This is a genomic window from Pasteurella atlantica (genome assembly GCF_963693435.1).
GTDB lineage: Bacteria > Pseudomonadota > Gammaproteobacteria > Enterobacterales > Pasteurellaceae > Phocoenobacter > Phocoenobacter atlanticus.
The window spans coordinates 1,671,566-1,729,236 of the sequence record NZ_OY856306.1 but is presented as its reverse complement, the minus strand read 5'-3'; the positions used below and the strand labels follow the sequence as shown (position 1 = coordinate 1,729,236).

Below are 57,671 nucleotides of genomic sequence, written 5' to 3'. Positions count from 1 at the left end.
ATAGAATATTTTTACAATTTTTACTTCCAGTCTTTTTCTTCTAAAAAACTAGGCATACTTTGGGTTTTTATACTTCTGAATTTGAGGTGAATGAAGTTATAAATAGTTATTTTTACAAAAAAAGCAAGAAAAGAAATATTGTAAACATGAAAAAACAGGAATCCGTAAAAGAGCAGATCAAAATGGAAAAATTGAGTTCTTGGGTTGGAGATGTGGAGGATATGGTAAAAATCTAAATTATTAGCTGAGTTATTTGTGCTTTATATCTGATCTTAAATATTTGGAAAATTAAAGATTAAGCAACGGGCGGATATACGTAAACTATGTTTACTAATCCGCACCCTACAGCCCGATATTATAATTTGTTGATTTTCAATAAAATTTGCAAATTTTGATCAATATCTTACCGCTTAATTGTGGTTGAATAACTAGTTTTGAATCGGATTTACCTTTGCTTTTTGTACTTTTGCATACGCTTCAAGTAATTTTTGATGAGAGGTTAAACCTGTTAAATTTTCATCAGAGGCTGTCCATTGGTAGAATGGATTTCCCCCAGCAACAGCATTCCAAACAAATTCCACCGTCTCTTTTCCATACATTTTTTCAAAGACAGTTTGATATTGTTTAGGATCTCGCTCTTCATCTAAGAAGAGTTCAATAGATTGAATTAAACAACGATAGTAATTGTTTCTTTCTGGAGTGAATACTGTTGCGTTCATATCTATTGTCCAGTTTGCCCAGTCTAAGGCTTCTTCTAAGTTGCCAATGGCGAGGTTGAGCATTGATTTTAGTTCACCAATACGTAGGGTTTGTAGTGCTGAACCTTTATTTGCGGCTATGCCTAAAAACTCTCTTACACGGGTGAAATCATCAATACCTTGTTCGTCAAGTTGCTCTAGTAATTCTTGATAAGTGGCTTTGTTATGATGGAAATTGGGTAAATCCAATAAAATTTCACGCCACTGCATTCCCATATTATTATTGGCATAAATTAAATCATCAGCAGGGTAAATATTAGACATACTCGGGGCTAAAATTCGGCACGCATAAACTCCTAAATGCTCATAGTCCATAATATAAACAGGTTGTTCAAGGTGGTTGAATATTGCCATTAGGTTATCAAACTCTTGTTGGGTTGAGCCTGAAAAATCCCAATGATGGAAATCAAGATCAGGATCTTTTTTGAATAAATCCCACGAAATCAGACCGCTTGAATCGATAAAATGCGTTTCAATATTGCTATGTTCTGCCACATCATCATTATCAAAAGAGGGCGGAGTGAAAACATCTAAATCTTTTAAACTTCTGCCTTGCAATAATTCGGTTACCGTACGTTCAAAAGCGACTTCAAAATTAGGATGTCCACCAAACGAGGCGAAGCAAGTACCATTGTGTGGATTTAATAAAATCACACAAATGACAGGGAATTGCCCACCTAATGAAGCATCAAAACAAAGGATTGGAAATCCCTCGTCTTCCAATTTTGAGATTGATGCCTTGATATTAGGATAGCTATCTATAATAGTTTGAGGAATTTCTGGCAAGCTGATGGCTTCGGTAATAATTTTATGTTTAACATAGCGTTCAAAAACTTCTGAAAGCCCTTGTACACGAGCCTCAAATTTCGTATTACCTGCAGACATTCCATTAGATACAAATAAGTTGCCAACAATACTTTGTGGAATATAAATGGTTTTATTATCACTAAGACGAATATAAGGCAGTGCGACAATACCACGCTTTTCATTACCAGATTGTAGATCAATTAATAGATCGGGTGTGAGTTCATTATCAGGATCAAAATAATTGCATAAATAAGGATCTAACAGACCGCTTGGTAGTTGCTGTTCATTTTCAATTGCAAACCATTTTTCATTGGGATAATGCACAAAATCGCTGTTTGCAAGTTGCTGACCTAAATAAAAATCCGCCCAAAAATAGTTAGTTGAAAGACGTTCAAAAAATTCCCCTAGTGCAGAGGCTAATGCCGCTTTTTTAGTTGCCCCTTTGCCATTGGTAAAACATTGTGGGCAATGTTTATCACGAATATGCACCGACCACACATTAGGTACGGGATTGAGCCAAGAGACTTCTTCGATATCAAAGCCAAGTTGAGTTAATTTATGTTGAAAAGTATTAATACTGTCTTCTAACGCTTTGTCTTTACCTAAAATAAAGGTTTGAATTGTCATTGATTGTTGTCCTATTAGTAGAAGTTGGGTATTACATCTACAATATATTAAAATTATGTGAAACGGATCGCAGATTAGCAAATTTATTGTGAGATACAAAGTAAATTTTACTCTCTATAATGATATTTAGTGTTAAAATTAGAAGATTAGTTTTTTAAATAAGAATAGAACAATGAATGGTGCAGAATTATTAGTCAATGTAACACCAAGTGAAACTCGTGTAACATTAGTTGAAAATGGTGTTTTAAAAGAAGTTCATATTGAACGAGAGTCAAAGCGGGGAATTGTTGGGAATATTTATAAGGGTAAAATTACCCGAGTATTACCTGGTATGCAGTCTGCTTTTGTGGATATTGGATTAGAAAAAGCCGCCTTTTTACACGCTTCTGATATTGTTTCTCACACTGAATGTATTGATGAAAGTGAAAAGAAACAATTTATTGTTAAAGATATCAGTGAATTAGTACGAGAAGGGCAGAGTATTATCGTACAAGTGGTTAAAGATCCTATTGGTACAAAAGGAGCGAGATTAACTACTGATATTACCTTACCCTCTCGTTATTTGGTTTTTATGCCAGAAAATAGCCACGTGGGTGTTTCACAACGTATTGAAAGTGAATCAGAAAAAGAGCGTTTGAAAGCACTGGTTGAGCCTTACTGTGATGAACTGGGTGGCTTTATTGTTCGTACGGCAGCCGAAGATGTGTCAGAAGAGAGTTTGCAACAAGATGCCATTTTTTTAAAACGTCTGTGGCGTAAAGTAATGGAACGCAAATTAAAATATAAAGTAAAATCAATGATTTATGGTGAAGTTGCATTAGCTCAACGGGTACTAAGAGATTTTGTAGGAACAGAAATTAGTGCGGTGATTATTGATTCTAAAACGACTTATGAACAAGTAAAAGAATTTTTAAATGAATTTATGCCTGAGTTGGCTCAGAATGTACAACTTTATAGTGGTACTCAAACATTGTTTGATGCTTATGGTGTTGAAGAAGCTATTCAAAAAGGATTAGAAAAACGTGTTGATTTAAAATCAGGTGGTTATTTAATTATTGATCAAACAGAAGCAATGACGACTATTGATATTAATACAGGGGCTTTTGTTGGACATAGAAATCTCGAACAAACCGTATTTAATACCAATATTGAAGCAACTAAAGCGATCGCTCGTCAGTTACAGTTGCGTAATCTTGGTGGAATTATTATTATTGATTTTATTGATATGCAAGATGAAGATCATAGAGAACGAGTTTTACAATCTTTGGAAGATGCGTTGAGTAAAGATAGAGTAAAAACAAATGTGAATGGTTTTACTCAGCTTGGTTTAGTTGAAATGACCCGCAAACGCACCCGAGAAAGTTTAGAGCATATTTTGTGTGAAGATTGCCCTTCTTGTAAAGGAAAAGGAGTACAGAAAACGGTTGAAACGGTATGTTATGAAATTCAGCGAGAAATTGTACGAGTGCATCATCTTTTCTCAGCTGAGCGTTTTGTGGTTTATGCTTCAAAAAATGTGGTGGATTATTTAATTAATGAAGAAAGCCACGCATTATTGGCAGAATTAGAAGTTTTTATTGATAAAAAAGTAGATATTAGAATTGAACCATTTTATAGCCAAGAACAATTTGATGTGGTTGTGATGTAAAGCATATAAGTACTAGCGTAATTTTATACTACAGTGGGATTATTAGTATGATCCCACGATTTATTTTTATTAAAGGATCAAATTTTGAGTATTGTGGAAAAATTTTATTGGTTATACGGAAGTTTGGCGGTTGTTATTTTGATTGCAATATGGCTTTTTTTCAGTCGTCATCATATACAACAGCAATTAACAACATTATCACAGAAATATGAAGAGAGTATTGAAGATAAAACACAGGTTGAACAATGGGCAATTCAGCAAAATGCAAAATTAGAATCGGCGATAGAACGCTTGAAAGAGCGAGATGCTATGATTAAAGAGTTACAGCAAGATAACCAATCCTTGTCTGCTCAGTTTCATCAAAAGCAGTTAGAATTTACTCAACTACGAACTACGTTATATGAAAAACAGGCAAATTTTGAAGAGCAGCAACGTAATTTTGTGGAAGTAAAACAGCAGTTAAATACGGAGTTTCAACATCTTGCTCAAAAGATTTTAGATGAAAAAACAAAATCCTTTAGTGAAAATAATCAATCTTCAATGAATTTGTTGTTAAAACCGTTTAAAGAGCAGATCGACCAGTTTCAGAAACGTGTTAATGAAGTGCATAGTGAGTCTGTAAAAGGGAATGCGAATTTAGAATCTGAAATTAAACGAATATTGGATATTGGTCTTTCAATGTCACAAGAAGCACAGAATTTAACAACTGCATTAAAAGGTAATAATAAAGTAGTGGGAAATTGGGGTGAAATTCAGCTTGAAAGTGCATTACAGTCTGCGGGATTATTAAAAGATCATCATTATCTTGAACAAGAGAGTTATCGTAATGATGAAGGAAAACGTTTTGCACCAGATTTTGTGGTTAAATTACCAGACAATAAACACCTTGTTTTAGATAGCAAAGTATCCTTGGTGGCTTATGATCAAGCGGTACGATCAGATGAACATTTTGCAATTACTCAAGCCTTAAATGAACATTGTAAGTCGTTACGTTCTCATATTGATGGACTTTCTAAGAAAAATTACAGTCAGTTATTGGGTATCACCAGCCCTGATTTTGTGTTGATGTTTGTTCCCATTGAACCTGCTTATATTGAAGCAATGAAGCACGATCCTCAATTGTTTAATTATGGTTATGAACGCAATGTTATTTTAGTTTCTCATACGACATTAATGCCCATTTTGCGTACTGTGGCAAATTTATGGCGAATTGAACGAGGCAATACAGAAGCTCGTGAAATCAGTGAAAAAGCAGGGGATATTTATAATCAAGTCTGTGTAATTGCGGAACGTTTAAACAGCTTAGGAAAAACATTAACCACAGTGAATAAACACTATAATGATACAGTGACATCTGTTGTTGGACAGCGTGGATTAGTGGGGAAAGTTGAACGTTTTCAAAGTCTCTCTGCAAAAGCAATTCAAAATAAACCACCACAAATAGAGCCATTGACCAATGATTTTGATACTACTCGTTTAGAATTATTGGTTGAGGAGAAAGAAAAAAATTCGATTTAGTTGATTGTCAGGGTTAAATTATACTTAAATTAGAGAAAGGTAATGCTTAAAATATAATAAAATAAATGAGTTATGTTGTTGTCTTTGTGTATATCCGCCCGTTGCTCGATATAAAAGTTCTCATAAAATATTGTTAGGTATAGCGGGTAGATCAAATCTAAAATTTACAAATTTAATATTTTAGATTTGTAGACGAAAGGATATTTGTATGTTACAATACTAATCAATACTAATCAATACTAATCAATACTAATCAATACTAATCAATACTAATCAATACTAATCAATACTAATCAATACTAATCAATACTAATCAATACTAATCAATACTAATCAACTTTTCACATAGGATAAATTAAGGAGAAAAATGTGTTAAATAAATTACAACAAAATATGCCTCAACGTAATTTAAAACTTGAGAATGCAGGTGATGGTGGCTTACTAAATTCGATTATTATCGGACTAGTCGGCGTTCTTGTGGGTGGTTTCATTGTGTATATGCTTTTTTTTATGACTCAAGGAATATTGAAAGACCGTGAATTAATCGATAATTCTGTCCCTGTCACGATGGCAAATGTGAGTGGTGAATGTAGTTCTAGAAGATTTCTTACTAGCTGTGATGTAAAGATTGCCCATCAAGGACAAATTGTTGAGAGAGATTTTACTTTTGTTGATTTCAGCAGTGATGATTACCGCGTTGAGATAATTGTACAAAAAGATGATCCAAGTAATATGAATGTTGACTTGGCAATTAATAAAATGACTAACCGAATAATGACAGCGATTGGATTGGCTATCATTGGGATACTTGCGTTTTTAGGTGGAATTATTACATTCCTAGGGCTTCCTAAGAAGCAACGTCTAAAAAACATTATGAATGAACCTGCTAATCAGCCGTGGCAATTTGTTTCAATTCCAGCACAAATTGATGGAGATTTAATTACTTATACAACTGATATCGATGGTAATGCTACTGAAATGGAAATTGATTTTGAAGGTCGTAAACCTATTATTTTAAGCGTAGATGATGACAATACCTATCTGTTAGGTATTCAAGCAAAAACACAAAAAACCAGTGTACTATTGTGTCAGAAATTAAAAAGTATCAATTTCTCGAAAGATGAGAAAAGAACATTAATTGATATTATTAACGCTTCATAATATTTGTAGCAAAAAATAAGAATCAAATAAATTAACCCAAATATTGTATGTTTGGGTTAATTTGTTTTTATCTTTTATCTTTTATCTTTTATCGTTAAAATCTTTATTAAATGTTTAAGGAAAAAGAAATTTCAAATGGAAAAAAATAATGATTTAATAGTACTGATTATAGATAATCACGACTCTTTTACCTTTAATTTAGTGGATTTATTCCGCAAAATTAAGGTGCAAGTAGAGGTGATTTCTGTAGAAAACTTAGAATTAGATAAAATTGAAAAATATAGTCATATTTTAATTTCTCCAGGACCTGATGTACCGAGTGCCTACCCAATATTATTTGAAATGTTACAGCGTTATTCACAAACAAAATCTATTTTAGGTGTTTGCTTAGGACATCAAGTATTGTGTGAGTTTTTTGGTGGACAACTATATAATTTAAATAGAGTAAGACACGGTCAGAAAAGCCAATTAAGTTATATCAATAAAAGCCCTATTTTTAAAAATCTTCCAGCAACATTTAATGTAGGTTTATACCATTCGTGGGCAATTTTGCAAAATTCGTTAAACAAGTCACCGCTTGAGGTGACAGCTATTTGTGATGAAAATATTGTAATGGCAGTACAACATCAACGTTTACCGATTTATGGGGTACAGTTTCACCCTGAATCTTTTATGACTGAATTTGGAAGGGAAATATTACAGAATTGGCTGGATGTTTAGGGTAATTGTAAATTTTGAACTGGATATCACCGCTATATTTTATTAATTCATCATATAACCCATTGATGTATAGATATATTTTAGAGACAGGGCATACCCTGTTTGTCCTTGCATCAGGAATTAAATTTGTAAATTTTTGATTTGATTTACCCGCTATTTATATTGAACCATTAGATTGTGAAGAAATAGGTATTAAAGAAAATTAAATAAAAGATTGAGTAATACCAGTATAAATTTCATTTTTGTCTCAAAAAATTTGTAAATTTTTATAAAGATGTGACCGCTTATGATTTTATTCTAAACTTGATTCAGGTAGAATGATAAGGTATTTTAAAAATAACAAATTTATAACTTATTAACTTAACGTAGAAACTTAGAAACTATGGCGAAAGCAAAGAAAAAATCAGCAGATAATACGATTGCTCAAAATAAGCGAGCGAGACACGAATATTTTATTGATGATGAAGTAGAAGCAGGGTTAGAATTACAAGGCTGGGAAGTAAAATCATTACGAGCAGGTAAAGCGAATATCGGCGATAGCTATGTGATTTTTAAAGACGGTGAGGCATTTTTATTTGGGGCGAATTTTACGCCATTAAGTGTTGCATCAAGCCACGTGGTATGCGATCCAACTCGTACTCGCAAGTTATTATTAAGTCGTCGTCAATTAGATTCACTTTTTGGTAAATTAAACCGTGAAGGCTATACTATTGTTGCAACGGCACTTTATTGGAAAGGGGCGTGGGCAAAAGTGAAAATCGGCTTAGCGAAGGGTAAAAAACTCCACGATAAACGAGCGGATATCAAAGATCGTGAATGGCAAGTTGCGAAAAGTCGTATTATGAAAAATGCGGCACGATAATCTTCAAATTAAATTTAAAATTAAATAAAAAGGAAGGAAATTAATATGATCGACCAAAATTTATTGCGTAATCAATTAGATGAAGTGGCACAAGCCCTTAAAACAAAACGTAATTTTGATTTAGATGTGGGACTTGTCGCAAGTTTAGAAGAACAACGTAAAGCGTTACAAATTAAAACAGAAACATTACAAGCTGAACGTAATGCACGCTCGAAAAATATTGGTATGGCAAAAGCAAAAGGCGAAGATATTACTGCATTGTTGGCAGAAGTAGATTCAATGGGATCAGAATTAGACAATGCAAAAGCAGAATTAGAAAAAGTTCAAGCACAGATCAATGACATTTTATTAAGCGTACCAAATTTACCTGCCGAAGAAGTGCCATTAGGTAAAGATGAAAATGATAATTTAGAAATTTCTCGTTGGGGAGAGCCACGTGCATTTGATTTTGAAGTGAAAGATCACGTTACCTTAGGCGAAGATTTATTTGGTTTAGATTTCTCAGCTGGGGCAAAATTAACAGGTAGTCGTTTTGTGGTAATGAAAGGACAAATCGCTAAATTACACCGTGCAATCACACAATTTATGTTAGATTTACATACAGAACAACACGGTTATTTAGAAACTTATGTACCTTATTTAGTGAACCACGACACCCTTTATGGAACAGGACAATTACCAAAATTCGGCGAAGATTTATTCCATACTCGTCCACTTGAAGGACAAGATCCAAATGAAGTACAAAAATCTTATGCGTTAATTCCAACGGCGGAAGTGCCAGTAACTAACTTAGTGCGTGGCGAGATCGTAGAAGGCGAAACCTTACCTCTTCGAATGACAGCTCATACACCTTGTTTTAGAGCAGAAGCAGGTTCTTATGGACGTGATACACGTGGTTTAATTCGTATGCATCAATTTGATAAAGTGGAATTAGTACAAATTATTGAGCCTGAAAAATCAATGGATGCATTAGAGGAATTAACCGGACACGCAGAAAAAGTATTACAACTTTTAGGCTTACCTTACCGTAAAGTGTTACTTTGCACAGGCGATATGGGCTTTGGTTCTGCGAAAACCTATGATTTAGAAGTTTGGCTACCGGCTCAAAATACTTATCGTGAAATTTCATCTTGTTCAAATATGTGGGATTTCCAAGCGCGTCGTATGCAGGCTCGTTTCCGTATGAAAGGTGATAAAAAACCACGTTTAGTGCATACTTTAAATGGTTCAGGCTTAGCGGTAGGTCGTACCTTAGTTGCAATCTTAGAAAACTACCAAAACCAAGATGGTTCAATCACTGTTCCAGAAGTGTTGCGACCATATATGGGTGGTGTGGAAGTTATCGGTTAATTGTTGTGATTGAGCATTGTACTATAACGCTTTTCCCAAGATTATATCTTAGTGTTTTATACATAATAGACAAATGAGTTGGTTTTTATTATTTTATTAATAATTATCAACTCTTTTTTTATTTTTATGAAAATGAACTTTTAGTAGATGTGCAAAATATATTTTTGTATGGTTATTTATAGGGGTGTTTTTTTGTATATTAAATCAACTATTTTTTACTATGAAGTAAGAAAAAACCCGAAGTGCCGTGACTAGAGTAAGTCCTTGAACCATTCGGTTCAAGGGAGTCTGTATGACTGTTTTTAGGCTTCTCGAATAAACGAGCCTGCACACCAACAGTAAAAACGTGACTCAAAGAGTTTTAGATATCGGCTCAGGGACATTACTAGTTCACGCACACCTCAGGCAAGGGAATATTACTGGAATTTGCATTATTTTTCTAGTCTTTATTTGAGGAAATCATTCATTTTTAGTTTTTTGTTGAATATTAAAAGAAGATTCCGTTGGAATTTTTAATTTTTCTAATGATAAATCCAACTTTTTAAGACAAGATACTAAGGTATTTTGAGTTTCTCTATTTTTATTTTTTTCTTGTGTTAATTCAAATTGCAAATTTAATGCAATAATAATTAACACTTTTTCAAGTTGAATAATTTTTGATTGATCTTTTAATTTTGCTACACGTCCTTCTAATAACAGAGCAGATTCAAGCAATTCCTCTTGTTGTTCATCTGGACAATAGAGTTTGATTAATTGCCCCAATATCTGAATTTCAATATTATTATTTTGCATAAAACCTCACGTAATTCAAAAATTTTTGGTATTATGCCACCCTTTGGGAGAATAAAAAAGACTATGACGACAATACAAGTAGATAGAATTAAAAAATTACTCGGTGAATTACAAGTTGACTATACTGTAGCTGAATTACATGGTTTTTTAGGAGGATTGATTGCTGGAGGGGTTAAAGATGATTCTTGGAAAGTTTTTTTTCAGCAATTTATTAATGATGGTAATGATTTATCACCAAATACATCAACAAAATTAACAACTCTTTATACACAATTAATAATAGCTTTTAAGAAAGAAGACGTTTTATTTTCTTTGTGGTTACCACAAGATAAAAAAGAAATTTCAATTCTCGTTGATGGCATTGCGGAATGGACCAGCAATTTTATGTTAGGTCTTGGATTGGCGCAACCTTATATTCAAAAAGACGTGAAAGAAATAAATGAAGTACTTAATGATCTTAGTGAAATATCAAAATTAAGTTACTGTAAAGAGGATGATCCAATAGAGTTAGTAGAGGCAGCAGAAGAGATATTAGATTATCTGCACGGTGTAACACTATTTTTGTATAATCACTTTACTTCATTACAGAACAAAAATATACATTGATTTTTCTTCATACTGCAGGGCAACCGCAAATTTCTACCTAATGATTAATTATAAATGAATAATAAAATTTAAACATAGCGGTTATATTAATGGTTAAATTTGCAAATTAAATATCTAATGTGGAGACGTAGTATGCTACGTCTCTATGCCAAATAAAAGTGAAAATTCTAGATTATAATCCGTATGATTTATTTTATTGCTATCAATTTATAAAAATCAATAGGTAGAAATTTATGGTTATTCTGTATATCAAATACAATTTTTTCCTTTCTTATTTTTTAAAAAATCAGTAAAATGAACAAACGTTCATTATGTTCAACTTTTATTTTAACTTAATTTTGACTAAGGATTTTTCTTTCTATGCTTGATTTATCAATTTCCTATTCTGATATGGCACAGCGTATCTTAATTGCAACAAATACGTTAATTGCAAAGGAGAGTGTGCAACATATTTCAATGCATAAAGTGGCAAGGCAGGCAGGTATTTCTGTAGGAACAATTTATTTGCATTTCAAAGATAAAGACGATTTATTAAACCAAATGCTCTGTTTTTTATTTCAGAAATATCATCAATATATTTCGCAAAATTTTAATATTAAGTTACCGCTTTATGAACAATATTGTCAGTTTTGGAAAAATCAATGGGCATTTTTACAGCAACATCCTAATGCGGTGATTAATATGCATCAATATGAAGCCTTGCCTCAATTCCATACACTTTGTCGTTATTGTTCTGAAGCCGAAGATTTGCCTTATAATTTGTTTATAGCGGAAGGAAAAAAACAAAATATTATTGCAGATTTACCTATTGAGGTTATTTATAGTTTAAGTTTGGAAATTGCAACAAAATTAGCTTATTCACAAATTGTGGAAAACAAACATTATGATCCACAAATATTAGAGGATGTAATCAATCGTACTTGGAAAGCGATTATACTCAGATAATCCACAAATTTTTGATAATTGATTTTAAATTAATTTTAAATTAATTGTCTCTCCCTAATAAATTCCTCCCTCCGCTTGCGGGGGGAGGCTAGGAGGGGGGGGACGCATATTTTCTATGGAGTATTTATGAAAATAAAACAAAAAAAGAAAGCTCGAGGTAAAAAGTTTTTACTGATTTTAGTCTTGATAGTCACTTTAATTATTTTTGGTGGTGTTGTTGGAATGCAACAATTTATCAAAATGAAAAAAGCAGAATTTGCTCAAAATATGCCTGAGACAGTAAATTTAGTAACAGCAATGAAACTTGAACCGCAACAATGGATACCAACGATCAAAACAACAGGTAAAATTCGCCCAAATCAAGGGGCAATGTTGAGTGCTCAAATGTCTGGCACGGTAAAAGATGTGTTGGTTAAATCTGGTCAGCAAGTTAAAAAAGGGCAATTACTGGTTGAAATTGATAGTACAGTAGAAAAAGCAAATTTACGCGCGGCAGAAACCCAATTGCCACAGGCAAAGAAAAATTATCAGCGTTATCAAACCTTGATTAAATCAGGTAGTGCGTCTAAAGCAGAGTATGACAATATTCAAGCGACTTATAATCAGTTAGTGGCGAATATTGAGGCATTGAAAGCGAGCATCAAGCGTCGTCAAATTTATGCGCCTTTTGATGGTATTGCTGGAATTGTGAAAGTCAATCAAGGGCAATATATTTCAATGGGGACACCAATTGTGCGTGTTGAAGATCGCAGTGCGATGAAAGTCCAATTTACTTTGCCACAAACAGAACTACAAAAAATAAAATTAAAACAAGATGTTGTGGTAACCACAGATGTATTAGCTGATCACTCTTTTCCAGCTCAAATTACTGCAATCGATCCAGCAGTCAATACAGCAACAGGGTTGGTTGAACTAGAGGCAACCATTACAGCAGGACAACAGAAATTACTTTCTGGAATGTTTGTAAACTTAAATATTCAATTACCAAGTGAGAAAGAGCAAATAGTTGTGCCTCAAATTGCGGTGACTTATACAATGTATGGTGAAACGGTTTATGTATTGCAACCCTTATCTGATAAAGATAAAGAAATGGTAGAAAGAATGAAAGAGCGTAACCCAACATTAGATGCAAATAAAATGTATCGAGCGAAGCAAATTGATGTAAAAACTCTCGATCGGAACGGTAATTTTGCACAGTTAGACAGTCATAAAGGAGTAAAAATAGGCGATCGAATTGTAACAGGTGGTTTTCAGCGTTTAAGTAATAATGCGTTGGTAACAGTTGCAGATCAACAAGGTGTAGGTGAAACGGCACCTGATACTATTAGTAATTTATAATTTGGAGCAAAAATGAAATTTACTGATATTTTTATTAAACGACCTGTTTTAGCCATTTGTATTAGCTTATTAATTACTATTTTAGGGTTGCAGTCCATTCAAAAATTACAGGTACGAGAGTATCCTGAAATGACGAATACTATTGTTAATGTACAAGTGGTTTATGCAGGTGCTGATGCAAGTTTAATGCAGGCATTTGTTACTTCAAAATTGGAAGAAGCGGTAGCTCAAGCTGATAATATTGATTATATTACTTCAAGTAGTACACCTAATGTGGCAACCATTACTGCCAAAATGAAGTTAAATACCGATCCAAATGTTGCTCTTTCTGATATTTCTTCAAAAGTGAATGCCATTCGCTCAGAATTACCAAGTGGTATTGACGACCCTGCTATTAGTGTGTCTGCGGGTAATAGTTCTTTGATGTATATTCGTTTTAAATCAAAAGAATTAAATGCAACCCAAGTAACAGATTATCTTCAACGAGTAGTTAAACCCCAATTTTTTACTGTAAATGGCGTGTCAAAAGTCACTATTTTTGGTGCCACTCCTTTTGGTTTACGTATTTGGTTAGATCCTAAAAAATTAGCGGCTCATAATCTTTCTAGTGCAACAGTAATGAGAGCATTAAGTGCTAATAATGTACAAACCGCTGCTGGAGCGATTAATGGCTATTACACCGTTTATAATAATAAAGTGGAATCCACTACCCCAACGGTAGAAGAATTAAGCCATCTAACCGTAGTAACAACCCCTACTGGAAATCAAATTAAATTAGAGGATTTAGCAAAAATTGAATTGGATAAATCGTCAGACAGAGCGAGAGCAACGGTTGATGGTGCTGAAGCTGTTGTTATTGCCGTTGAAGCAGCGGCAACTGCCAACTCATTAACAGTGGCCAAAAATATTTATCCAATGTTTGAAAGAGTAAAACAAAACTTGCCAGATTCAATACAGGCAAATATTCTTTATGATGGCACTATTGCCATTAATCATTCTATTGATGAAGTAATTAAAACCATTGGTGAAGCAGTAGTCATAGTATTAATTGTGATTGTTTTATTCTTAGGTTCATTACGAGCAATGATCGTACCTATTATCACTATTCCAATTTCCTTAATCGGTGTGTTATTTGTTTTACAAATAATGGGCTTTTCAATTAATCTTCTCACCTTGTTGGCATTGATTTTAGCCATTGGATTGGTGGTAGATGATGCCATCGTGGTATTAGAAAATGTCGAACGCCATATTAAAGAAGGTAAAACGCCTTTTGATGCAGCGATTATTGGTACACGTGAAATTGCCGTGCCTGTTATTGCAATGACGATTACATTAGGAGCCGTATATTCACCAATGGCATTGATGGATGGGGTAACTGGAGCGTTATTTAAAGAATTTGCGTTAACCCTTGCTGGTGCAGTATTTATTTCAGGAATTGCAGCATTAACGCTTTCTCCAATGATGTCTGCGAATATTTTACAACAAAAAGCCCAACCTAACCGTTTTGAATTATTAATTGAAAAATCTTTAGAAAAAATGACCGCTTGTTATGTGGGTTTACTCAGCTTAGTAATGTCAATGCGTGGCTTTGTGGTCTTTTTTGCTGTTTTAATTTTTACAAGCTTACCTTTTTTATTTAGCTCACTTCCAACAGAGGTTGCACCTACTGAAGATAGAGGGTTTGTGGTGGCAATTTCTTCTGGTCCTTCAAATACCAATTTAGATTATACTCAACAAGCACTTAGACCTTTTGAAACTAAGGTAAAAGCCATTCCTGAAATTGATTCAATGATGAGTATTGCAGGTTTTTCAGGAGCAGGAAATAGTTCATTAGCAATTATAATGTTAAAAGATTGGGCAGAACGTTCTCGTTCAATGTTTGAGGTCAAAAATGATATTGCAAAACTAGGAAAAGTGGTACCAGAAATGAATGTGAATGCAATTACTTTCCCTGAAATTTCAACAGGGGAAAGTGGGCTACCTTTTTCTTTAGTGATCACTTCTGCAGAGAGTTATCAAAAATTAGCTCAAGTAGCATTAAAAGTATTAGAAAAAGCACAGGCTTCAGGGCAATTCTTTTTTGCAATGTTAGATTTGAAATTTGATACAGCAACAATGAAGATGACTTTTGATCGTGAAAAAATGGGGACTTATGGGATTACAATGTCACAAGTGAGTACAACTTTAGGAAGCTTCTTATCAGGAGCAACTATTACTCGTGTTGATATTGATTCACGTGCGTACCCAATTATCTCACAAGTGCCAAGAGCAGATCGTCTTAACCCACAAGATCTGATGAATTACTATGTTACGGCAAGTAATGGTGAAGCGGTGCCGTTAGGTTCATTTATTAAAATGGAATTAACCACAGCACCAGCCTCATTAAACAAAATGAACCAACTTAATTCAGCGACCATTGGCGGAGTCGTATCAGGTTCTATTGGGGATGCGGTAAACTGGGCAAAAGCAGAATTAGATCAAACGTTGCCTCAAGGTTATCAATATGATTTCCTTTCTGAATCACGTCAATATGTTCAAGAAGGCAATGCAATGTTAATGACTTTTGGTTTAGCCATTGTGATTATTTTTATTGTACTTGCTATTCAATTTGAATCTTGGCGAGATCCAATGGTGATAATGGTTTCTGTACCATTAGCTATTAGTGGGGCGTTATTAGTGATGAATATTTTAGGTATGGCAAAAATACAAGGAGCAACATTAAATATTTATTCACAAGTTGGCTTAGTTACCTTAGTTGGTTTAATCACTAAACACGGTATTTTAATGTGTGAAGTGGCGAAAGAACAACAACTTCATCATAATAAATCTCGCTTTAATGCGATTATTTATGCGGCTACCATTCGTTTACGTCCTATTCTGATGACCACAGCAGCAATGATTGCTGGTTTAATTCCACTACTTTTTGCTTCAGGTGCAGGAGCAAATGCACGTTTTAGTATTGGCGTTGTGATTATCGCAGGATTAGGTGTGGGAACATTGTTTACCCTATTCATTCTACCTGTAATTTATAGCTTCATTGCCAGTGAGCATAAGCCACTTCCTGAGTTTGATGAACAGAAGTATGAATCATAAGTTATTGTTTTAGTTAAAAAACAGCACAGCCCCAAAAGTTAAACATAATTTTTGGGGTTTTATTATGAAAAAATGAATAACGTCTTTTTATAAAATTACGCCTTAATACAAACATAAAATCTTATATTACATTAACAAATTTAATCTTAAATACGTTATACTTCTCCTTATTTTTCATATTCTAAATTGACCAATGAACTTAATTCAAATTGCATTACCTGTGCCATTAAATCGTTATTTTGATTACCTTTTGCCCTCCGAAATGAAAGTGGTGCAAGGGGCGAGGGTTGTTGTGCCTTTTGGAAATCAAAAAAAAATAGGGATTGTGGTCGGTTTTCCTGAAACCACAGATATTCCAAAAGATAAACTTAAACCCATCTTATCTGTGTTAGATGAACAATCTTTGTTTGATGATGAAATTTTGCAATTATTAAAATGGTCAGCAGATTATTATCATAGTCCTTTAGGTGAAGTGTTGCAAAGTGCATTGCCAGTTAAATTACGACAAGGAGAAAGCTGTGAACGAGCGGTATTAGAACAATTTTCTGTCACAGAAATTGGTCATAAAGCACTGCTAAATGGCACCTTAAACCGTGCCAAAAAGCAACAGCAACTTTTAACTGAATTAACCCAATTTGCAAATTTCTTTGAGAAACCGACCGCTTGTAGTTCGACTGTTTGGAAAGCCTTGTTGGAAAAAGGCTTTGTTAAGAAAGAAAAACTCTCTTTTGAAAGTAAAACGTGGTTGGAAAAATTAGGTGATAATGAGCAATGTAATAGCAGTAATAAATTAAGGTTGAATAAGCAGCAAGCTCTAATAGTAGGACGTTTACAGTATCAAAAAGGTTTTGGGGCTTTTTTATTAAATGGCGTCACAGGTTCAGGAAAAACCGAAGTCTATTTACAAGTTATTGAAACAGTATTAGAAAAAGGAAAACAAGTTTTAGTTTTAGTCCCTGAAATTGGTTTAACCCCTCAAACAATTGCTCGATTTAAAGCTCGTTTCAATGTAGAAATTGATACCGTGCATTCTAATTTGAATGATACTGAACGCTTAAATGTGTGGCTCAGAGCGAAAAATGGTGAAAATGCAATTGTGATTGGCACTCGTTCAGCACTCTTTAGCCAATTTAAAAATTTGGGTTTAATTATTATTGATGAAGAACACGATAGTTCATTTAAGCAGCAAGATGGTTGGCGTTATAATGCACGAGATTTAGCAGTGCTACGTGCAAAAAATAATGATATTCCGATTATTTTAGGTTCAGCCACACCAAGTTTAGAAAGTGTGCAAAATGTACAAAATGGTAAATTTACTGAGTTAGTATTAAAAAATCGAGCAGGTGATGCTCAACTGGCTCAACAGTGTGTGATTGATTTGAAAACACAACAAATTTACTCAGGGCTTTCACAACAATTATTATCAATGATGAAAACTCATTTAGAGCAGGGCAATCAAGTGATGTTGTTTTTAAACCGTCGAGGGTTTGCACCTGTATTACTTTGCCACGAATGTGGTTGGATTTGTGAATGTCGTTCTTGTGAAAAGCCTTATACTTACCATCAGAAACAGAGTGTATTGCGTTGTCATCATTGTGCTTCTCAAAAAATTATTCCTAAACAATGTGGATATTGTGGTTCAACGCATTTAGTGACAACGGGTATTGGAACAGAACAGTTAGAAAAAGAATTAACCCAAAGATTTGAACATTATAATATTACAAGAATAGATCGTGATAGCACAACACGAAAAGGTTCATTAGATAAGCATTTATCAGATATTCAGCAGGGCAAAAGCCAAATTTTAATCGGCACACAAATGTTAGCTAAAGGACACCATTTTCCGAATGTAACCTTAGTTGCGATTGTCAATGTGGATAGTGCATTATTTTCCACGGATTTTAGAGCCGAGGAACGTTTAGCACAGCTTTATATTCAAGTGGCAGGCAGAGCAGGACGAGCTGAAAAGAAAGGTACTGTGGTGTTACAAACTCATTACCCTGAACACCCATTACTAAAGTCACTGCTTATAAAAGGTTATGACGAATTTACGAAAACAGCGTTAGAAATGCGACAATTAATGAGTTTACCGCCATTTTCAGCTCAAGTATTATTTAAAGCAACAGGGCGAAATAATGAAAAAATTGCAAATTTTTTAACTGATCTTACCGCTTATTTTCAGCAACAAATTGCTGCGCATCAATGGCAAGGCTTTCAACTCCTTCCTCCAATGGCAGCGCCTATGGCAAAAAAAGCAGGGCAGTACCGTTGGCAATTGCTAATTCAACATCATTCAAAAGCAATGTTACAACAGCTACTTAATCAGTTTGATTTAGATAAAAATCAGCTTGAAATTCCGTCTAATATTCGATTGGTTTTAGATGTTGATCCTATTGATTTTAGTTAAGTGATAAAAGGAATAATTTATATCAAAAATAAAAAACTAACCTAGCTTACTGTTAGCATTCACTTTTTCAATTCGTTATAATTCGACAAATTTTTTATAAAGGATACTAAATAAAAATGACACAATTACAAACCCCTTACTATTTAATTGATAAATCAAAACTACAACGTAATATGGAAAAAATTGCCTATGTGCAACAAAAATCAGGGGCAAAAGCCTTATTAGCATTAAAATGTTTTGCAACGTGGTCAGTGTTTGATTTTATGTCGCAATATATGGCAGGGACAACTTCGTCATCACTTTATGAAGTGAAATTAGGTAAAGAGAAATTTGGCGGTGAAACCCACGCTTATAGTGTTGCTTATTCACCAGATGAAATTGATGAAGTTGTTGAGAATGCTGATAAGATTATTTTTAATTCAATTAATCAATTAAAACGTTATAAAGATCAGGCTAAAAATATTCAACGTGGTTTACGAGTAAATCCTCGTGTGAGTACTTCAAGTTTTTTACTAGCGGATCCCGCTCGCCCTTATAGTCGTTTAGGGGAGTGGGATTTGCAAAAAATCGAAGAAATCTTACCGCTTATTAATGGTTTTATGTTTCATAATAACTGTGAAAATCCAAGTTTTGAAAAATTTGATGAAATGCTAACCCATATTGAAAACCACTTTGGTGAATTATTACATCAAGTGGATTGGGTCAGTTTAGGTGGTGGTATTCATTTTACAGGAAAAGATTATCCCATCGATCAATTTGCGGATCGTTTAAAGCAATTTTCTGAAAAATTTGGGGTTCAAGTTTATTTAGAACCGGGAGAAGCCTCAATTACTTTGAGTTGTAGCTTTGAAACCACTGTATTAGATGTGGGCAAGAATGAAAAAGATTACGTGATTGTGGATAGTTCCATTGAGGCACATTTATTAGATTTATTGATTTATCGCTCAGAAGCACGTTTAACTGAAGATGAGTTTTATGGCAAAGGGAATTATCAATGTCTTGTTTGTGGAAAGTCCTGTTTAGCTGGGGATATTTTTGGTGAATATAAATTTGAAAAACCTCTTAATATTGGTGATCGTATTTCATTTTGTGATACAGCAGGCTATTCAATGGTTAAAAAGAATTGGTTTAATGGTGTGAATATGCCCTCTATTGCGATTAAAGAACTTGATGGCTCGATTAAATTAGTTAAAAAGTTTGGATATCAGGATTATGTAGAGAGTTTGTCTTGATTTTACACCAGTGTTTACTACTTTTAATTTAGGGGTACAAAAGAATTTGCCCCTATTTTGGGGTATTATAGCCAAAGTATTATAATTTGACATAGTTAAAATATTCCTGAAATAAAAAGTTAATATCATCACATCTTAACTTCTTCCTAATAGACTTGGCTTGAGCCCACTTTTTTTCAATGGGATTCAAGTCAGGACTATAAGGTGGAAGAAATTCTAAAATGACACCTTTATCTTGGATAGCTGTTATCATATCCTGACGTTTATGAAACGTCGCATTATCCATCACTAAAACAGAATCAGGCTTCACCTTAGGTAATAAATCCTGTTTTAGCCAAGCATAAAACGTGTCTGAATTAATATTGCCTTCAAATAAGGATACCGTTAGAAAAGTAAAACCTATAATTGCACCAATCACATTAATTCGCCCTTTTGCATGCCAATCTTGATGTCCATAACATCGCTGTCCTTTCCTACAATAGCCATGTGTTCTAGGCATATCTTTTGCAAAGCCACTTTCATCTAAGTAAATAATTGTTTTTCCTTGCTTAGAAAAATCATTCATTTTTTCCTGAAATTTGATACGAGCATCTTCGTTTGCTTTGGGATGTTTTAGTGTTTTTTTTATAGCTAATACCCAATCGTTTAAGGGCAAAACCAATTGCCCTTTGAGTTACACCAAAACGTTCCGCTCTTTCATACTGATAAGCATCAGGATATAACTCAACATCTTTGAGTAATGCGTCCATATCAATCTTTGTTGCAGGCTTATTACGAGTTGTACAAGGCTCAATTTTCTTTTTCCAACGGAACAACGTTCTGATACCAATATTAAAATATTGACTTGTTTCTTCAAAGGTTAAACCTTTCTTCGCCTTTATTTCAAATACTTTTCGGCGGAAATCTAATGAATAGCTCATATTTTATACCTTAAACAGTTGGTAGTTTATATTATGCCATATAATTTTACTTTTGCTATACAGTTTAAGAGACAGTCTCTATTACACAGTTTTGAGAATAGTATCTTTATGACTTTCTCTAATATTTGTAACTGTTTTCCCTCCTATGGCATAATTATCCGTTGCAACTTCGTCAATAATCACCACACAACTTTCAGCACCTCGACCATTAAACACTTGAGCAAAAACATCAGTTATTCCTTTGGCTAATGCCTCTTTTTGCTGTTTGGTTGCACCGCCTTCTTCACTGGTCATTGTAACCTTTATTACTGGCATTGTTCTTCCTCTCTTTTAGTTCCATAAATCTAATTGTTTCGTTTCTTTTTGTTCAGGAACCTGAACATTGATCCCAATTAAACGAATTTTGCGTTCTGTTCGCCTTTTCCAAATTTGATGTAATAATTCAACAAAATAGTCTTTTGTTACTCCTTCAGTAGTTTTCTCTAAGGTTGTTTGCGTAAAATCATCAAATTTTAATTTTATTCCTAATTTTTTAAAATCGGTTAAAGGCTTATTTCCAAAATTACGTTCAATTCTAAATTGCAGTTTTTCAAATAATTCATTTAACATTATTTCAGCCGATTGAATATCATCAATATCTGTAATCAATGTATTTTCAACGCCAATCGATTTACGAACACGGTTCACTTCAATTTTTCGATTATCAATAGCGTGACTAAAATCCCATAAACGATGCCCAAACTTACCAAAATTTTGCAAAATTGTTTGTTGATCTGACCGCTTAATATCTGCACAAGTTTTAAAACCTAAATCGAGTAACTTCTGATAGGTCACTTTTCCTACACCGGGAATTTTTTTCAAATCTAAATGATGAATAAAATCGGTAACCTCTTCAGGCAGAATCACAAACTGCCCATTGGGTTTATTTAAATCTGAGGCAATTTTTGCTAAAAATTTTAATGGTGCGACACCTGCCGAAGCGGTTAAATGTAACTCTTCCCAAATACTGTTACGAATTGCTTCTGCGATCCAAGTTGCAGAATTAAAATATTGATCACAATCCGTCACGTCAAGAAAGGCTTCATCAAGGGAAAGGGGTTCAATAATGGAGGTATAACGTTGAAAAATTTGATGAATTTGTTGTGATACAGATTTATATAATTCCATATTTCCTGAAATAAGAATCAGATTAGGGCATTTTTTAAGAGCCTGTTGGCTTGACATTGCACTGTGTAAACCAAATTTTCTGGCTTCATAATTACAGGTTGCCAACACCCCTCGCTTATCAGGGCTTCCCCCTACCGCCACAGGTTTACCCACTAATGATGGATTTTCTCGCATTTCAACAGACGCATAAAAACAATCCATATCAATATGAATGATTTTTCTTATCGAAGATGTGTGGCTATCTGTCATTTTTCCAAATAATTGAGTATTGTTATTTATAAATATTATTTAATCACACTTACCTTTTAATCACACATAGTTGTTTGATATAAATCCAAACAAGCTTTTGCATCAACATCCACACAAACAGTTTGGTTAGGTACTGCTTTCCATTCATCAATACCATACTTAAAATCACTGGTTTTAATAATTGTTTGTCCTTTTGTTATCCCGTCAGTAACCACTCTCACGGGGCCCTGTATTGTTTTAAATAATTCAGGATGAATAGCATAAAACACCGCTAAAGAGTCGTGAACAGCACAACCATCTAAACCTTTCGTTTTATAGAAATTAAGATAAAAACGACTAACATCATAAATAAATTGCCCATATTGAGAATTTTCTTTGAGTTGCTCAAAATGTTCATTTTTCATTATCACTTGATGAGTCACATCTAAGCCCACAATAACCACATCCCATTTTGCGGTCAGCACCTTATCCGCTGCCCAAGGATCGCCATAAATATTTGCTTCAGCGACAGGAGTAACATTACCAAAATGCCCGTTATAACCAAAAGCACCGCCCATAATAACGACCTGCTTAACAAGAGAAATAATATCAGGGGCTTTTTCAATCGCCAGTGCAAGATTGGTTAATTGTCCGATTGCAACTAAGGTAATTTCATTGGGATTTGCTCTAATTTGATCGATTAAATAATCACAAGCTGGGCGAGGATCGATCTTTCCAAAATCCTCTTTTTCATCAATCTCAATATTTCCAAGTCCATTATCACCGTGTACAAAAGTCGGCTCTTCTCTCGCCTCACCTTTTAGTGGTTTATCCACACCTTTTGCAACATCACAATTCAAATTAAAATATTTTTTTAATAGTAAAGTATTACGAGTAACAGTTTCCAATGTTCCGTTGCCAATAACAGTCGTTAATCCTAACAAATCAATATTTGGGTGCTGATGAGCGAATAGGATTGCCATTACATCATCTATACCTGGATCCGTATCGATAATCATCTTTATAGGTTTCATATTTTTCCTCTTTGTATAAAAAATCTTATGAAATATCAATCATCTTTCTTATCAAAATAAAACTATTGAGTATTGTTACCTAATTTATAATGCTTCTTTCATTAATTTTTCTTGTTCTAACACCAACTTTTCACGCTGTTGTTCTATTTGTCTTTGAGCTTTATATTCCGCTTTACGTCTTTCATCTTCGGCTTCCCATTCTTCATAAGCTCGTACGACTTTTGCAACAACAGGGTGACGCACTACATCGTGACTATCAAAGAAATTAAAACTTAAATCAGGCACATTACTTAATACTTCTTGAGCGTGCTTTAAGCCAGATTTTTGAGAGCGAGGTAAATCGATTTGCGTTACATCACCAGTAATCACTGCTTTTGAGTTAAAACCGATTCGAGTTAAGAACATTTTCATTTGCTCAATGGTGGTATTTTGGCTTTCATCAAGAATAATAAAAGCATCATTTAGGGTACGTCCTCGCATATAAGCCAGAGGGGCAATTTCAATGATATTTCGCTCCATAAATTTTTGGGCTTTTTCAAAACCTAACATTTCAAATAATGCATCATAAAGAGGACGTAAATAAGGCTCAATTTTTTGTCCTAAATCACCTGGAAGAAAACCTAATTTTTCTCCAGCTTCTACAGCGGGACGAGTTAATAAAATACGACGTACTTCTTGACGTTCTAAAGACTCCACTGCTGCTGCCACTGCTAAAAAGGTTTTTCCTGTTCCTGCAGGACCAATTCCAAAACTGATATCATGGGTTAAAATATTATGTAAATAGCGTTGTTGATGTTCTCCACGAGGCTTAATTACACCACGCTTGGTTTTTATCGCAATATTGCCAATACTACTTTTTTTATCGTGTTTTTTATCAGGAGAATTTTGCAGCAGCATTCGACTTTCTTGGATCATCAAATGTACATCTTCCAGATCCAATAATTTGACTTTACCTTTAATCGGAGCCGTTTCGTTATAAAGCTTTTGCAATAATTTTGCGGTATTTTGTAACACAAAATCTGCTACAGGATCTTCATCGTCAGGTTCAATCACAAATTCAAAACCATTACGACGAATAATCACATTAAAACTGTCTTCAATTAAATTTAAATGATCATCAAACGCACCGCAAAGGGATTGCAAACGAGTATTATCTTGAGGTTCTAGGGTTAATATTGTTTTATCCAATGTTTTTCCTTATAAATTCTTTTTACTATTTTAAATATAATTTAATAAACAGTCTGAGTAAGTTTAACATAAATTTAAGAGTAAAAATAAGCAACGCTATGTTGTTAATTGAATACTTATATCAGAACGGATATATTTCAACTCTTCAGAATCGTGAGAGACATAGATAGCAGGTAAATTACGTTGCTCTAAATACTCCATTAAATAATCTAAAATAATACTTTTGCGTTGTTCATCAATGGCAGAAAAGGCTTCATCAAATAGAAAAAGATTTGGAGTGTTCATTATAGATTGAATAACCAACGCTCGTTGGGTTTCTCCTGAAGAGAGTTGATCGGGTAATTTTAGTTTACAGTGATGGAGGTCAAAAACACTAAATAATTCATCTAAATTAGGTAAGGCATAATCAGAACAACTTCGTCTTTTTTGAGCAAAAGCGATATTTTTTTCTATATTCATAAAGGGTAATAAACAACTCTCTTGTCCTACATAGGCAATAGGGCGTTTTTCAGCAGGGATGAAAATATCATTTTGTTGGAATACTTGATTATTGACAATAAATGTATTGTTAGGCGAGTAGTCTAGTCCTGCCATTAAACGTAATAAACTGGTTTTTCCACAACCTGATTTTCCTTTAATAATAGTAATTTTATTCCCTGATAATTCTGCATTAAAAGAGAGTGAAAAATCCGTTCGTTTAATGTTGAAATCGCATTTTATGGTCATTACAGTTTTACCACGCTGTTAAATGAATGGTTAATTTTAAAGATAAATAATAATAAAACAAAAGAGATTACCAGTAAAATTCCTGCTAGCCAATGGGCTTGAATATAGTTTAAGGATTCTACGTGATCGTAAATGGCGATAGAAACAACTTGTGTTTTATTGGGAATATTTCCCCCTAACATCAATACCACACCAAATTCCCCTAATGTATGGGCAAAGCCCAATACTGAAGCTGTCATAAAGCCTCGCTTTGCCATTGGTAACACAATATGAATAAAGCGATCTAGGGGGTTAGTATTGAGTACTTTTGCGGTTTCAATAATATTGGGATTAATGCTTGCAAAGGCATTGGTTAACGGTTGGGTGACATAGGGGAAGGAATATACAATGGAACCAATCACCAAACCTGAGAAAGAGAATAAAATAGTTTCACCAGTCAGTTGGAAAACTAAAGAACCGATAAAACTATTTGGGTTAAGTAAAATTAATAAATAAAAACCTAATACGGTTGGTGGTAAGACAAGGGGTAACGCAATCAAGGCTTCAATAATAAATTTAAAGCGATTGCGTGATGTGGCTAACCAAAAGGCGATAGGCGTACCAATAATAAGTAAACACAGAGTCGTCGTGATACTGAGTTTAAATGACAGTAATAATGCTTGAAATGAAATATCATCAATCATTGAGGGAATATCCATCAGCTAAAATTAAATTTTGCACTTCTTTAGAGTGAAAATAGCGTAAAAATTGTTGCACTTCTTCGTTATCGTGAATAATCGCAACATCCTGTTTAATTAAAGAATGATACTGCTGTGGTACTAACCAAACGCTATTTTCGTTAATTTTTTTATTTTGTTTAATTTGAGAATAGGCGACAAACCCCGTATCACTTGCCCCTGATTTTACAAAATGATAAGTCTGAGCAATGTTTTCACCAAAAATATATAAAGGTTGTTTTGTTTGCCATAAAGATAAGGCTTTTAGTGTTTCTCTCGCGGCAATTCCATAAGGTGCATATTTAGGATTGGCTAATGCAAGGCGATTACTTTTTTGCTTTACTGCCTCTTCAAGCGTTATTTTTGAACCATTATATAGAGGTTTCCAATACACTAAACGACCGATTGCATAAGTAAAGGTACGTATTGCTTGTTGCTGTTTTAATAATTCACTTGGACGTTTTTGATCCGCAGAAAAAAACAGATCGATTGGTGCTCCATATTGAATTTGAGCATAGTGTTTTCCGCTTGATCCTGAAAGGATATTGATTTTTGTAGCGGTTACATTTGTGTAACTTTTTGCAATTTTTTTCATTGTAGGAACAAAATTACTGGCTACGGCAATATTGATATCCGCAAAGCAGTTTGTTGTAAAAAATAGTAATAAAGGGACTATTTTTTTTAAATTCATTATTTGAATACCATAACATCATTATTTAATAGTGAGTTTATAATATTGTTGAATATAAAATGCAACAATTAAATTGTATTTTGTATGATAAAAATCAGAATAACCGTAAATTTTTACCTATTGATTTTTATAAATTAATAGCAGGATGAAAAAGATAAACTCTGTTCAGTTTTTTTTGTATCATACTATCAGGTCATACAGCAGTATATTCCATTTATGGGAGGAGATAGGATAATTTAACATAGATTTTTTATGTGAAAGAGATCACAAAATTGATTTTTTTAAAATGACGCTGTAGAAATTTTATACTATTATTGCCTTGCCTTAATTCTAAAGGTAACTAAATTTAAATTCTATCAAGGGGATAAATTTATGCGATTGCTTTTATTGTATCTAAAATCGTGGTTTGTAATTGACCCTCGAATGCTCCTTTGCTTTCCATAATTTACTTTTCTTTTTTCAAATCTTTTCTATTTTTAATTTTTTCTATTTCTACAGACAAAATGAGCTGTAGGTATATCTATATGAGGATTTTATTATGAATACATTTAAACATTTACCAGAACCATTCCGTATCCGTGTTATTGAACCTGTGAAAAGAACGACGCGTGAGTATCGTGATGAAGCGATTTTAAAAGCGGGAATGAACCCATTTTTATTAGATAGTAAAGACATTTTTATTGATTTATTAACTGATAGCGGAACAGGAGCGGTTACCCAAGATATGCAAGCGGCGATGTTACGAGGCGATGAAGCGTATAGTGGTAGCCGTAGTTACTATGCATTAGCAGATGCGGTAAAAGATATTTTTGGTTACGAATTTACAATCCCAACCCATCAAGGTCGTGGTGCAGAACAAATTTATATCCCTATTTTAATTAAAAAACGTGAGCAAGAAAAAGGTTTAGAGCGTGACAAAATGGTGGTGTTCTCAAATTATTTCTTTGATACCACACAGGGGCATTCTCAATTAAATGGGGCGACAGTAAACAATGTTTATATTAAAGAAGCCTTTGATACAGGAGTTGAACACGATTTCAAAGGAAACTTTAACCTTGAACAATTAGAAGATGGCATTCAAAGAGTTGGAGCGAAAAATGTTCCTTATATCGTAGCTACTATTACTTGTAACTCAGCAGGTGGTCAGCCAGTTTCTCTTGCAAACTTAAGAGGAATGTATGAAATTGCACGTAAATATGATATTCCAGTCGTAATGGATTCAGCACGTTTTGCAGAAAATGCGTACTTTATTAAACAGCGTGAAGAAGAGTGCAAAGATTGGTCTATTGAGAAAATTACTTATGAGTGCTATCAGTATGCTGATGCTCTTGCAATGTCTGCGAAAAAAGATGCAATGGTGCCGATGGGCGGATTACTATGCTTCAAAAATAAAGAGATGGAAGATGTATATCACGAGTGTCGTACACTTTGTGTGGTACAAGAAGGTTTCCCAACCTATGGTGGTTTAGAAGGTGGTGCGATGGAGCGTTTAGCTGTTGGTTTATACGACGGTATGCGTGAAGATTGGCTAGCTTATCGTATTCGTCAAATTGAATATTTAGTTGATGGATTAGAGAAAATTGGTGTGGTTTGTCAGCAACCAGGTGGACACGCAGCCTTCGTTGATGCAGGTAAATTATTACCACATATTCCAGCTGATCAATTCCCTGCACAGGCACTTGCTTGTGAACTTTATAAAGTAGCAGGTATTCGTGCGGTAGAAATTGGTTCATTCCTATTAGGACGTGATCCAAAAACAGGTAAACAGTTACCTTGTCCTGCGGAATTGTTGCGTTTAACTATTCCACGTGCGACTTATACACAAAGTCATATGGATTTTATTATTGAAGCATTCCAAAAAGTGAAAGAAAACTCGGCGAATATCAAAGGATTAACCTTTAGTTATGAACCTAAAGTATTGCGTCATTTTACAGCACGCTTAAAAGAAGTGGAATAAACACTTGCAAATAGAAAGTTGTACTAGTATAGTAGTGCAACTTTCTAAAAATTAATAACAAAAGGAGTCTTATTATGAAAAAAACTACCCCCTCTATATTTGGAGGTGCTTGTATTATAGCCAGTGTCTGTGTGGGTGCTGGAATGCTTGCTATCCCAATAAAAGGTGCAGGTGCTTGGACAATATATTCAACAATTGCATTAATTTTTACAATGTTGATGATGACTCTTTCAGGTTGGCTCTTATTGGAAGCATATAAAAAATATGAATTTAGTGCCTCATTTAGTACCGTCACAAAAGATCTTCTAGGAAGTAAAATTAATTTGATCAATAACCTAGCGGTATATTTTGTTGGAGGTATTTTACTTTATGCCTACACAACAGTTGCAGGGCTTACCTTAAATGGACTTTTTGATAATACATTTGGTGAATATTCTCAAGGAATTTGGTCAATAATTTTTGTATTCGTTTTTTCTGGATTAGTATGGCATTCAACTAAATCCGTTGATCGTATTTCGGTATTACTCATTTTAGTGATGGTATTTACCTTTATCTTCGGCGTATCAGGACTGGCAAGCAATATTGATATGAAAGTCTTACTTGATACAGGTAATGAAAATGGCGATTATACACTATTTGCTGCAGCAATGTTGCCAGTTGCATTAACGTCATTTGGTTATCATCATAGTGTTGCTTCAATGCGTTTGTATTATAAATCTGAAACTAAAGCAAAATATGCGATTGTAGGAGGAACAACAATCGCCTTAGTTCTTTATTTACTTTGGACATTTAGTATTTTTGGTAATTTACCACGATCAGATTTTAAACAAGTCTTTGAAAATGGTGGAGAATGGCAGGCACTACTTGGTGCATTAGGTCAAGTTGTTGAATCTAAAACTGTTGAAAATATTATTAATGCCTTCTCAATGGCGGCAGTATTATCTTCATTCATTGGTGTTGGTTTAGGGGTATTTGATTATTTAGCTGATTTCTTCAAATTTGATGATACCAAAATTGGACGAACCAAATCTTGGGCAGTGACATTCTTACCACCACTTATATTGTCAGTGAAATACCCTTTTGGTTTTGTGACAGCGATTGGGTATGCAGGAGCGGTTGCGACAATTTGGACTTGTATTATTCCAGCATTGTTAGTGAAAAAAGCACGTGAGAGAAATGGTATAGAAGGGTTTCATATTGGTGGCGGAAATATACTGTTAGGTATTTTAATTCTATTTGGAATTAGTGTTGCTATTATTCACTTCCTTGATATGTTTGGTGTATTGCCAACCTTTACAGGTTAGTTTGATCAAATTTACAAATTCAACATACCAGATATAGGCAGGGCAGATGCTCTGTCTATATATGAAATATTAAATTTGTAAATGTTCAATTTTATTTATCAAATAGCTGTAATATTATTACCAAAATTACTCATAAATCAGAAATAATCACTAATCGACTGATTTAATTGTTGATTAAGTAAAATTAATAATTTAATTCTTGCTTTTTGACCACTTAAACCAGTCGTAAAGATCACCCCTTCTTGTTTTAATCTACAGCCTCCACCAAGATAGTCATAAACATCCTGCGTGACGCCATTAAAGGCTCTAGAAACCAGTACAACGGGGATGTTGGCATTTAATAGGGCAGAAACGCCTGCCAAACAAGTTGGTGGTAAATTTCCTGCACCTAATGCCTCAATAACCACACCATCGCATTCACTGTTTGCCAAATATTTCAATAATTCACTGTTCATTCCTGCATACGCTTTGATCAATGCTACATTAGTTTTTTCTAAATGTTCAAAAGGAAAATGTTCATAGTGAGTTAAACGTTGAAAATATAACACTTTATCTTTGGCAATTAAGCCACAAGGTCCAAAAGTTGGGGTTTGAAAGGTTGCGACATTGGTGGTATGTGTTTTAGTGACAAATTTTGCATTGTGAATTTCATCATTCATTACCACTAAAACGCCACGTCCTACACTTTCAGGACTTAATGCCACTAAAATAGCATTTTGTAAATTCACTAAGCCATCAGAACCTAACTCGTTACTTGAACGCATTGCCCCTGTGATGGTAATAGGAATATCGGTATCAATACTTAATTCAAGAAAATAAGCGGTTTCTTCAAGGGTATCTGTACCGTGCGTAATCACAATGCCCGTATAACCCTCTTCAAAAATCGCTCGTTCAATTCTATTTTTTAAATAAATCCAATGGGTTAAATCAATATGCGGCGAAGGGACGTTAAAAATAGCCTCTTGCTCAATTTTAGTTGAAATATGTAACTTGTTTAGTGAATTTATTAATGGATTATTTTGAGAAGGAATAACACGTCCTTCTTCATCTTCACTCATTGAAATTGTGCCACCCGTATGTAATATTAATAGTTTATTGACCATATTCTTTTATTAAGGTTGATTAAAATGGGCATTATAAGGTATTTGTAAATTTTTTGAAGAATCTTACCGCTTATTGTATTAGAATATAACGGAATGACAGAAAAAGGGACAAAAATATGCAATCAACATCAACGCCTCGTGAATTTGCCGCAATCGATCTTGGCTCAAATAGTTTTCATATGATTATTGCCAGAGTAGTCAATGGTTCAATTCAAATTCTTTCTCGTATTAAGCGACAAGTACGCTTAGCAGAGGGGTTAAATGAAGAGCGTATATTAAGTGATGAAGCCATTCAACGAGGAGTCGAATGTTTAGCATTATTTGCTGACCGCTTACAAGGCTTTGACCCTCAAAATGTAAAGGTGATTGGGACTTATACTTTACGTCGAGCGGTAAATAATACCGAATTTTTACGTCGAGCGGCAACCGTTTTTCCTTATCCTATTAATATTATTTCAGGGCAAGAAGAAGCGACGTTAATTTATTTAGGTGCAAGTCATACTCAGCCAGAAACAGGCAGAAAACTGATTATTGATATTGGTGGTGGCTCAACGGAAATGTGTATTGGAGATAATTTCTTACCTATTCGAGCAGAAAGCCGTCATATGGGGTGTGTCAGTTTTGCACAACGTTTTTTCCCTCAAGGGGAGTTAAATTCAGAGTGTTTTGAACAGGCTTATCAGCTTGCTATTGAAAAAATTGAAGATTTAGAAATGGATTATCGTACTTTGGGTTGGAAACACGTCTTAGGCTCATCAGGAACAATTAAAACGGTGAGTTGTGTATTAAGAGCAAATGGCTATAAAGATGGTTTTATTACTCAAGAACGATTACAACATTTGATTGAAAAATGCCTCACTTTTACTTCATTAAATGATATTCAACTAAAAGGATTACTTAAAGAACGTGCCGATGTTTTTGTACCTGGATTAGCAATTTTAAAAGCCCTATTTAATACTTTTCAAATTGAATCAATGCGATATTCGGATGGTGCAGTACGAGAAGGGATAATGTACAGTTTAGATGAATACGCTCAAGTTTCGGATATTCGACAACGCACTGCAGATTCATTAGCTTTACAATTTAATATTGATTTACAGCAAGCCTTAAGAGTAGAAGAGTGTGCGATACAACTCTTTAATCAAGTGCCTTTTTGGGAAAAACATTTTTTAAGAACAGAATTCTTAGATATATTGAAATGGGCGAGCCAGCTACACGAAGTAGGCATCACCATTAATCATAACAAATTTAATCATCATTCTAGTTATATTCTAAGTCATATTAATTTACCTGGTTTTGATTATGAGCAACAGCAATTACTTGCAACCCTCGTTCGTTATCATATTCAAGATATTAAGCTGAATTATATTCATAGTAGCTATCGTTACAAAAAGCGTAATATTATTACCTTATTGCGTATATTCCGCTTAGCAACCTTGTTAAGTCGCTCTCGTCAAGCAAGCGTGATACCTCAATACATTAAATTAAATATCAAAGAAAATGATTGGTATTTGGAATTTGAGCCAGATTACCTCGCTCAAAACCTGCTTGTTACGGCAGATTTAAAAGCTGAACAAAAAGAGCTACAAGCGGTAGGATTTAAGTTAGAATTTGCATAAAATTTAAGATTATACCTTTTCACAAAGGTAGGGATCAGCAAATCCCATTGATTGCATAATGTTAGCTTCGAGATTCTCCATTTCTTCGGCTTCGGCATCTACAATATGATCGTAACCCAGCAAATGTAGGGTACCGTGAACCGTTAAATGTGCCCAGTGAGACTCTAATGCGATTTGTTGCTCTTTCGCCTCTCTTTCTACGACTTGACGACAAATTACCAAATCTCCAAGCAAAGGCAATTCAATCCCTTCTGGCATTTCAAAAGGAAATGACAGCACATTGGTGGATTTATCCTTACCTCGATACGTTAAATTTAAGTGATGGCTTTCCGTTTCATCAACAAGACGAATGGTGATTTCTGTATCCGCAAAATCTTCTGTTTGCGCTTCCAAAATAAGAGCTTGTTGCACCCAATAAGTAAATTTCTCTAAAGAGGGCAGATCAGACTGATCTTCGGTTACAATTTGTAAATCAATAATTGGTATATTCATTATATAGTTAGTTTAAGTGTTAGAATAATAATCGTATAATTATATCAGCAACGTAGATGTACATTTATTTGTTTTAATTATAAAAATCAAGCGGTAGGATTTTCGCATTTTTTTGCAAAAAGTGAAAGTAATCTTACCGCTTGAATTATTTTTTTATCTATTTAACAAAAAATATACCTTTTATTGAAGAGTTGGTAGAATAATACAGTAAAAATTTATTTTGAGGAGCAAATAAAAAATGAGCTTATTTGAAGCTATTTTAAGCCTTGTTATCTTGGTTTTTGTTGGTGCGGTAGTGTCATCAGCTGAAATTTCATTGGCAGCAGCAAGAAAGTTTAAATTACAAGAGATTGCAGATAAAGGAAATCAAAAAGCCTTACAGGTTTTAAAATTACAAGAGTGTCCTGGACATTTCATTACGGTAGTACAAATTTGTTTAAATATGGTGGCAATTTTAGGGGGGATTATTGGTGAAAGTGCAATTCGTCCCTATTTGTATCAATTATTAGCACCATATAAATATATTAGTGGAATAGAAACAATTAGTTCTTGGCTATCTTTTATTGTTGTTACCGTTGCTTTTATTTTGTTTGCAGACTTAATTCCGAAACGTTTTGCGATTATTAATCCCGAAAAAGTAGCAATATTGACAGTTAGAATCGTTATGCTGTGTATTATTGTCTTTAAACCTTTAGTTTGGTTGTTTGACTATATAGCAAATAGTATCTTTCGTTTATTTAAAATATCTACTATTCGTGACGATAATATGACATCAGCGGATCTTTTTGCGATAGTTGATGCTGGAGCAAAAGCAGGGTTATTGAAAGATCAAGAACATCATTTAATTGAAAATATTTTGGATATGCAAGAACGTACTGTCACTTCAGCAATGACTACACGTGAAAATATTATCTTTTTAAATCGTTCTTTTGGTCGAGAAGAAGTGTTAGCAACCATTAAAGCAAATTCACATTCCAAGTTATTAGTTTGTAATGATAGAGGAATTGATAAAATTTTAGGTTATGTAGAAAGTCATCATTTATTAACCTTATATTTACAAGAGCAATCTGTTAAGTTAACGGATCAACGAGTATTGCGTAACGTATTATTTATTCCTGATACATTGTCGTTATACGAAGTGTTAGAGCAATTTAAACTCTCTGGTGAAGATTTTGCGGTTATTATAAATGAATATGCGTTAGTGGTTGGAATAGTGACGCTTAATGACGTAATGAGTGTTGTGATGGGAGAATTGGTTTCCAGTGAAGAAGAACAAATTATTCGTCGTGATGAAACATCTTGGCTAATTGATGGAGCAACACCATTAGAAGATATTATGCGTGCTTTAGATATTGATAACTTCCCTGATACTGAAAATTATGAAACTATTGGCGGATTTATGATGTATATGTTACGTAAAATTCCGAAAAAAACAGATTTTGTATTGTGGGATAACTATAAATTTGAAATTATGGATACTGATAATTTTAAAGTTGATCAGTTGCTTGTTTCAATTAAAAAAGAGGGCTAATTACTATAGGGTATATTTAATGTCAGATTGTAATTAAAGTTTTAGCCCCCCTCCTAGCCTCCCCCCGCAAGCAGAGGGAGGAATTTTTTGTATAGATTTGAAAATTATTTCTAGAAAACAGCTAGGAACTTCTTAAATCCCCTCCTCCGCTTGCGGGGGAGGGCTAGGGAGGGGGCATGTTTTTGGTATTAATTTTTTTGTGTTAATAGTTAAAAGTTTACGGTTACCTTGAGGGTGTATCTAGTGAATAATCGTGTTATTCCAATTTTATATGTTAGCTTAATGGGATTTATTTTTCCCATTATGCGTTTTATGAGCCTTCATTTTGATACGATCAATAATAATGCAGTACGATTTTTGTCAGGAGGCTTAGTCCTTACTTTTATCATTCTATTTAAATTTAGAGCTGAAATCAGAAAAATCATAAGTGATCCTACCTTAATCATAAAATTACTCATTTTGGGTATTTTTATGGTTGGGAATATGTATTTTTTTATTAATGGATTACAACAAACCTCTGCGGTAACAGGAAGTCTTTTTGGTATTTTAGCAATGCCTTTAGCCATTTTAATGGCAGCACTTTTTTTTGAAGATGAGCGGACTCGCTGTAAACAAAAACGCTTTTATTTAGGCGCAATAATCACTTTTTTAGGTTCTTTTATTTTTATCTTTTTTGCAAAACAACCGAATATAGAACAGAACTTTTTAATGGGAAGTTTGTTTCTTGGCATTTCTATTTTTATTCAATCCATTCAGAATATCTTTGTTAAAACCATTTCTAAACAATTACACAGTGTGGTAATCAGTGCTTCAACAGCCAGTATCGCAGGGCTTATTTATTTACTTATAGCAATTCAGACCCAAAAAATCACACAACTACAAACGGTTGAATGGTCGCTACTGATTGGATTAAGCTGTGCAGGGGTTTATGGCATATTGGTCGGAATGTTTATGTCGTTCTATATAATGTCTACACAAGGCGTTGTGATTTTTAATGTTATTCGTCTTACCGTTCCTATTTCTACTGCGATAACAAGTTATTTTATACTTGGAGAAACAATTAATATTTATCAAGTGATTGGGGCTGCGGTGGTGATTTTGGGTAGTGTTATTGTATTAAAAACAAAAAATTAGCTAAGCGATCCTTAATTATAAGCGGGTACATTTATACAAAAAATTACAAAAAGTTTGAATAATGTAACCGCTATGATTTTAGGTTTTAGACTTTCTGTCCAAATATTCTATCACTCAATTTTACATACCACGCCGCAGCTTGTACTTGAATGATATATGCCATTGCGATAACAATAGAAATTTCTGCACCTGATTCTCCAAATACGGTCATTGCAATAGCCAGTGCAATCGATAAATTTCGCATTACTGTGCCATAAACGACGGCAATGGCATCTTCTCGATTAAAAAACACCTTAGCCACAATGGTACTTAACGCGAAATTAATAACATATAAAATAATGATAGGCGTTAAATAACTGATAAGTACAGTAGGCTCTGCGGTTATGGATTTGGCTTTTAGTGCCATTGCCACAAATACAATACCTAATACTCCTAATGTTGAAAACATCGGAACTTTGGGTTTAATATTTTTTTGATAGTGTTCTTGACCAAATTTTTTTACTAAATATTTACGAGTCACTAATCCCATAAACATAGGTAAGAAAACCACAAACGTAATGGAGGTAAACACTTGTTGTACAGGAATTTCAATACTTTTTCCCATTAACCATTTGGCATATAAAGGTGTGGCAATAGAGCCTAAAATAAGTCCAAATACGGTCATTTGGATTGCTGCATTGATATTGCCTTTGGCAAACCCTGTCCAAGAAATGGTCATTCCACTGGTAGGGAGTAGGGCAACAAATAAAATGCCTAATCGAATTAAAGGTTGTTCAGGAAAGAATAGTTTTCCTAAAAAGAAGGCAATAAAAGGGATAACGGCAAAATTTAAAAATTGTGCCACAATCTGTGCTTTTAATCCTTTAGGTGATAAAACTGCTTCAAGTTTTAAGTTAATCATCATTGGATAAACCATTAAAAAAGTTAATGGGACAATGGTGATTTTTAAAAAACGCATATCAAAAATAGACCCACTGCTAATTCCCAAAATCATTACGATTGGAATTGCCCAAACTAAATTTTTTTGAATAACTGCTAATATTTTCCACATAATAAAAATTACAATCCTTAGTTAAAACACAAAATGCCACTTAGATAGTGGCATTAAAATAATGTTAATCTAAACTCTTCATTAGCTAATTTGTAATGAACCTTTAGCATTCATAATAAGATCAATCACTTCACCGCCATCAATAATATCAAAACGTGAATCAATTTGTTCTGGAGTGATATTGTTATGAACCATACAAGCCTTACAAACTAAGATTTTTCCACCTTTTTCAATGAAGGCTTCTTGTAATGCTTTTAATCCACCAAAAGGGGCACCGATATCAATATTATCAATCGTTCCCGAAATAGACATACTTACCGCATCAACCATTAAAATAATCGCTGAAGAATAACCTTTTTCTAGTGCTTTGTTTGCCAGTGTAAAAGCAACTGTCGGTTTATTTGGGTTGGTTTCATTTTCAAAAATAGTCCCAACATAATCGTAACATTTAGTCATTTTCTTCTCCTTTTAAAATTAATCTTTTAATCCTAGTTTACGCAGAATATCTGCCATTAAGCACCATTTTGTAAATCCTGACTGGAATAAGTTTGCCCCTACAAAAAAAGTGAATGCGAACCACCAAGGATTAACATAATAGCCCAAGGCAACACTTAGCATAATAAAGCTACCTGCGATAATGTGTAACATATCATTTACTTTCATTTTTTTCTCCTAAAAGTTATATTTTAAACGTGTATAGATATTAGAATTTTCTTTAAACTGTCCCCATTGGGTATGTTTATTTTTACCTCCGAAAAGATTTGCCCCTATTTCATAAAACCAATGATCATTTTGGCGATAACTAATTTTCGGTTTAATATAGAAATCTTTTTCATCGGGTGAATAAAAGGCAAAGATTGACATATTGAGTTTTTGTTGCATTGCCTGCCAATTCAAACGTAATGTCAAAGTTTGATGCCATTTATTGATAAGCAAATCAGGATTAAATGAACTCTGTTTCGCTTTTTCATAATTTTGCATTTTTTGAATTAGATATTGTCCACTTAGTGTGACATTTTGTACTAATTCGTGTTCATAACCTACCAATAAATTAAGTTGATCATTAGGAATAAACGGATTATCTCCTGCTTTTTCTTCTAGGAAATTCCAATGTGATATTTCAGAATTTGCAACACCGCCCATTAAAGCCCCTCTCACACTTGCACCAAAGGTATTGATTTTAGGGAATTTACTTTTCCCCGAAAAAGGATTAAAGGCTGTGGGTTGTGAATATAATCCGTGATAACCATATAACGCATATTCAACACCATTCAGACGTTTAGAAAGCCTTAATGCTAATGTACTATTTGATAAATTATTTTTCGGATTTTCTACTTTTACTCTCTGATTTGTGACTTTTCCTAACATCGGATTGTAATAAGCAAAACGTTCTCCACTAATGTATTCATCGCCATTGAATACGGGTATCCACGCTAAATTAATATTTGCAAAATCATTAAACCAATTAAATTTCACAGCAGGATCAGATTTTTTTAGATAACTATCATCTCTACCTGAAAGCATTGATTGCCAATCTTTACTAAATAAGTCATTAATAAAAATGTAATCGCCTGTTCCCCAAGTTAATACTTGTTGTCCTAGGCGTACACTCATTTTGTCATTTAATTTAAAATCAACAAATAGTTCTTTAAGATCTGCTTGTAAACTATGATCGTCAATATCATCAGCAATAAGATCTAATTTTGCAGATAAAAAATGCGATCCAAAGTAACGATTGGCGAAAATTTCACTGCGTATTTCAGCCAGACTTTTATCTCGATTGTTTGCAGTATGATTATGTGTAAATACACCATAATCCGCTTCAATAAAAGCCCCTATATTCCAATTACTTTTTGACGTGTCGTCATCATTCCATTCTTCTAATTCTTTCTCAATGTCAGTGGTATTTAAGCCACTGACATCTTGAGCGATTACTGTTGAAGAAACCGAGAGCAGACTACTTAATAATAATGCCCAATATGTTCTTTTCATTGTTACTTCCTTAACCATTGATTAGGTGGCATACGTAAAGCACCTTCGGTAAATACACTGTTTGGTAAATTCACGTTATATTTCACATTTCGCATTTGTGTAATGCTATAACTTTTATCATTCAGATTTTCTGCCTTAATTTGAGTTAAAGTTGGGAAACCATCCATATTTTTGATATTTGAACCTGTAATACGACGATATAATTTACCACTGTTATCATAATATTTTGCTTCACGGGGAAGATAAGTATCTTTATCAATAGCAACGGTAAAATAGTTAAATTCCACTCCTGTACGAGATTTTGGCACTGCTTTTAAAATCCATTGTTTATCTGTTTCTTTTTCAATGCTGTAACTATCTGCATTTACATCACGCCCTGAAATATCTTCATAAAAGAACGTTGAACCTACAAAACTGGTTCGTTTATCTCCAGCTGCAATACGTTTGACTAAATCTAAAGCAGGTAAATATAACCAACGATCATCCTCTTTACCCGGGTGTTTATCTACTAAGAAAGTCGTTCTTGCGACATCTGATGGCTTAGTAAACACCACAAAATATTTTTGATCGCCACCTTTGGTGACATTTTTACGCAGGATATAAAATTGACGCATTTGCTTACGTCCTTGATTATCCACAATCATCATTCTTGCTTCTGTTTTTCCATCATTAGCGGGATAAACTGCAGCTAAATTTGATTTATGAATAATTTCGTTTGCTGAAATTGCCCAAGTTGATAAGCTCATTGTTAATCCAGTTATTACTAATGCTGTATTTTTTACCATATTTGTTTTCATTGGTTTCTCCTTAATACGTTAAGTCACGTTTAAATAGTTTATTTTGTAGTGCATAGACCAAGGCTGGAATAATCACTAAGGTTGCTAAACAAGAAATTGCCATAATTGCTGCCATAAAAAATCCCACCGTTTGATAAGGTACTAATGGTGCAATCAATAATGGGGTAAATCCAAGTGCAATTACGATTGCATTACGAGCAATGGCACGGCTTGGTTCTTCAAAGACATCAATAATGCCTTGTTTCCAATCAAGTTTTAATTTATTTACTTCGTGTAAACGACTGCGTTCAATAAAGTGAATTGCAAAATCCACAGATAGCCCAAGTGTTAATGCAGATAATACCGCAACAGGCATATCATAATTTTTACCGACCCAACCAATAATGCCGTAAATCAGCATAATCGTGGTAGATAATGGGATCATCGCAATCACTCCCCACACAACAGAACGGAATAAGAACATTACCATTAGCATTGCCATTACAAAGGATGAAATTAAACTAATTAGCATTCCATTTACCATTGCATCTTGCCAAACCACATTGATATAGGTTAGTCCACTCCACTGCATTTCTAATCCTTTCGGTGTTGGATTTTTTGCAAACCAGTTATCCATATAATCAACAACTTTACTCATATCTTGGTTGTCACCTGATTTAAGTTGTAACCATATAACGGCTGATTGATAATCAGGTGTGACCATATGCCAAACTGAATTTGGGCGATGTGAACTTTGATAGGTCATAATGGCTTGAGCATTTGCATCAGCAGATAGTGGTAATACAAAATCTTTATCTTCACCACTGCGTAATTCACGGTTTACCACTTTTAATAAATCCGGTAGTGCGGTACTTTTTCCTACTAAACCAGATTGCTGTAATGCCCCTTGAACTTTTTCTAAATAAGCCAAGTTTTCAGGTTGTAAGAAGACTTGTTGTGATTGATTTACTTTTGCTACAACACTTTGAAGTTGAGTCCAAAAAGGTTCTTCAACATCATCAGCACTAAATTGATATTCAATTAAACTATCTTCAATATTCGACCAGTTAAGCGGTTGCTTTTGGATCAAATTTTGCCATTTTTGTTTAACACTATCAGGGGCATTTTTTAAGATAGGTGTAGTAAGTGCCTCAATATTTTCATCATTTTTTTGTGTATTACTGAAGCTAATATAAGCCTCATAGGTTCCTGCAAAATGCGTATTCAACACTTTATCTGCTTGACGAATAGGGTGTGATTGATTAAACCAATTCATCGGGTTATCATTGATCACGGTTTTACTAATTCCCCAACCACTTACGATCATCACAGCAACCATTAGTGATAAAATCAATTTACTATGACGCATTACCGCTTGTGGCATTTTGCGTAATACTCTAGCAGTTAATGATTGATCATCATCGTGACTGTGTAGTTTGGCTGCCATTTTATCTAGGGTTTTATCCGATAAACTGACCATATACGCAGGAATTAATGTCATTGTTAAAATAAAGGCAAGAATAATCCCAAACCCGACAAAGCTACCAAACACACGTACTGGCGGAATATCTGCTGTATTTAGAGATAAAAAACCAATTAATGATGTTAATGAAGTAAATAGCATTGGACGGAATAGATCCGTTACACATTCTTCGGCAAGTACTTTTTTGTCTTTTCCTGCTCGATAATTATCACTAAAATCAGATAACACGTGAATGGAGTCCACCACGGCAATTGGCATTAAAAATATTGGAATCATTGATGACATAATATGTACTGAAAAGCCCATTCCGATCATTAATCCCATTGTGATAATCACCGTTGCCATTGCCAAAATCATTGGAGCAGCAACCAGAGCAGGGGAGCGGAAGAAAAATAGCATTAGCACAAAAATTAATGCTGCAGCAGCAGGTGCAGAAATTGCCATTTGCAAAAACATTTCTACCCCAAAGGTATCTTCTGCAACAGGTAAGCCTGTGATATAAAATTCATCGCCTTTTTTATCAAAACCAGCCACAATATCTTGAATTTGATTATAAAGTTGATAACTTTTATCTTTAGAGGTAATAGGAATAAATAGCCCTGCTGCTTTGTTGTCACCAGAAACTAAGGTATTTTGTAGCATAGGCAATCTATCGACCCATTGACGAATTTGATCGGCTTGAGCTTGTTCGCTCGGTGGCGTTTCCATTAGGTAGTGGAAAGAAATCGCCTTTGTGCCTTCTTTTTGAATTTGAGAGATATTGTCACTAACAGGTAAACTCATTACATCTTCCACAACAACACCATCTAATGTCATTACTGCGTCAGAGAGTTTTTTAAGGTTGCTTAAACTGTTAGGATTGTAAATACCATTACTGTCCTTATCATTAACCACACCAACAACTAGCATATCTGCCAAACCAAAACGTTGTTTTACTTCATCGTGTAAAATACGTGCAGGGTGAGAATGAGGAAGCATATTTTCAGGATCGGTGTCAACATTAATACGAAACATCATTAACAATGACAATAACGTAATTAATCCTGTAATCCAAAATACCTTTTTAGGGTGATTAATTGAAAATTGCAAAATTCTTTTCTTCATCAAAAACTCCAGTTCATTTAAATATAATATCATATTTTATTGATATAAAAATAAAAGTCAAGCGGTATGATCTTTATAAAAATTTGCAAAAAATAATGAAGATGTCACCGCTTAAAAGTAAATTCTGTTATAATCCGCAACTTGTTTTTTACTGAAATGACTTGATATTGACTTTTTAGGTTTTCAATATGTATCAAGTTTTACTTTAAGCCTTATATCTTAGGTTTTGCTACGCTAAGGTACTTCGGAGGAAAATGCTATAATGAAGAAAAATGTGTTAATTATTGGTGCGGGTGGGGTTGCTCAAGTTGTGGCACATAAATGTGCTCAACATAATGATATTTTAGGTAACATTGTTATTGCCTCTCGAACCTTATCAAAATGTCAAAAAATTGCTAAGAGTGTTGAGGAAAAAAAGAGTTTTAAACTTCCTGACACAATTCAATGCTACACCTTAGATGCCTTTGACATTGAACAAACTAAAGCTCTTATTGAAAAAACACAGTCGCAAATTGTGATTAATGTTGCTCAATCTTTTCAAAATATGCCTATTTTAGAGGCGTGCATTCAAACAGGTGTGGCGTATATTGATACTGCGGTTGCAGAAGATCAAGATAAAGTTTGCCCAACACCACCTTGGTATGCTCATTATGAATGGAAACGTTTAGAACGTTGTAAAGAAAACAAAATTACTGCTATTTTAGGTGCAGGTTTTGATCCCGGTGTCGTAAATGCTTATGCAGCTTATGGGGTGACAGAGTTTGATAGTGTAGAAAGTATTGATATTATTGATATTAACGCAGGTAATCACGGAAAATATTTTGCGACTAACTTTGATCCTGAAGTGAATTTTAGAGAATTTACGGGAGTAGTTTATTCTTGGCAAAATAATCAATGGCAAACTAATCAGATGTTTGAAGTGAAACGTACCGATGATTTACCTGTTGTAGGCGTACAAAATTCTTACTTAACGGGACACGAAGAAGTGCATTCATTAGCAAAACATTTGGGGGTACCTAATATTCGTTTCTGGATGGGATTTGGCGATCATTATATTAACGTGTTTAATGTATTGAAAAATTTAGGTTTATTGTCTGAAAAACCAGTTAAAACAGCCGAAGGCGTGGAAGTCGTTCCATTGAAAGTCGTTAAAGCAGTATTACCTGATCCACCAACTTTAGCTGAAAATTATACGGGTCATACTTGCATTGGCGATCTGATTAAAGGTAAAAAAGACGGTAAAGATAAAGAAATCTTTATTTATAATACAGCAAGCCATAAAGAAGCTTATGAAGAAGTGGGAAGTCAAGGTATCTCTTATACTGCAGGCGTTCCAGCTGTGGCAGCAGCACTGTTAGTTGCTACAGGAGAGTGGGATTGTTTGGAAATGCGTAATGTAGAACAACTTGATCCTAAACCTTATATAAATTTATTAAATAAAATTGGTTTGCCAAATCGTATTAAAGATGAAAATGGGGATCGTGAATTAGTGTTTTAATTTGCAAAAAATAAAGTAAAAATAACCGCTATAAGCGGTTATTTTTTTATATAAATTTACAAAAATTATGCTATATTTTCAATCAATATATTTAACTATTCAGAGGTGATATGTTTCCAAGGTTTGAAAATCCTTTAAAGGATTATGGTTATAGAGAATGTGAACTTCTTTATTCGGAATACTCAGAAGCAACCGAAGCTTATGAGCAAAAGGAATATAAGGCGGTAATATATCATCTTTTAAAATTTATTAACAATAATGTAGCTGGTACATTAAGACTGAATAATAAAGATATTGATATAGAAATTAAACATTCTTGTATGTTGCTGAATATAAAAGTAAATAACAATGAATTTAAGGTTAAAGCCCCATTTCTGAGAATAACAGAGCAAACAAATGTGATTGCGTTATTAAGAAAAATTAGTGAATTAAATTTTAGTTCTTTGATGTTGCCTCAACTTATTTTAGAAGATGATTTACTTTATTTTTCTTATTCTTGCCCATTAGAACTTTGCGAATCTTCTAAAATATTAACGGTAATAAGAGAAATTTGTTATCAAGGGGATTACTATGCTCCAAAGTTAAAAGAAAATTATAAAGTTGATTATTTTGTCAATCCGAGTAAAAGAGATTTAACAACAAGTGAGAAAGATAAAGTATTCACATCGATTAAAAAAATATTAGATGATTATGATAAATGTATGGCATTTTTTGAAAAAGAACGCCTATCAGAATATCACTGGGATATTGTAACAATTACCTTGTTGAAATTTGAAAATATGCCTTATCTCAATGGTGTTTTAAGATCAGATTTACTTGATATTACCAGTTTAATGTATTCTGATAATCATATTGAATTTAAAGTAGATCAAGGAATGGCGTTTATTAAAGAGTTAAAAGAAAAAAGGACTCAGGAATTTTTAGAAAGTATGTATTATCAACATATTTTCTATACAAGATTAAAGAATATTAACCAAGAAACCCTAAAAGAAGAGCTAGAAAGAAATAAAGAACGATTTGAAAAATCTAAAAAAGAAGGGCGATATTTTGCTTTAACTTATGATATTTATGAGCGACTTTTAAAAATTATTTATGAATATAATATTGATGATAAAACCAGAGAAATGATTTATAAGGGATTAAATCAAATTAAAAGAAATACCGACTTTGAAGATGCATCCATAACGTTATATAACTTATACAATGAGTTAGTAAAAGGTAAGCAATATAAAAAAATGAGTATTTGGGGTTATCTTCAAATAATCGCTCTTCTTTATTTTATTACTCAAATTTTAATACCGCTGATAGGAAGATAATATGCTAAAGAATATAGAAAAATCAGTTTTTAAAATAATTACAGCAGATGGTGTAGGAAGTGGTTTTAAAATACAGGGGTATGATTTTATTATCACAAATTTTCACGTAATTGAAGGCTGTATAGAAGTTGCAGTAGAAACGTCAACACAAGATAAATATTTGGGTAAAGTCGTGATGGCTAATCCTGAACTAGATATTGCTTTTGTTTATGCTTCTGAGTTAAAAGATGAAAAAAGTTGTATTATTTTAGATAAACATATTGAAGTCCAAACAACACAAAAGATATATATTTGTGGTTTTCCTTTTGGAATGCCGTTTACGATTACAGAAGGGATTGTTTCAAACCCAAAACAACTTATTTCAAATAGATATATTTTACAAACAGATGCAGCAGTAAACCCCGGTAATTCTGGTGGTGCTATGGTAAATGAGGATGGCGTGTTATTAGCCGTAACAGCGTCTAAATTTACGAATGCGGATAATGTAGGGTTTGGAATTCGTCATATTGATCTCATTAAAGAGCTTGAAGATTATCAAGTTGATTATGATATTTATAAAGTAAAATGTCATTCTTGTGATAATTATATTTCACAAAAAATAAGTTTTTGTGATAGCTGTGGTAATGAAATTAAAAAATCAGCATTTGAAAAGTCTGACTTGTCGAGTTTGGCTATTTTTATTGAAGAGAGTTTGAAATTGTTAGATATCAATCCTGTTTTATGTAGAGAGGGGCGGGATTATTGGTCCTTTTATCAAGGACGAGCTTTAATCAGAATATTTGATAGTAATAGTGATTATCTTATTGCGACATCTCCACTTAATGAATTACCTAAATCTAATCTTAAAGATTTATTGTATTTTATAAATACAAATCAAGTTTCTCCTTTTTATTTAGGAATAAAAGACAATAAAATATATTTATCATATCGAATTCATTTATCGGATATGTTTAGTTCACAAAAAGAAAATATTCAGAATGATTTAAAAAATTTTATCTTAAAAGTAGATGAGCTAGATGATTTTTTTCATACGAAGTTTAATTGTAATTTTGCTATTGAAAGCAAAAATATGAATACATTGATGTAATATTTAAAGAAGATAAGCCAAGAATTCATACGTAGATAAAATATACCCGAAAATATGATTATATTTAGCCACTTAATCCCAGTCAAAGATAGTGTGACGGGTAAATTATAATAAGTATTAAAAAAGTTTTTATAAAAAATTGCATTATTTCATTTTTATGTTAGAATTCTACGCGTTTTAAAACACTTCTTAATGCGACCATAGCTCAGTTGGTTAGAGCACCACCTTGACATGGTGGGGGTCGGTGATTCGAGTTCACTTGGTCGCACCATTCTATAAAATCTCCTTTGTTATCTTTATCATCTTTTCTTTGCCTATTTTACATTTACTTTATGTGTTAAAAGTATTATCATTTCAAGTATTTATGTCATTTTAGTATTTTAAAAATAAATTATAGAGGGTAGGGATGCAAAACCTAGAAAAGATCGTAGATCAAGCGTTACAAGCGGTGGAATCTGCACAAGATGTTACAAGTCTTGAAAGTATTAGAGTAGAGTATTTTGGTAAGAAAGGGCATTTTACGTCGTTAATGCAAGGATTACGTGACGTGTCGCCAGAAGATCGTCCAAAAGTAGGGCAAAAAATCAATGAAGCGAAGCAACAAGCACAAGCCGCATTAAATGCGAAAAAAGAGACATTAGAAACCGAAGCATTAAATGCAAAATTATTTAGTGAAAGTATTGATGTGAGTTTACCGGGTCGTAAAACAGAACTTGGTGGTTTACACCCTGTATCTATCACGATTGATCGCGTGACCAAATTCTTTGCAGATTTAGGTTTTTCTGTGGAAAATGGCCCTGAAATTGAATCAGATTATTATAATTTTGATGCGTTAAATATTCCAAAACACCACCCAGCACGTGCGGATCATGATACGTTTTGGTTTGACGCACAACGTTTGTTAAGAACGCAAACATCAGGTGTGCAAATTCGTTCAATGGAACAAACTCAGCCACCAATTCGCATTATTGCACCGGGTCGCGTGTATCGTAATGATTACGATCAAACGCACACCCCAATGTTCCACCAAATTGAATTATTATTTGTGGATAAAAAAGCGAATTTTACTGAATTAAAAGGTTTATTACATAGTTTCTTACGTGCGTTTTTTGAAGAAGATTTAGAAGTGCGTTTCCGTCCATCTTTCTTCCCATTCACAGAGCCTTCAGCAGAAGTGGATGTAATGGGTAAAAATGGTAAATGGTTAGAAGTGTTAGGTTGTGGAATGGTTCATCCTAATGTATTGAAAAATGTAGGTATCGATCCGAATGAATACTCAGGTTTTGCTGTGGGTATGGGGGTTGAGCGTTTAGCAATGTTGCGTTATAACGTGACCGATTTACGTGCATTCTTTGAGAATGACTTACGTTTTTTAAAACAATTTGACTATAAATAAGACAGGATGAGGAAAGAATAATGAAATTTAATGAATCTTGGTTGCGTGAGTGGGTAAATCCAGCGATTACAACGGAACAATTATGCGATCAAATCACAATGCTTGGCTTGGAAGTGGACGGCGTTGAAGCAGTTGCAGATACCTTTTCAGGTGTTGTTGTAGGCGAAGTGGTTGAATGCGGTCAGCACCCAAATGCAGATAAATTACGTGTAACCAAAGTAAATGTCGGTGGCGAGCGTTTATTAGACATCGTTTGTGGTGCACCAAACTGCCGTTTAGGTTTGAAAGTAGCTTGTGCCGTTGATGGTGCCGTTTTACCGGGTAATTTTAAAATTAAGAAAACCAAATTACGTGGTGAACCATCTGAGGGAATGCTTTGTTCATTCACTGAATTAGGTATTAAAGTTGAGCAAGACGGTATTATTGAATTGCCAGCAGACGCACCTATCGGTAAAGATTTCCGTGAATATTTAGATTTAGAAGACAGCATTGTTGAAATCAGCTTAACCCCAAATCGTGCGGACTGTTTAAGTATTTCAGGGATTGCACGCGAAGTGGCGGTAGCAAATCAATTAGAAATGGTTGCACCGACATTTGAACCTGTTTCAGCGACTATTTCAGATAAAGTTGCGGTAGAAATTCACAATCCAGAGGCTTGCCCACGTTATTTAGCTCGTGTGGTTAAAAATGTGAATGTAAAAGCACAATCGCCACTTTGGTTACAAGAAAAATTACGCCGTTGTGGTATGCGTTCTATCGATCCTGTGGTTGATGTAACAAACTTTGTGTTACTGGAATTAGGTCAGCCAATGCACGCCTTTGATATGGCGAAAGTGAACGCATCAATTCAAGTACGTTTAGCAAAAGCAAATGAAAAATTAGTGTTATTAGACGGCAATGAAGTTGCATTAAAAGAAAATACCTTGCTAATTTGCGATCAAAATCAACCACTTGCAATGGCGGGGATCTTTGGTGGTAAAGAAAGTGGCGTAAGTGATACAACAACAGATATTATTTTAGAGGCAGCATTCTTTGCCCCATTAGCTATTGCTGGACGTGCAAGACAATACGGTTTACATACCGATTCTTCACACCGTTTTGAGCGTGGTGTAGATTTTGAAAATACACGCAATGCAATGGAACGAGCAACCGCATTATTATTAGACATTTGTGGTGGTGAAGCAGGTGAAATTGTGGAAGCGAAAAGTGATGAGCATTTACCAAAAGCAAATCAAGTGACTTTACGTCGTGAAAAATTAGATGCTTTATTAGGTCATCATATTGCTGATGAAACCGTTACCGATATTTTAACTCGTTTAGGTTTATCGCCAATTTTTGCAAATAATGAATGGAAAGTGACCGCTTGTAGCTGGCGTTTTGATATTGAAATTGAAGAAGATTTAATTGAAGAAGTCGCTCGTATCTACGGTTACAATAGCATTCCAAATAATGCACCATTAGCTCATTTAAATATGAATGAACACCGTGAGTCAAATTTAGATTTAATGCGTGTCCAAATGGCATTAGTGGATAGCGATTACCAAGAAGCGATCACTTATAGCTTTGTCAATCCAAAAACACAGGCATTATTACACCCAAATCAAGAAGCAATAGTATTGCCTAACCCAATTTCAGCGGATATGTCAGCAATGCGTTTATCCTTGTTAAGTGGTTTGTTAGAGGCGGTTGTTTATAACCAAAAACGTCAGCAAAGTCGAATACGTCTGTTTGAAACAGGGTTACGTTTTGTGCCTGACGAAAATGCAGAAATGGGGATTCGCCAAGAGCAAATGTTAGCGGCGGTTATTGTTGGTGCGAAACATAATGAACACTGGACGGGTAAATCAGATAACGTTGATTTCTTTGATTTAAAAGGCGATTTAGAGCGTATTTTATCATTAACAAATAAAGCGAAATCAGTGCGTTTTGTGGCTAAAACTTATGATGCGTTACATCCAGGTCAATCAGCAGCGATCTTAATTGATGAAAAAGAAGTGGGCTTTATCGGTACAGTACACCCGAAAGTCGCACAAAAATTAGATATTTCAGGTACAGCAGTCGTCTTTGAGATTTTATGGTCAGCGATTGATGAGCGAGCAGTCACACAAGCAAAAGAAATTTCTAAATTCCCAGCAAATAAACGTGATATTGCGATTGTGGTTGATCGTAATGTTGCCGTGGCAGATATTTTATCTACTTGCCAAAAAGTAGGTGGAGAAAAACTAATTGCGGTAAATCTTTTTGATGTTTATCAAGGTGAAAATATTGGTAGCGATAAGAAGAGCTTAGCAATTAGTCTAACGGTTCAAGATACTTCAAAAACCCTTGAAGAAGAAGAGATCAATGCTGTAATTAAAGCAGTGTTGAGTGAACTTGAACAATGTTTTGGTGCATATTTGAGAGATTAAGTTTGAGGAGCTTAAATTATGACATTAACTAAAATTGAAATGATAGAACATATTATTAAACAACTTGAATTAGATAAAAAAACAGCAAGAGAGTTTGTTGAACAGTTTTTTGAAGAAATTCGAGTTGCTCTTGAAAAGGGAGATGAAGTGAAATTATCAGGATTTGGTAATTTCAGAGTACGTGAAAAAGAAGCAAGACCAGGTAGAAATCCAAGAACGAGAGAGCCTGTAGCAGTTTCTGCTCGAAGAGTGGTTACCTTTAAACCAAGTCAAAAGCTTAAAGATCGAATTGAAGAGGCTAACAAGTAAAGACGGTGCATTATTTTTATAGAATAACTTATATGCGATTACTAAGTTTTTATAAACTTATTATATTAATAATGTTAAGTTTGTGTTTAATTAGCTGTTCAGCAGAACCCAGCTTTTCAAATGAAACTTATATAGTCAATAAGCTTGTTAAACAGCATCGTATTTGGAAAGGAACACCTTATCGTTTAGGGGGAAATACTCCTCAGGGAGTGGATTGTTCTGGACTTACTGCTGCTATTTTTAAAAATTCTTTTGGTATTCATTTACCAAGAACGACCAAATTACAAGCAAAAACGGGTGCTTATGTTCCTAAAAAATATTTGCAAGCGGGGGATTTGGTTTTTTTTAAGACAGGACGAGGACCTTTTGGAAATCACGTTGGTATTTATGTAAAAAATGGGCATTTTTTACATGCATCGTCTAAAAAAGGCGTGATATATTCAAATTTAAATTCGCCTTATTATAAAAGAGTATACTGGCAAGCCCGACGTTTACAGTAAAAAATATGAAGTAGATCACAAAGTTAAACATTTTATATAGTTATTGTTTGAAAAAATCATAAAATTGTTTTAACTTAACGGCTATATAAAAATAAGTGTTGTGCCCAACAACCTTTTCATAATTTGCTTTCCGAGTGCCCCTTGTTTTAGGGGCTTTTTTTATTTTTAGGACTATTTTTTATGCTTATTGAACAAGGCAAAGTACTAAGTTATCACAATGGTATAGCAAAGGTTGAATGTTATACTAAGAGTGGCTGTGGCAGTTGCGATGCAAAGCAGGGCTGTGGTACACAATCACTATCTGAATTGACAGGAAGTAAAGTCGTTTCTTTATTAGATCTCGAAGTATTTGAAGAACTAAAACAGGGTGATATTATCAATATAGGTTTGAAAGAAAGTTCTCTATTAGTCAGCGTTATGTGGTTGTATTGTATCCCATTAACAGTATTAATTGTATCAGCGGTAGGATTTTCACAACTTTTTGCAAATGAGCTTATTGTTGCATTATTAACTATTACGGCAACATTGCTGAGTTTTGGAGGAATAAAATGGAAGCTTTCTCAAAAGAAACATTTTAACCCCCAAATTATATTTTTAGGGAAAGTAAATTAGCATTCAAATAATGAGCAATGTAATCCTCTAACAATTTTATCTACTTCTTCATTATTGACTAAAATACAGATATTGTTGCTACTTGCACCATAACTAATTAAACGTATATTATCCTTTTCTAATGCTCCAAACAGTTGTTTTGCGAGTCCTTTTTCTGTATGAAGGTTATTACCAATAATAGTAACAAGAGCAAGGTTAGGTTCGATTTGTACATTGCAAGAAATACTTAACTCTTCAATAATTTGTGGAGATAAGGAGGTAGTGGAACCTATTTTATCTAGTGTTAATGCGATGCTAATTTCAGAGGTCGTTACCACATCAATAGAAAGTTGATGTTTAGCTAATATGCTAAAAATATTGGCTAAAAAACCTTTGGTATGGATCATTCCCAGACTAGATAAAGTCACCAATGTTTGATCACCGCGTAAAGCAATGGCTCTGAATATTGGACGAGGTTGTGGATTTGAAGTTATCCAAGTTCCACCTTGTTCAGGATTTTTACTTGATCCTACAAAAACAGGAATATTGCTACGAACAGCGGGTAATAGCGTTGCAGGATGGAGTACTTTTGCTCCAAATGTTGCCATTTCAGCTGCTTCATTAAAGCTAATCGTTTCGATACGTTTCGCATTAGGTACAACCCTTGGATCCATCGTATAGATACCAGAAACATCTGTCCAAATTAATACATCATTCGCATTTAATACTTCTGCTAATAATGCTGCGGAATAATCACTTCCACCACGTCCTAGCGTAGTGGTTTTTCCATTATCATCTCGCCCAATAAAACCTTGTGTAACAATAACTTTTCCACTATCAAGTAAAGGTTTTAGAATTTCATTCGCTTGTTGTTGTGTTTTTTTATTATTAGGTAGTGCTTTTCCATAGTTGTCATTTGTAGCAACAATATCACGAATATCAACCCAAGTGGCATCAATATTTTTTTCTTTCAGTAATTGTGTGAAAATGGTGCTAGATAACATTTCTCCGTGGCTAATCAATTCATCACTTAATATACGAGAAGTTACTAATGTTGCAGATTCTGCAAGATTTGATATATGCTCTAATAGTAGTTCAATTTTATCTAAAATTTTATCTGGACATTGTAATTGATTGATGATACTAAATTGAATATCGCGTATATTATTTAAAATAGTTTTTAGACGATCTTCCTTACAACCATTTGCAAGTTCAACGAGATAGTCGGTAATTCCTGCAGAGGCAGAAAGTACGATAACGCGAGTATTTTTATCTGAAGTAATGATGTTAGCACAGGCAGACATTGCCTTAAAATTTGCAACACTGGTTCCGCCAAATTTGGCAACAGAGAGATGTGGCATAATAGTTTTAGTTCCCGTATTAAAAACCCCACATAAAATATATAGATGCAATCTTCTATATAAATTATGTCAAATAATAAATTTTTATTATAGAAAGTAGTAAAGTTAAGTTTTCATTTTATCATTTTAATAGTATGATTTCACCATTAAATATAGGATTAGTGAAAATATAATGATAGTTAAAAAACAAGCGGTAAGATTATTTTTATTTTTTACAATTTTTTGTATTAATCAGATGGCTTATTCAGTCCCTCGAATACCACAAGAATTACTTGTAAAAAGTTTAGTTTATTGTACAAATGCATCTGGATTTTCTTTTGATCCTCAAAAGGCAGATGTGGGCACCAATATGAATGTGGTGACTGAACAAATTTATGATAAATTGCTTGAATTTGATCCTGCTACTAATAGCTTAAAACCTGCATTAGCTAAAAGTTATAAAGTAAGTGATGATGGTTTGGAAATTACTTTTTATTTAAGAAAAAATGTTAAATTTCATACTACGGATTGGTTTAATCCAACACGTAACTTTAATGCGGATGATGTACTTTTTTCTTTAAATAGAGTGATGGGAAATGTTGATGACTTACCAGAATTAGAAGAGTTGGATCAAGTTAAATATAGCGATAAAAGTTATAATAATTATATTTTTCAAAGACAAGCACGCCGTACCCATTTCCCTTATTTTGAAAGTATTAATTTAAAAAGTAAGATTGTCAGTTTAAGTGCCCCTTCTAAATATAGTGTAAAAATTAGATTAGCTGAACCAGATGCTTCTTTATTGGCTCATCTTGCGAGTCAATATACCGTCATTTTATCTAAGGAATACGCATTACAATTGAGTTCTGATGATAATTTGGCACAGCTAGATCAACTTCCTGTGGGTACAGGGGTATATAAATTACAAAGTTATGTACACAATGATTATGTTCGTTTACAGAGAAATGAGAGTTATTGGGGTAAAAAAGCGAATATTGAAAATATCATTATTGATTTTTCTACAAGTAGTACTGGACAAATGGCAAAGTTTTTAAATCAAGAATGTGATATTTCTGCTTTTCCTGAGCCAAGCCAACTTTCTTCTTTGCCTAAAGGGTATTTAGTGAATATTTTTGGGGCTAATTTATCATTTTTAGCATTTAATAATCAAAGTATGAAAATGAATGATATTAAACTGCGTCGAGAAATTGTACATTCTATTAATCGTGAAAGATTAGGAAAACAGTTATTTTATGGTTTAGCAGAGGTCGCGGATAATGTATTACCAACGGCTCTTTTTCCTAATAGAAATGCAGATCACTATCCGTACTTCCCTAAAAATAATAAAGAAAAAATAAGAGAGTATTTAGAGCTTGTGCTTTGGGTACTTGATGAAAGACATGTTTATAATTTTCATCCTTTAAAAATGGCCGAGTTGATAAAATATGATTTAGAGAAAATAGGTATTAAGTTAAAAGTACGTCAGGTAAGTAGAACTTTTTTAGTACAACAATTGGCAAAAAGAGAAGCTGACTATGATATGATTTTAACAGGCTGGCTTGCAAACAATTACGATCCTGATAATTTTTTATCTGCTATTTTAGGTTGCCGTTCTCAATTTTCGGTTACAAATTTAGCGAATTGGTGTAATGATGAGTTTGAATATTTACTCAATCAAGCTAGAATAAGTGAAGATAATGATGAACGTATAAAGTTGTATAAAAAAATTGAGAAAATATTAAGAGAGGAATTACCTATATTACCATTACTTAATGCTAACCGTTTATTGGTCGTAAGTGATAAAGTAAGAAGTGTACAGATCAGTCCATTTGGTAAAGTAGATTTATCTAAAATCAAATTAATATCTCCAGTAAATAAATAGAGTTTGATATGTTATTCATTTTTATTCGTAAATTATTTTGGATTATAGTAACAGTTTTTATTCTTTCTATAATGAGTTACTCCATTTTATTAAAAGATCCGCTTAACTTACTGATTTACGATGGCGGTATAGAGTCTTATTTTTATTATATTACTTCTTTGTTAAGAGGAGATCTGGGTATAAGTTATAATTCAGGTGAACCGTTATTTAATCAAATATTAAGAGTGTTCCCAGCAACACTTTCGTTATGTTTTTCTGTGACTCTATTATCGTTACTTATAGGTATTCCACTGGGATTTTTGTCTGCTTATAATTCAAACAATCTTGTGGGTAAAAGTCTATCTATTTTGGGTTCATTAAGTTTAGCTTTTCCTGTCTTCTGGTTAGCAATTATTTTGCTTTATTATGCTTCTATAAATCAGTGGGAAATTGCAGCAGTGGGAGAGCTTAATCCAATTTATGAAATTCCAGTTGTGACCAATTTTAAACTGGTAGATATATTTTTAGTTGATGTACCTTATAAATTAAAAATAGCACAGAGTTTATTACGTCATTTAGCTTTACCTACATTGATTTTAGTTATTCCTGCGATGTTAGAAGTAATGAGAATGACTCAAGAACAAGCAATATATGTAATGAAGAAAGATTATGTTAAAGTTGCGAGAACAAAAGGATGGTCGGGGTTTAAAATATGGCGAATGCATATCGTTTGTAATGTACTACCTCCGATTATTCCAGCAATTGCACGTAATATTATTTTAATTTTTGCCTTTGCAATGTTAGTTGAGAATGTTGTAAGTTGGGGAGGAATTGGGTATTGGTTAATTAATGCAGTATCAGTGCAAGACTATAATGCCATATCTGCAGGTATTATTGTTATTGGGTTATTTATATTAACAGTGGATGTATTAGCAAGTTTTATCACAACGCTATTAGATCCTTCGAATAAAAAAGATTGGTATGTTAAATAAGAATGTAGAACAATTTAGAGAATCTGCGTATATTTTGCAATTTTTAAAAATTTTGCGAAAAGATATTGTTGCACTGATCAGTGTGTATTTTTTTGCACTTTTATTATTTTTAATATTTTTTGGTTATATTATTGCACCTTATTCAGCTCAACAGCAGTTTGTTGGTTTAGAATTAATGCCACCATCTTGGAGTGAGATTGGGCAAATTCAACACTTTTTTGGTACAGATGATCTCGGTCGTGATATTTTTAGTCGTATTCTATACGGTTTTTATTATACCGCAGGGGCTGCATTGGTTATTACCCTCGCTATTGCTATTGTTGGTGGTATTTTAGGTGTATTAGCAGGAACAAAAACACACTCTTATTTTGTGATATTACACCATTTATTTGATACATTTTTGGTTACGCCAACCTTACTTATTGCAATTATTATCGCTATTTTATTGGAAGCAAGTTTAGTCAATGCAATGATAGCGATTTTTTTAGCAATGTTGCCACAATTTATTCATAAAATTTATCTTGTTACGCAAAAAGAATTAAAAAAAGAGTATGTGGTAACTTTATATTTAGATGGTGCAACACGATGGGATTTAGTGAAACAAGTGGTGTTACCTAATTTAACGCCCGTTGCGATAAAAGAGTTATCACATATTTTTGTTTTAGCAATTTTAGATATTAGTGCATTGAGCTTTATTTCATTAGGGGCACAATATCCAACCGCAGAATGGGGGGCGATGATTAGAGATTCTATGGAATTGATTTATATTGCACCTTGGACAGTTTTTTTACCGGGAATTACTATTGTTATGGTGATTTTAATTGTAAGAATGTTAAGTAATAGTATTATTCGTGTACTAGAAATGCATCGTTATTAGAGTGTAAATTGGATATATTATGGCATTATTAGACATTCGTCATTTAACTATTGATATTGAAACCGCAAATGGGCGAGTAAGAATGATCGATAATATCAATCTTACTTTAGATAAAGGTGAGATTTGTGGATTAGTTGGAGAATCAGGCTCTGGAAAAAGTTTGATTGTCAAAGTTATTTGCGGAATGGAGAAAGACAATTGGATAGTAAAAGCAGATCGATTTCGGTTTGATAACATTGAATTGCTTAAGCTTTCAGCCTATCAACGTCGTAAATTGATTAAAGATGATATTTCGATGATTTTACAAAATCCCCGAGCAAGTTTAGACCCAAGTAAAACGATTGGTAAGCAACTTATTCAAAGTATTCGTTTTAATGGAAAATGGTGGAAATGGTTCGGTTGGAAAAAGAAAAAAACCATTGAATTATTACATCGAGTAGGCATTAAAGATCATCGAGATATAATGGAAAGCTATCCAATTGAATTAACCAATGGTGAAGCACAAAAAGTAATGATCGCAATGGCGATTGCGAATAAACCAAGATTATTAGTTGCAGATGAACCTACTAATATGATGGAAGCGACAACAGAACTGCAAATTTACCGCTTATTATCTAGTATGAATAAGAATTTAGGTACCTCTATTTTATTAGCAAGTAATGATATTTTAGGCATACATAAGTGGATGGATTCGTTTAATATATTATATTGTGGGCAAAATATTGAAATTGGAAGTAAAGATAAAATAATGGAAAATCCTTATCATCCCTATACTTCAGCATTGCTTTATAGTGTACCTGATTTTTCTTTACCAAGACCATTTAAAGAGAAATTAAAAACACTAAGTGGTGCAACTCCAACATTAAGCCATATTTATAAAGGATGTCGTTTAGGACGACGTTGTCCTTTTGCTCAAAAGAAATGTATTACGAAACCACCTTTATATCGAGTGAAGCAACGAGAGTTTGCGTGTTATTATCCATTAAATTACTCAGGATATAATCGTTTGAAAACAACAGATAAAACTCCGATACTACTTGAAAGTTAAAGTTATTTTGAACTATTGTCTTGCTAAAGGTTCAAAAAAGTATCTGATAGATAAAAAAGGAATAAAAAATTGAATAAAAAATTAATTAAAATCGCTATTACTGTACTATTTAGTTTTTTTGCTATAAATACTTGGGCAAATACACCAGCAGTATTAGAGTTACAAAAACGATTAAGCTTATCTTCACAATATAGTGCTGAATTTACTCAAATTGTACATTCAATGAAAGGGAAAGTTGTACAAAAAGGGAGTGGAAAACTTCAAATTAAACAGCCAAATTTATTTAGAATGGATACAATGAAACCTCAAGAAAACAGAATTATTTCAGATGGCAAAAATCTCTGGTTTTATGATCCTTTTGTTGCTCA

Annotated in this window: 50 protein-coding genes, 1 tRNA gene and 1 other RNA gene (1 of these 52 cut by a window edge); 31 read left to right on the top strand and 21 right to left on the bottom strand. The window is 33.6% G+C overall.

Annotated features, from left to right (window positions below; all coding sequences use genetic code 11):
• Window positions 1-428: 428 nt before the first annotated feature.
• Window positions 429-2,192, bottom strand: a complete 1,764-nt coding sequence (ycaO, locus tag U9966_RS08105; RefSeq protein ID WP_306347781.1) for a 30S ribosomal protein S12 methylthiotransferase accessory factor YcaO — start codon at window positions 2,190-2,192, stop codon at window positions 429-431.
• Window positions 2,193-2,364: 172 nt separating this feature from the next.
• Between ycaO and rng the strand changes: the two genes are divergently transcribed.
• From rng to serS, 6 genes are all read left to right on the top strand, one after another.
• Window positions 2,365-3,840: a ribonuclease G gene (rng, locus tag U9966_RS08100; RefSeq protein WP_306347782.1), complete on the top strand. Its 1,476-nt coding sequence runs from the start codon at window positions 2,365-2,367 to the stop codon at window positions 3,838-3,840.
• A gap of 90 nt (window positions 3,841-3,930) precedes the next feature.
• On the top strand, window positions 3,931-5,358 hold the full coding sequence (locus tag U9966_RS08095; protein WP_306347793.1) for a DNA recombination protein RmuC: 1,428 nt from the start codon (window positions 3,931-3,933) through the stop codon (window positions 5,356-5,358).
• Between the two features lie 369 nt (window positions 5,359-5,727).
• Window positions 5,728-6,519, top strand: a complete 792-nt coding sequence (locus tag U9966_RS08090) for a hypothetical protein (RefSeq protein ID WP_306347915.1) — start codon at window positions 5,728-5,730, stop codon at window positions 6,517-6,519.
• 135 nt (window positions 6,520-6,654) lie between these two features.
• On the top strand, window positions 6,655-7,239 hold the full coding sequence (locus tag U9966_RS08085; RefSeq protein ID WP_306347784.1) for an anthranilate synthase component II: 585 nt from the start codon (window positions 6,655-6,657) through the stop codon (window positions 7,237-7,239).
• 382 nt (window positions 7,240-7,621) lie between these two features.
• Window positions 7,622-8,101 (top strand): SsrA-binding protein SmpB, encoded by a 480-nt coding sequence (gene smpB / locus U9966_RS08080; RefSeq protein WP_306347785.1) that lies wholly within the window; start codon window positions 7,622-7,624, stop codon window positions 8,099-8,101.
• A 45-nt stretch (window positions 8,102-8,146) separates the two neighbouring features.
• Entirely contained in the window at window positions 8,147-9,451 is a 1,305-nt protein-coding gene (serS, locus tag U9966_RS08075; RefSeq protein WP_306347786.1) for a serine--tRNA ligase, read from the top strand.
• Window positions 9,452-9,681: 230 nt separating this feature from the next.
• Here serS and ssrS read toward each other — a convergent pair.
• Both ssrS and U9966_RS08065 read right to left on the bottom strand, forming a co-directional pair.
• Window positions 9,682-9,862, bottom strand: a non-coding RNA gene (gene ssrS / locus U9966_RS08070) — 6S RNA.
• A 48-nt stretch (window positions 9,863-9,910) separates the two neighbouring features.
• Window positions 9,911-10,243 (bottom strand): cell division protein ZapA, encoded by a 333-nt coding sequence (locus U9966_RS08065; RefSeq protein ID WP_211599341.1) that lies wholly within the window; start codon window positions 10,241-10,243, stop codon window positions 9,911-9,913.
• Window positions 10,244-10,306: 63 nt separating this feature from the next.
• On the opposite strand from U9966_RS08065, the gene U9966_RS08060 reads away from it, so the two are divergent.
• The 6 genes from U9966_RS08060 to nspC all read left to right on the top strand — a co-directional run bounded on the left by U9966_RS08060 (window position 10,307) and on the right by nspC (window position 19,864).
• Window positions 10,307-10,849, top strand: coding sequence for a UPF0149 family protein (locus tag U9966_RS08060; RefSeq protein WP_306347787.1), 543 nt, complete (start codon window positions 10,307-10,309; stop codon window positions 10,847-10,849).
• A gap of 360 nt (window positions 10,850-11,209) precedes the next feature.
• Window positions 11,210-11,794 carry a TetR/AcrR family transcriptional regulator gene (locus tag U9966_RS08055; RefSeq protein ID WP_306347788.1) on the top strand — a complete coding sequence of 195 codons (585 nt, stop codon included), beginning with the start codon at window positions 11,210-11,212 and terminating at the stop codon, window positions 11,792-11,794.
• A 126-nt stretch (window positions 11,795-11,920) separates the two neighbouring features.
• Complete coding sequence (locus U9966_RS08050) at window positions 11,921-13,132, top strand: efflux RND transporter periplasmic adaptor subunit (RefSeq protein ID WP_306347789.1); 1,212 nt, start codon at window positions 11,921-11,923, stop codon at window positions 13,130-13,132.
• 12 nt (window positions 13,133-13,144) lie between these two features.
• Complete coding sequence (locus tag U9966_RS08045) at window positions 13,145-16,225, top strand: efflux RND transporter permease subunit (RefSeq protein WP_306347790.1); 3,081 nt, start codon at window positions 13,145-13,147, stop codon at window positions 16,223-16,225.
• A 193-nt stretch (window positions 16,226-16,418) separates the two neighbouring features.
• Window positions 16,419-18,632, top strand: a complete 2,214-nt coding sequence (gene priA, locus U9966_RS08040) for a primosomal protein N' (protein ID WP_306347791.1) — start codon at window positions 16,419-16,421, stop codon at window positions 18,630-18,632.
• Between the two features lie 116 nt (window positions 18,633-18,748).
• Entirely contained in the window at window positions 18,749-19,864 is a 1,116-nt protein-coding gene (nspC, locus tag U9966_RS08035) for a carboxynorspermidine decarboxylase (RefSeq protein WP_306347792.1), read from the top strand.
• A gap of 79 nt (window positions 19,865-19,943) precedes the next feature.
• Here nspC and U9966_RS08030 read toward each other — a convergent pair whose 3' ends face one another.
• The 9 genes from U9966_RS08030 to modA all read right to left on the bottom strand — a co-directional run bounded on the left by U9966_RS08030 (window position 19,944) and on the right by modA (window position 26,534).
• On the bottom strand, window positions 19,944-20,519 hold the full coding sequence (locus U9966_RS08030) for an IS630 family transposase (RefSeq protein WP_322631687.1): 576 nt from the start codon (window positions 20,517-20,519) through the stop codon (window positions 19,944-19,946).
• A complete protein-coding gene (locus U9966_RS08025; RefSeq protein ID WP_306347869.1) occupies window positions 20,422-20,784 on the bottom strand; it encodes an IS630 transposase-related protein in 363 nt (120 codons plus the stop codon). Before U9966_RS08025 ends, U9966_RS08030 begins: the two co-directional genes overlap by 98 nt.
• Before the next feature lie 81 nt (window positions 20,785-20,865).
• Entirely contained in the window at window positions 20,866-21,099 is a 234-nt protein-coding gene (locus U9966_RS08020) for a tautomerase family protein (RefSeq protein WP_306347602.1), read from the bottom strand.
• A gap of 15 nt (window positions 21,100-21,114) precedes the next feature.
• Window positions 21,115-22,200 carry a DNA polymerase IV gene (dinB, locus tag U9966_RS08015; protein WP_306347603.1) on the bottom strand — a complete coding sequence of 362 codons (1,086 nt, stop codon included), beginning with the start codon at window positions 22,198-22,200 and terminating at the stop codon, window positions 21,115-21,117.
• Between the two features lie 56 nt (window positions 22,201-22,256).
• Window positions 22,257-23,213, bottom strand: coding sequence for a nucleoside hydrolase (locus tag U9966_RS08010; RefSeq protein ID WP_306347604.1), 957 nt, complete (start codon window positions 23,211-23,213; stop codon window positions 22,257-22,259).
• Window positions 23,214-23,297: 84 nt separating this feature from the next.
• Window positions 23,298-24,401: a PhoH family protein gene (locus U9966_RS08005; RefSeq protein WP_306347605.1), complete on the bottom strand. Its 1,104-nt coding sequence runs from the start codon at window positions 24,399-24,401 to the stop codon at window positions 23,298-23,300.
• Window positions 24,402-24,497: 96 nt separating this feature from the next.
• The gene (locus U9966_RS08000; protein WP_306347606.1) at window positions 24,498-25,127 is read right to left on the bottom strand and encodes an ATP-binding cassette domain-containing protein; all 630 of its coding nucleotides are present in this window, start codon (window positions 25,125-25,127) and stop codon (window positions 24,498-24,500) included.
• Window positions 25,127-25,810, bottom strand: a complete 684-nt coding sequence (gene modB, locus U9966_RS07995; protein WP_306347607.1) for a molybdate ABC transporter permease subunit — start codon at window positions 25,808-25,810, stop codon at window positions 25,127-25,129. Before modB ends, U9966_RS08000 begins: the two co-directional genes overlap by 1 nt.
• Entirely contained in the window at window positions 25,803-26,534 is a 732-nt protein-coding gene (modA, locus tag U9966_RS07990; protein ID WP_306347608.1) for a molybdate ABC transporter substrate-binding protein, read from the bottom strand. The genes modB and modA overlap by 8 nt, the downstream gene beginning before the upstream one ends.
• Before the next feature lie 538 nt (window positions 26,535-27,072).
• Here modA and tnaA point away from each other — a divergent pair.
• Together tnaA and U9966_RS07980 are read left to right on the top strand one after the other, a co-directional pair.
• The gene (gene tnaA, locus U9966_RS07985) at window positions 27,073-28,491 is read left to right on the top strand and encodes a tryptophanase (RefSeq protein ID WP_306347609.1); all 1,419 of its coding nucleotides are present in this window, start codon (window positions 27,073-27,075) and stop codon (window positions 28,489-28,491) included.
• Window positions 28,492-28,565: 74 nt separating this feature from the next.
• Window positions 28,566-29,795, top strand: coding sequence for an aromatic amino acid transporter (locus U9966_RS07980; protein ID WP_306347610.1), 1,230 nt, complete (start codon window positions 28,566-28,568; stop codon window positions 29,793-29,795).
• Between the two features lie 137 nt (window positions 29,796-29,932).
• Here U9966_RS07980 and U9966_RS07975 read toward each other — a convergent pair whose 3' ends face one another.
• Window positions 29,933-30,898, bottom strand: coding sequence for an asparaginase (locus U9966_RS07975; RefSeq protein ID WP_306347611.1), 966 nt, complete (start codon window positions 30,896-30,898; stop codon window positions 29,933-29,935).
• Between the two features lie 116 nt (window positions 30,899-31,014).
• On the opposite strand from U9966_RS07975, the gene ppx reads away from it, so the two are divergent.
• Window positions 31,015-32,517: an exopolyphosphatase gene (gene ppx, locus U9966_RS07970; protein ID WP_306347612.1), complete on the top strand. Its 1,503-nt coding sequence runs from the start codon at window positions 31,015-31,017 to the stop codon at window positions 32,515-32,517.
• A 9-nt stretch (window positions 32,518-32,526) separates the two neighbouring features.
• Here the strand turns inward: ppx and ybeY are convergent, their stop codons facing one another.
• Complete coding sequence (gene ybeY, locus U9966_RS07965; RefSeq protein ID WP_306347613.1) at window positions 32,527-33,009, bottom strand: rRNA maturation RNase YbeY; 483 nt, start codon at window positions 33,007-33,009, stop codon at window positions 32,527-32,529.
• Between the two features lie 238 nt (window positions 33,010-33,247).
• Between ybeY and paeA the strand changes: the two genes are divergently transcribed.
• Entirely contained in the window at window positions 33,248-34,540 is a 1,293-nt protein-coding gene (gene paeA / locus U9966_RS07960; RefSeq protein ID WP_306347614.1) for a polyamine export protein PaeA, read from the top strand.
• A 243-nt stretch (window positions 34,541-34,783) separates the two neighbouring features.
• A complete protein-coding gene (locus U9966_RS07955) occupies window positions 34,784-35,674 on the top strand; it encodes a DMT family transporter (protein WP_306347615.1) in 891 nt (296 codons plus the stop codon).
• A gap of 85 nt (window positions 35,675-35,759) precedes the next feature.
• Here the strand turns inward: U9966_RS07955 and U9966_RS07950 are convergent, their stop codons facing one another.
• The 6 genes from U9966_RS07950 to U9966_RS07925 all read right to left on the bottom strand — a co-directional run bounded on the left by U9966_RS07950 (window position 35,760) and on the right by U9966_RS07925 (window position 42,080).
• Complete coding sequence (locus U9966_RS07950) at window positions 35,760-36,725, bottom strand: arsenic resistance protein (protein ID WP_306347616.1); 966 nt, start codon at window positions 36,723-36,725, stop codon at window positions 35,760-35,762.
• An 81-nt stretch (window positions 36,726-36,806) separates the two neighbouring features.
• Window positions 36,807-37,181 carry a DsrE family protein gene (locus U9966_RS07945; protein WP_306347617.1) on the bottom strand — a complete coding sequence of 125 codons (375 nt, stop codon included), beginning with the start codon at window positions 37,179-37,181 and terminating at the stop codon, window positions 36,807-36,809.
• 18 nt (window positions 37,182-37,199) lie between these two features.
• Complete coding sequence (locus U9966_RS07940) at window positions 37,200-37,388, bottom strand: YgaP family membrane protein (protein WP_211597454.1); 189 nt, start codon at window positions 37,386-37,388, stop codon at window positions 37,200-37,202.
• Between the two features lie 9 nt (window positions 37,389-37,397).
• Window positions 37,398-38,717 (bottom strand): DUF1302 family protein, encoded by a 1,320-nt coding sequence (locus U9966_RS07935; RefSeq protein WP_306347618.1) that lies wholly within the window; start codon window positions 38,715-38,717, stop codon window positions 37,398-37,400.
• Between the two features lie 2 nt (window positions 38,718-38,719).
• A complete protein-coding gene (locus U9966_RS07930; RefSeq protein WP_306347619.1) occupies window positions 38,720-39,514 on the bottom strand; it encodes an outer membrane lipoprotein-sorting protein in 795 nt (264 codons plus the stop codon).
• A 10-nt stretch (window positions 39,515-39,524) separates the two neighbouring features.
• The gene (locus tag U9966_RS07925) at window positions 39,525-42,080 is read right to left on the bottom strand and encodes an MMPL family transporter (protein ID WP_306347620.1); all 2,556 of its coding nucleotides are present in this window, start codon (window positions 42,078-42,080) and stop codon (window positions 39,525-39,527) included.
• A gap of 262 nt (window positions 42,081-42,342) precedes the next feature.
• Between U9966_RS07925 and U9966_RS07920 the strand changes: the two genes are divergently transcribed.
• The 9 genes from U9966_RS07920 to U9966_RS07880 all read left to right on the top strand — a co-directional run bounded on the left by U9966_RS07920 (window position 42,343) and on the right by U9966_RS07880 (window position 51,206).
• Window positions 42,343-43,578, top strand: a complete 1,236-nt coding sequence (locus U9966_RS07920; RefSeq protein WP_306347621.1) for a saccharopine dehydrogenase family protein — start codon at window positions 42,343-42,345, stop codon at window positions 43,576-43,578.
• Window positions 43,579-43,688: 110 nt separating this feature from the next.
• Window positions 43,689-44,894, top strand: coding sequence for a type III secretion system chaperone family protein (locus tag U9966_RS07915; protein ID WP_211597460.1), 1,206 nt, complete (start codon window positions 43,689-43,691; stop codon window positions 44,892-44,894).
• Window position 44,895: 1 nt separating this feature from the next.
• Entirely contained in the window at window positions 44,896-45,981 is a 1,086-nt protein-coding gene (locus tag U9966_RS07910) for a serine protease (protein WP_306347622.1), read from the top strand.
• Window positions 45,982-46,175: 194 nt separating this feature from the next.
• Window positions 46,176-46,252 (top strand) — tRNA-Val (locus tag U9966_RS07905).
• A gap of 135 nt (window positions 46,253-46,387) precedes the next feature.
• Window positions 46,388-47,377, top strand: coding sequence for a phenylalanine--tRNA ligase subunit alpha (gene pheS / locus U9966_RS07900; protein ID WP_306347623.1), 990 nt, complete (start codon window positions 46,388-46,390; stop codon window positions 47,375-47,377).
• Window positions 47,378-47,397: 20 nt separating this feature from the next.
• Window positions 47,398-49,785 carry a phenylalanine--tRNA ligase subunit beta gene (gene pheT / locus U9966_RS07895; protein WP_306347624.1) on the top strand — a complete coding sequence of 796 codons (2,388 nt, stop codon included), beginning with the start codon at window positions 47,398-47,400 and terminating at the stop codon, window positions 49,783-49,785.
• 18 nt (window positions 49,786-49,803) lie between these two features.
• Window positions 49,804-50,094 carry an integration host factor subunit alpha gene (locus U9966_RS07890; RefSeq protein ID WP_306347625.1) on the top strand — a complete coding sequence of 97 codons (291 nt, stop codon included), beginning with the start codon at window positions 49,804-49,806 and terminating at the stop codon, window positions 50,092-50,094.
• Between the two features lie 32 nt (window positions 50,095-50,126).
• Complete coding sequence (locus tag U9966_RS07885) at window positions 50,127-50,594, top strand: C40 family peptidase (RefSeq protein WP_306347626.1); 468 nt, start codon at window positions 50,127-50,129, stop codon at window positions 50,592-50,594.
• A 180-nt stretch (window positions 50,595-50,774) separates the two neighbouring features.
• Window positions 50,775-51,206 (top strand): SoxR reducing system RseC family protein, encoded by a 432-nt coding sequence (locus U9966_RS07880; RefSeq protein WP_306347627.1) that lies wholly within the window; start codon window positions 50,775-50,777, stop codon window positions 51,204-51,206.
• On the opposite strand, the gene lysC is transcribed toward U9966_RS07880, so the two are convergent.
• Window positions 51,203-52,546 carry a lysine-sensitive aspartokinase 3 gene (gene lysC / locus U9966_RS07875; protein ID WP_306347628.1) on the bottom strand — a complete coding sequence of 448 codons (1,344 nt, stop codon included), beginning with the start codon at window positions 52,544-52,546 and terminating at the stop codon, window positions 51,203-51,205. The two genes, U9966_RS07880 and lysC, sit on opposite strands and share 4 nt — an antisense overlap.
• Window positions 52,547-52,718: 172 nt before the next feature.
• Between lysC and U9966_RS07870 the strand changes: the two genes are divergently transcribed.
• The 5 genes from U9966_RS07870 to lolA all read left to right on the top strand — a co-directional run.
• Window positions 52,719-54,407, top strand: a complete 1,689-nt coding sequence (locus U9966_RS07870) for an ABC transporter substrate-binding protein (protein ID WP_306347629.1) — start codon at window positions 52,719-52,721, stop codon at window positions 54,405-54,407.
• A gap of 8 nt (window positions 54,408-54,415) precedes the next feature.
• Window positions 54,416-55,378, top strand: a complete 963-nt coding sequence (locus U9966_RS07865; protein ID WP_306347630.1) for an ABC transporter permease — start codon at window positions 54,416-54,418, stop codon at window positions 55,376-55,378.
• The gene (locus U9966_RS07860; protein WP_211597470.1) at window positions 55,368-56,255 is read left to right on the top strand and encodes an ABC transporter permease subunit; all 888 of its coding nucleotides are present in this window, start codon (window positions 55,368-55,370) and stop codon (window positions 56,253-56,255) included. The genes U9966_RS07865 and U9966_RS07860 overlap by 11 nt, the downstream gene beginning before the upstream one ends.
• Window positions 56,256-56,274: 19 nt before the next feature.
• Window positions 56,275-57,303, top strand: coding sequence for an oligopeptide/dipeptide ABC transporter ATP-binding protein (locus tag U9966_RS07855; protein ID WP_306347631.1), 1,029 nt, complete (start codon window positions 56,275-56,277; stop codon window positions 57,301-57,303).
• Between the two features lie 69 nt (window positions 57,304-57,372).
• Window positions 57,373-57,671, top strand: the 5' portion of a protein-coding gene (lolA, locus tag U9966_RS07850; protein WP_306347632.1) for an outer membrane lipoprotein periplasmic chaperone LolA. The gene runs 328 nt beyond the window's last position; only the first 299 of its 627 coding nucleotides appear in the window; it begins with the start codon at window positions 57,373-57,375; the stop codon falls past the right edge of the window.

What these genes read in the sequence shown, in the direction of transcription:
- ycaO (WP_306347781.1), bottom strand. Translation starts at nt 2,192, where the DNA reads ATGACAATTCAAACCTTTATTTTAGGTAAAGACAAAGCGTTAGAAGAC.
- rng (WP_306347782.1), top strand. Translation starts at nt 2,365, where the DNA reads ATGAATGGTGCAGAATTATTAGTCAATGTAACACCAAGTGAAACTCGT.
- U9966_RS08085 (WP_306347784.1), top strand. Translation starts at nt 6,655, where the DNA reads ATGGAAAAAAATAATGATTTAATAGTACTGATTATAGATAATCACGAC.
- smpB (WP_306347785.1), top strand. Translation starts at nt 7,622, where the DNA reads ATGGCGAAAGCAAAGAAAAAATCAGCAGATAATACGATTGCTCAAAAT.
- serS (WP_306347786.1), top strand. Translation starts at nt 8,147, where the DNA reads ATGATCGACCAAAATTTATTGCGTAATCAATTAGATGAAGTGGCACAA.
- U9966_RS08065 (WP_211599341.1), bottom strand. Translation starts at nt 10,243, where the DNA reads ATGCAAAATAATAATATTGAAATTCAGATATTGGGGCAATTAATCAAA.
- U9966_RS08060 (WP_306347787.1), top strand. Translation starts at nt 10,307, where the DNA reads ATGACGACAATACAAGTAGATAGAATTAAAAAATTACTCGGTGAATTA.
- U9966_RS08055 (WP_306347788.1), top strand. Translation starts at nt 11,210, where the DNA reads ATGCTTGATTTATCAATTTCCTATTCTGATATGGCACAGCGTATCTTA.
- U9966_RS08050 (WP_306347789.1), top strand. Translation starts at nt 11,921, where the DNA reads ATGAAAATAAAACAAAAAAAGAAAGCTCGAGGTAAAAAGTTTTTACTG.
- U9966_RS08045 (WP_306347790.1), top strand. Translation starts at nt 13,145, where the DNA reads ATGAAATTTACTGATATTTTTATTAAACGACCTGTTTTAGCCATTTGT.
- priA (WP_306347791.1), top strand. Translation starts at nt 16,419, where the DNA reads ATGAACTTAATTCAAATTGCATTACCTGTGCCATTAAATCGTTATTTT.
- nspC (WP_306347792.1), top strand. Translation starts at nt 18,749, where the DNA reads ATGACACAATTACAAACCCCTTACTATTTAATTGATAAATCAAAACTA.
- U9966_RS08025 (WP_306347869.1), bottom strand. Translation starts at nt 20,784, where the DNA reads ATGAGCTATTCATTAGATTTCCGCCGAAAAGTATTTGAAATAAAGGCG.
- U9966_RS08020 (WP_306347602.1), bottom strand. Translation starts at nt 21,099, where the DNA reads ATGCCAGTAATAAAGGTTACAATGACCAGTGAAGAAGGCGGTGCAACC.
- dinB (WP_306347603.1), bottom strand. Translation starts at nt 22,200, where the DNA reads ATGACAGATAGCCACACATCTTCGATAAGAAAAATCATTCATATTGAT.
- U9966_RS08010 (WP_306347604.1), bottom strand. Translation starts at nt 23,213, where the DNA reads ATGAAACCTATAAAGATGATTATCGATACGGATCCAGGTATAGATGAT.
- U9966_RS08000 (WP_306347606.1), bottom strand. Translation starts at nt 25,127, where the DNA reads ATGACCATAAAATGCGATTTCAACATTAAACGAACGGATTTTTCACTC.
- modB (WP_306347607.1), bottom strand. Translation starts at nt 25,810, where the DNA reads ATGATTGATGATATTTCATTTCAAGCATTATTACTGTCATTTAAACTC.
- modA (WP_306347608.1), bottom strand. Translation starts at nt 26,534, where the DNA reads ATGAATTTAAAAAAAATAGTCCCTTTATTACTATTTTTTACAACAAAC.
- tnaA (WP_306347609.1), top strand. Translation starts at nt 27,073, where the DNA reads ATGAATACATTTAAACATTTACCAGAACCATTCCGTATCCGTGTTATT.
- U9966_RS07980 (WP_306347610.1), top strand. Translation starts at nt 28,566, where the DNA reads ATGAAAAAAACTACCCCCTCTATATTTGGAGGTGCTTGTATTATAGCC.
- U9966_RS07975 (WP_306347611.1), bottom strand. Translation starts at nt 30,898, where the DNA reads ATGGTCAATAAACTATTAATATTACATACGGGTGGCACAATTTCAATG.
- ppx (WP_306347612.1), top strand. Translation starts at nt 31,015, where the DNA reads ATGCAATCAACATCAACGCCTCGTGAATTTGCCGCAATCGATCTTGGC.
- ybeY (WP_306347613.1), bottom strand. Translation starts at nt 33,009, where the DNA reads ATGAATATACCAATTATTGATTTACAAATTGTAACCGAAGATCAGTCT.
- paeA (WP_306347614.1), top strand. Translation starts at nt 33,248, where the DNA reads ATGAGCTTATTTGAAGCTATTTTAAGCCTTGTTATCTTGGTTTTTGTT.
- U9966_RS07950 (WP_306347616.1), bottom strand. Translation starts at nt 36,725, where the DNA reads ATGTGGAAAATATTAGCAGTTATTCAAAAAAATTTAGTTTGGGCAATT.
- U9966_RS07945 (WP_306347617.1), bottom strand. Translation starts at nt 37,181, where the DNA reads ATGACTAAATGTTACGATTATGTTGGGACTATTTTTGAAAATGAAACC.
- U9966_RS07940 (WP_211597454.1), bottom strand. Translation starts at nt 37,388, where the DNA reads ATGAAAGTAAATGATATGTTACACATTATCGCAGGTAGCTTTATTATG.
- U9966_RS07935 (WP_306347618.1), bottom strand. Translation starts at nt 38,717, where the DNA reads ATGAAAAGAACATATTGGGCATTATTATTAAGTAGTCTGCTCTCGGTT.
- U9966_RS07930 (WP_306347619.1), bottom strand. Translation starts at nt 39,514, where the DNA reads ATGAAAACAAATATGGTAAAAAATACAGCATTAGTAATAACTGGATTA.
- U9966_RS07925 (WP_306347620.1), bottom strand. Translation starts at nt 42,080, where the DNA reads ATGAAGAAAAGAATTTTGCAATTTTCAATTAATCACCCTAAAAAGGTA.
- U9966_RS07920 (WP_306347621.1), top strand. Translation starts at nt 42,343, where the DNA reads ATGAAGAAAAATGTGTTAATTATTGGTGCGGGTGGGGTTGCTCAAGTT.
- U9966_RS07915 (WP_211597460.1), top strand. Translation starts at nt 43,689, where the DNA reads ATGTTTCCAAGGTTTGAAAATCCTTTAAAGGATTATGGTTATAGAGAA.
- U9966_RS07910 (WP_306347622.1), top strand. Translation starts at nt 44,896, where the DNA reads ATGCTAAAGAATATAGAAAAATCAGTTTTTAAAATAATTACAGCAGAT.
- pheS (WP_306347623.1), top strand. Translation starts at nt 46,388, where the DNA reads ATGCAAAACCTAGAAAAGATCGTAGATCAAGCGTTACAAGCGGTGGAA.
- pheT (WP_306347624.1), top strand. Translation starts at nt 47,398, where the DNA reads ATGAAATTTAATGAATCTTGGTTGCGTGAGTGGGTAAATCCAGCGATT.
- U9966_RS07890 (WP_306347625.1), top strand. Translation starts at nt 49,804, where the DNA reads ATGACATTAACTAAAATTGAAATGATAGAACATATTATTAAACAACTT.
- U9966_RS07885 (WP_306347626.1), top strand. Translation starts at nt 50,127, where the DNA reads ATGCGATTACTAAGTTTTTATAAACTTATTATATTAATAATGTTAAGT.
- U9966_RS07880 (WP_306347627.1), top strand. Translation starts at nt 50,775, where the DNA reads ATGCTTATTGAACAAGGCAAAGTACTAAGTTATCACAATGGTATAGCA.
- lysC (WP_306347628.1), bottom strand. Translation starts at nt 52,546, where the DNA reads ATGCCACATCTCTCTGTTGCCAAATTTGGCGGAACCAGTGTTGCAAAT.
- U9966_RS07870 (WP_306347629.1), top strand. Translation starts at nt 52,719, where the DNA reads ATGATAGTTAAAAAACAAGCGGTAAGATTATTTTTATTTTTTACAATT.
- U9966_RS07865 (WP_306347630.1), top strand. Translation starts at nt 54,416, where the DNA reads ATGTTATTCATTTTTATTCGTAAATTATTTTGGATTATAGTAACAGTT.
- U9966_RS07860 (WP_211597470.1), top strand. Translation starts at nt 55,368, where the DNA reads ATGTTAAATAAGAATGTAGAACAATTTAGAGAATCTGCGTATATTTTG.
- U9966_RS07855 (WP_306347631.1), top strand. Translation starts at nt 56,275, where the DNA reads ATGGCATTATTAGACATTCGTCATTTAACTATTGATATTGAAACCGCA.